Origin of the sequence: Thermocrispum agreste DSM 44070, from assembly GCF_000427905.1 — a bacterium.
Lineage (GTDB): Bacteria > Actinomycetota > Actinomycetes > Mycobacteriales > Pseudonocardiaceae > Thermocrispum > Thermocrispum agreste.
Genome location: NZ_ATYX01000005.1, coordinates 112,928 through 170,598, shown reverse-complemented (window position 1 = coordinate 170,598; position 57,671 = coordinate 112,928). Strand labels below are relative to the sequence as shown.

At 70.6% G+C, this 57,671-nt stretch carries 48 protein-coding genes (2 of these 48 running past the window's edge); 30 read left to right on the top strand and 18 right to left on the bottom strand.

Annotation, left to right across the window (positions count from 1 at the left end):
* The 4 genes in view from YWY_RS0100780 to YWY_RS0100765 are tightly spaced (at most 49 nt apart) and all read left to right on the top strand, a layout consistent with a single transcriptional unit that may run on beyond the window.
* Window positions 1-162, top strand: the 3' portion of a protein-coding gene (locus tag YWY_RS0100780; RefSeq protein ID WP_028846057.1) for a ubiquitin-like protein Pup. It extends 51 nt beyond the left edge of the window; 162 of the gene's 213 nt are visible here — the last part of the coding sequence; its start codon lies off the left edge, out of view; its stop codon occupies window positions 160-162.
* A 5-nt stretch (window positions 163-167) separates the two neighbouring features.
* Entirely contained in the window at window positions 168-1,010 is an 843-nt protein-coding gene (gene prcB / locus YWY_RS0100775; RefSeq protein WP_028846056.1) for a proteasome subunit beta, read from the top strand.
* A gap of 49 nt (window positions 1,011-1,059) precedes the next feature.
* On the top strand, window positions 1,060-1,884 hold the full coding sequence (gene prcA / locus YWY_RS19535) for a proteasome subunit alpha (RefSeq protein ID WP_051309441.1): 825 nt from the start codon (window positions 1,060-1,062) through the stop codon (window positions 1,882-1,884).
* Window positions 1,884-2,471, top strand: a complete 588-nt coding sequence (locus YWY_RS0100765) for a TIGR03086 family metal-binding protein (RefSeq protein ID WP_028846055.1) — start codon at window positions 1,884-1,886, stop codon at window positions 2,469-2,471. The genes prcA and YWY_RS0100765 overlap by 1 nt, the downstream gene beginning before the upstream one ends.
* Here YWY_RS0100765 and YWY_RS0100760 read toward each other — a convergent pair.
* Window positions 2,462-3,895 (bottom strand): bifunctional phosphatase PAP2/diacylglycerol kinase family protein, encoded by a 1,434-nt coding sequence (locus tag YWY_RS0100760; RefSeq protein ID WP_245566508.1) that lies wholly within the window; start codon window positions 3,893-3,895, stop codon window positions 2,462-2,464. The two genes, YWY_RS0100765 and YWY_RS0100760, sit on opposite strands and share 10 nt — an antisense overlap.
* Window positions 3,896-4,032: 137 nt before the next feature.
* On the opposite strand from YWY_RS0100760, the gene pafA reads away from it, so the two are divergent.
* On the top strand, window positions 4,033-5,391 hold the full coding sequence (gene pafA / locus YWY_RS0100755) for a Pup--protein ligase (protein WP_028846053.1): 1,359 nt from the start codon (window positions 4,033-4,035) through the stop codon (window positions 5,389-5,391).
* 18 nt (window positions 5,392-5,409) lie between these two features.
* On the opposite strand, the gene YWY_RS19530 is transcribed toward pafA, so the two are convergent.
* Entirely contained in the window at window positions 5,410-6,693 is a 1,284-nt protein-coding gene (locus YWY_RS19530; protein ID WP_051309439.1) for an LCP family protein, read from the bottom strand.
* 68 nt (window positions 6,694-6,761) lie between these two features.
* On the bottom strand, window positions 6,762-8,087 hold the full coding sequence (locus YWY_RS0100745) for a UDP-glucose dehydrogenase family protein (RefSeq protein WP_028846052.1): 1,326 nt from the start codon (window positions 8,085-8,087) through the stop codon (window positions 6,762-6,764).
* 116 nt (window positions 8,088-8,203) lie between these two features.
* On the opposite strand from YWY_RS0100745, the gene YWY_RS0100740 reads away from it, so the two are divergent.
* Window positions 8,204-9,217 carry a glycosyltransferase family 2 protein gene (locus tag YWY_RS0100740; protein WP_051309437.1) on the top strand — a complete coding sequence of 338 codons (1,014 nt, stop codon included), beginning with the start codon at window positions 8,204-8,206 and terminating at the stop codon, window positions 9,215-9,217.
* 112 nt (window positions 9,218-9,329) lie between these two features.
* On the opposite strand, the gene YWY_RS0100735 is transcribed toward YWY_RS0100740, so the two are convergent.
* The 5 genes from YWY_RS0100735 to YWY_RS19525 all read right to left on the bottom strand — a co-directional run bounded on the left by YWY_RS0100735 (window position 9,330) and on the right by YWY_RS19525 (window position 14,989).
* Window positions 9,330-10,421: a glycosyltransferase gene (locus YWY_RS0100735; protein ID WP_028846050.1), complete on the bottom strand. Its 1,092-nt coding sequence runs from the start codon at window positions 10,419-10,421 to the stop codon at window positions 9,330-9,332.
* A 27-nt stretch (window positions 10,422-10,448) separates the two neighbouring features.
* Window positions 10,449-11,249, bottom strand: a complete 801-nt coding sequence (locus YWY_RS0100730; protein WP_211227453.1) for an ABC transporter ATP-binding protein — start codon at window positions 11,247-11,249, stop codon at window positions 10,449-10,451.
* The gene (locus tag YWY_RS0100725; RefSeq protein ID WP_028846048.1) at window positions 11,242-12,174 is read right to left on the bottom strand and encodes an ABC transporter permease; all 933 of its coding nucleotides are present in this window, start codon (window positions 12,172-12,174) and stop codon (window positions 11,242-11,244) included. The genes YWY_RS0100730 and YWY_RS0100725 overlap by 8 nt, the downstream gene beginning before the upstream one ends.
* An 86-nt stretch (window positions 12,175-12,260) precedes the next feature.
* A complete protein-coding gene (locus tag YWY_RS0100720) occupies window positions 12,261-13,703 on the bottom strand; it encodes a glycosyltransferase (RefSeq protein ID WP_028846047.1) in 1,443 nt (480 codons plus the stop codon).
* A gap of 5 nt (window positions 13,704-13,708) precedes the next feature.
* Entirely contained in the window at window positions 13,709-14,989 is a 1,281-nt protein-coding gene (locus YWY_RS19525) for a nucleotide sugar dehydrogenase (RefSeq protein ID WP_051309435.1), read from the bottom strand.
* 111 nt (window positions 14,990-15,100) lie between these two features.
* Here YWY_RS19525 and YWY_RS19520 point away from each other — a divergent pair, with 111 nt between their 5' ends.
* The 7 genes from YWY_RS19520 to YWY_RS22975 all read left to right on the top strand — a co-directional run bounded on the left by YWY_RS19520 (window position 15,101) and on the right by YWY_RS22975 (window position 26,823).
* Complete coding sequence (locus tag YWY_RS19520) at window positions 15,101-16,465, top strand: glycosyltransferase family protein (RefSeq protein WP_051309434.1); 1,365 nt, start codon at window positions 15,101-15,103, stop codon at window positions 16,463-16,465.
* A 227-nt stretch (window positions 16,466-16,692) separates the two neighbouring features.
* Window positions 16,693-17,721, top strand: a complete 1,029-nt coding sequence (locus tag YWY_RS22985) for an O-methyltransferase (RefSeq protein WP_156899038.1) — start codon at window positions 16,693-16,695, stop codon at window positions 17,719-17,721.
* A 76-nt stretch (window positions 17,722-17,797) separates the two neighbouring features.
* The gene (gene wecB / locus YWY_RS0100700) at window positions 17,798-18,889 is read left to right on the top strand and encodes a non-hydrolyzing UDP-N-acetylglucosamine 2-epimerase (RefSeq protein WP_028846046.1); all 1,092 of its coding nucleotides are present in this window, start codon (window positions 17,798-17,800) and stop codon (window positions 18,887-18,889) included.
* Between the two features lie 72 nt (window positions 18,890-18,961).
* Entirely contained in the window at window positions 18,962-21,082 is a 2,121-nt protein-coding gene (locus YWY_RS0100695; protein WP_051309430.1) for an acyltransferase family protein, read from the top strand.
* A 33-nt stretch (window positions 21,083-21,115) separates the two neighbouring features.
* Window positions 21,116-22,930, top strand: a complete 1,815-nt coding sequence (locus YWY_RS22980) for a glycosyltransferase family A protein (RefSeq protein ID WP_028846044.1) — start codon at window positions 21,116-21,118, stop codon at window positions 22,928-22,930.
* A gap of 63 nt (window positions 22,931-22,993) precedes the next feature.
* Window positions 22,994-25,195, top strand: a complete 2,202-nt coding sequence (locus YWY_RS19505) for a glycosyltransferase family 4 protein (protein WP_169725198.1) — start codon at window positions 22,994-22,996, stop codon at window positions 25,193-25,195.
* Complete coding sequence (locus tag YWY_RS22975) at window positions 25,192-26,823, top strand: glycosyltransferase family A protein (RefSeq protein WP_156899036.1); 1,632 nt, start codon at window positions 25,192-25,194, stop codon at window positions 26,821-26,823. The genes YWY_RS19505 and YWY_RS22975 overlap by 4 nt, the downstream gene beginning before the upstream one ends.
* A gap of 21 nt (window positions 26,824-26,844) precedes the next feature.
* Here YWY_RS22975 and YWY_RS19495 read toward each other — a convergent pair whose 3' ends face one another.
* Entirely contained in the window at window positions 26,845-28,461 is a 1,617-nt protein-coding gene (locus tag YWY_RS19495) for a glycosyltransferase family 4 protein (protein ID WP_051309424.1), read from the bottom strand.
* A gap of 152 nt (window positions 28,462-28,613) precedes the next feature.
* Between YWY_RS19495 and YWY_RS0100670 the strand changes: the two genes are divergently transcribed.
* The 13 genes from YWY_RS0100670 to YWY_RS0100605 all read left to right on the top strand — a co-directional run bounded on the left by YWY_RS0100670 (window position 28,614) and on the right by YWY_RS0100605 (window position 41,978).
* Window positions 28,614-29,906, top strand: coding sequence for a class I SAM-dependent methyltransferase (locus YWY_RS0100670; RefSeq protein WP_028846043.1), 1,293 nt, complete (start codon window positions 28,614-28,616; stop codon window positions 29,904-29,906).
* Window positions 29,907-30,067: 161 nt separating this feature from the next.
* Window positions 30,068-31,054, top strand: a complete 987-nt coding sequence (locus YWY_RS0100660; protein ID WP_028846042.1) for a helix-turn-helix transcriptional regulator — start codon at window positions 30,068-30,070, stop codon at window positions 31,052-31,054.
* The gene (locus YWY_RS0100655; protein ID WP_028846041.1) at window positions 31,051-32,037 is read left to right on the top strand and encodes a helix-turn-helix transcriptional regulator; all 987 of its coding nucleotides are present in this window, start codon (window positions 31,051-31,053) and stop codon (window positions 32,035-32,037) included. Before YWY_RS0100660 ends, YWY_RS0100655 begins: the two co-directional genes overlap by 4 nt.
* A gap of 96 nt (window positions 32,038-32,133) precedes the next feature.
* On the top strand, window positions 32,134-32,559 hold the full coding sequence (locus tag YWY_RS0100650; RefSeq protein ID WP_028846040.1) for a pyridoxamine 5'-phosphate oxidase family protein: 426 nt from the start codon (window positions 32,134-32,136) through the stop codon (window positions 32,557-32,559).
* A 136-nt stretch (window positions 32,560-32,695) separates the two neighbouring features.
* Complete coding sequence (locus YWY_RS0100645) at window positions 32,696-33,664, top strand: daunorubicin resistance protein DrrA family ABC transporter ATP-binding protein (protein WP_028846039.1); 969 nt, start codon at window positions 32,696-32,698, stop codon at window positions 33,662-33,664.
* The gene (locus YWY_RS0100640; protein ID WP_084608748.1) at window positions 33,661-34,491 is read left to right on the top strand and encodes an ABC transporter permease; all 831 of its coding nucleotides are present in this window, start codon (window positions 33,661-33,663) and stop codon (window positions 34,489-34,491) included. The genes YWY_RS0100645 and YWY_RS0100640 overlap by 4 nt, the downstream gene beginning before the upstream one ends.
* Window positions 34,492-34,580: 89 nt before the next feature.
* A complete protein-coding gene (locus YWY_RS0100635; protein WP_028846037.1) occupies window positions 34,581-34,871 on the top strand; it encodes a hypothetical protein in 291 nt (96 codons plus the stop codon).
* A gap of 12 nt (window positions 34,872-34,883) precedes the next feature.
* Complete coding sequence (gene tatA / locus YWY_RS0100630) at window positions 34,884-35,183, top strand: Sec-independent protein translocase subunit TatA (protein ID WP_028846036.1); 300 nt, start codon at window positions 34,884-34,886, stop codon at window positions 35,181-35,183.
* 25 nt (window positions 35,184-35,208) lie between these two features.
* Entirely contained in the window at window positions 35,209-36,141 is a 933-nt protein-coding gene (tatC, locus tag YWY_RS19490) for a twin-arginine translocase subunit TatC (protein ID WP_038044210.1), read from the top strand.
* A 671-nt stretch (window positions 36,142-36,812) separates the two neighbouring features.
* On the top strand, window positions 36,813-39,554 hold the full coding sequence (locus YWY_RS0100620) for a DEAD/DEAH box helicase (protein WP_169725203.1): 2,742 nt from the start codon (window positions 36,813-36,815) through the stop codon (window positions 39,552-39,554).
* Between the two features lie 102 nt (window positions 39,555-39,656).
* Window positions 39,657-40,259 carry a DUF4333 domain-containing protein gene (locus YWY_RS0100615; protein ID WP_028846034.1) on the top strand — a complete coding sequence of 201 codons (603 nt, stop codon included), beginning with the start codon at window positions 39,657-39,659 and terminating at the stop codon, window positions 40,257-40,259.
* A gap of 54 nt (window positions 40,260-40,313) precedes the next feature.
* On the top strand, window positions 40,314-41,522 hold the full coding sequence (locus YWY_RS0100610) for a GNAT family N-acetyltransferase (RefSeq protein ID WP_028846033.1): 1,209 nt from the start codon (window positions 40,314-40,316) through the stop codon (window positions 41,520-41,522).
* Between the two features lie 51 nt (window positions 41,523-41,573).
* Window positions 41,574-41,978: a DUF4333 domain-containing protein gene (locus YWY_RS0100605; protein WP_051309422.1), complete on the top strand. Its 405-nt coding sequence runs from the start codon at window positions 41,574-41,576 to the stop codon at window positions 41,976-41,978.
* Between the two features lie 410 nt (window positions 41,979-42,388).
* Here YWY_RS0100605 and YWY_RS0100600 read toward each other — a convergent pair whose 3' ends face one another.
* Window positions 42,389-43,366, bottom strand: a complete 978-nt coding sequence (locus YWY_RS0100600) for a 5'-3' exonuclease (RefSeq protein ID WP_028846031.1) — start codon at window positions 43,364-43,366, stop codon at window positions 42,389-42,391.
* Between the two features lie 66 nt (window positions 43,367-43,432).
* Here YWY_RS0100600 and YWY_RS0100595 point away from each other — a divergent pair, with 66 nt between their 5' ends.
* Together YWY_RS0100595 and YWY_RS0100590 are read left to right on the top strand one after the other, a co-directional pair.
* On the top strand, window positions 43,433-44,584 hold the full coding sequence (locus YWY_RS0100595; protein ID WP_028846030.1) for a M24 family metallopeptidase: 1,152 nt from the start codon (window positions 43,433-43,435) through the stop codon (window positions 44,582-44,584).
* Window positions 44,581-45,036, top strand: a complete 456-nt coding sequence (locus tag YWY_RS0100590) for an Lrp/AsnC family transcriptional regulator (RefSeq protein WP_028846029.1) — start codon at window positions 44,581-44,583, stop codon at window positions 45,034-45,036. The genes YWY_RS0100595 and YWY_RS0100590 overlap by 4 nt, the downstream gene beginning before the upstream one ends.
* Window positions 45,037-45,093: 57 nt before the next feature.
* On the opposite strand, the gene YWY_RS19485 is transcribed toward YWY_RS0100590, so the two are convergent.
* The 4 genes from YWY_RS19485 to YWY_RS24840 all read right to left on the bottom strand — a co-directional run bounded on the left by YWY_RS19485 (window position 45,094) and on the right by YWY_RS24840 (window position 48,206).
* A complete protein-coding gene (locus YWY_RS19485) occupies window positions 45,094-45,474 on the bottom strand; it encodes a hypothetical protein (protein WP_051309420.1) in 381 nt (126 codons plus the stop codon).
* 105 nt (window positions 45,475-45,579) lie between these two features.
* On the bottom strand, window positions 45,580-46,662 hold the full coding sequence (locus tag YWY_RS0100580) for a GDSL-type esterase/lipase family protein (RefSeq protein ID WP_051309515.1): 1,083 nt from the start codon (window positions 46,660-46,662) through the stop codon (window positions 45,580-45,582).
* A 220-nt stretch (window positions 46,663-46,882) separates the two neighbouring features.
* Window positions 46,883-47,710: a DivIVA domain-containing protein gene (locus YWY_RS19480; protein WP_051309417.1), complete on the bottom strand. Its 828-nt coding sequence runs from the start codon at window positions 47,708-47,710 to the stop codon at window positions 46,883-46,885.
* A complete protein-coding gene (locus YWY_RS24840; RefSeq protein WP_084608747.1) occupies window positions 47,697-48,206 on the bottom strand; it encodes a MerR family transcriptional regulator in 510 nt (169 codons plus the stop codon). The genes YWY_RS19480 and YWY_RS24840 overlap by 14 nt, the downstream gene beginning before the upstream one ends.
* A gap of 528 nt (window positions 48,207-48,734) precedes the next feature.
* On the opposite strand from YWY_RS24840, the gene YWY_RS0100565 reads away from it, so the two are divergent.
* Window positions 48,735-49,208, top strand: coding sequence for a hypothetical protein (locus tag YWY_RS0100565; RefSeq protein ID WP_156899035.1), 474 nt, complete (start codon window positions 48,735-48,737; stop codon window positions 49,206-49,208).
* Between the two features lie 128 nt (window positions 49,209-49,336).
* Here YWY_RS0100565 and cydD read toward each other — a convergent pair whose 3' ends face one another.
* Genes cydD through YWY_RS0100550 form a run of 3 tightly spaced genes read right to left on the bottom strand, consistent with a single transcriptional unit; the run spans window position 49,337 to window position 55,167 of the window.
* Window positions 49,337-52,669 (bottom strand): thiol reductant ABC exporter subunit CydD, encoded by a 3,333-nt coding sequence (cydD, locus tag YWY_RS19470; RefSeq protein WP_051309513.1) that lies wholly within the window; start codon window positions 52,667-52,669, stop codon window positions 49,337-49,339.
* Entirely contained in the window at window positions 52,669-53,676 is a 1,008-nt protein-coding gene (cydB, locus tag YWY_RS0100555; RefSeq protein WP_028846026.1) for a cytochrome d ubiquinol oxidase subunit II, read from the bottom strand. The genes cydD and cydB overlap by 1 nt, the downstream gene beginning before the upstream one ends.
* Window positions 53,677-53,685: 9 nt before the next feature.
* Window positions 53,686-55,167 carry a cytochrome ubiquinol oxidase subunit I gene (locus tag YWY_RS0100550; RefSeq protein ID WP_028846025.1) on the bottom strand — a complete coding sequence of 494 codons (1,482 nt, stop codon included), beginning with the start codon at window positions 55,165-55,167 and terminating at the stop codon, window positions 53,686-53,688.
* Between the two features lie 333 nt (window positions 55,168-55,500).
* On the opposite strand from YWY_RS0100550, the gene YWY_RS0100545 reads away from it, so the two are divergent.
* Window positions 55,501-57,225, top strand: a complete 1,725-nt coding sequence (locus tag YWY_RS0100545; protein WP_028846024.1) for a sensor histidine kinase — start codon at window positions 55,501-55,503, stop codon at window positions 57,223-57,225.
* Between the two features lie 42 nt (window positions 57,226-57,267).
* Here the strand turns inward: YWY_RS0100545 and YWY_RS0100540 are convergent, their stop codons facing one another.
* Window positions 57,268-57,671: the 3' portion of a response regulator transcription factor gene (locus YWY_RS0100540; RefSeq protein ID WP_281168961.1), read on the bottom strand. It continues 262 nt past the right edge of the window; 404 of the gene's 666 nt are visible here — the last part of the coding sequence; its start codon lies off the right edge, out of view; the stop codon is at window positions 57,268-57,270.

Below are 57,671 nucleotides of genomic sequence, written 5' to 3'. Positions count from 1 at the left end.
GACCCGGGCGCCGATGCCGGTGGTGAGGGTGCCACCGCGACGCAGGAGCGACTGGAGAAGATTGGCGAGGACGTCGACACGATCCTGGACGAGATCGACGACGTCCTGGAGGAGAACGCCGAGGACTTCGTGCGAGCGTACGTGCAGAAGGGCGGACAATAGGACGCATGGAGCAGCCGCAAGCCGGGCCGTTGTCGCCGGCCTACCTGAGCATGTCCACGTCGTCGTTCACCGAGTTCCTTCGGGCGCAGTCACCGGATCTGCTGCCCGGGCGCAGGCAGCTGGGTGATGCGACCTCGTTACAGGCTCCCCACGGCACCACCATCGTTGCGTTGACGTTCTCCGGCGGGGTGGCCATAGCCGGGGACCGGCGAGCGACCGCAGGCAACACGATTGCGGCGCGCGACCTGGAGAAGGTCTACATCACGGACGCCTACTCCGCGGTGGGCATCGCGGGTACCGCGGGCATCGCGCTGGAGCTGGTCCGGCTGTACGCCGTCGAGCTGGCGCACTACGAGAAGATCGAGGGCGTGGCGTTGTCGCTGGACGGCAAGGCCAACAAGCTGGCCACCATGGTCCGCGCCAACCTGGACGTCGCCATGGCCGGGCTGGCCGCCGTGCCGATGTTCGTCGGCTACGACACCGACGCCGCGGACCCGGCCAGGGCCGGGCGCATCATCTCGTTCGACGTCACCGGCGGCCGCTACGAGGAGCGCGGCGGGTTCCACGCCATCGGATCCGGGTCGCCGTACGCCAAGTCCGCGCTGAAGAAGCTCTACGACCCGGACGCCGACGCCGACGCGGCGGTACGCACCGCGGTGGCCGCGCTGTACGACGCGGCCGACGACGACGCCGCCACGGGTGGCCCGGACACGGTGCGCAGAATCTACCCGCAGGTGGTCACCATCACCGCCGAAGAGGGCGCGGTGCACGTTCCCGAGGAACGGATCGAGGCGGCCACCGAGGCCGTGCTGGACGAGCGGCGGTCCGCCCGCGAGGCGCGTCGGTGAAGCACGGCAGGCGGATGCCGCACACCAGGGGAGAACGGAGTAAGACGCAGTGACGTTGCCGATTTACGCCTCGCCCGAGCAGTTGATGCGGGACCGCTCGGAGTACGCCCGCAAAGGCATCGCTCGCGGCCGCAGTGTGGTGGCGCTGAAGTATGCGGACGGCTTGCTGTTCGTCGCCGAGAACCCGTCCGCCACGCTGCACAAGATCTCGGAGATCTACGACCGGATCGGGTTCGCCGCGGCGGGCAGGTACAGCGAGTACGAGAGCCTGCGCCGGGCCGGTATCCGCCACGTCGACCTGCAGGGATACGCCTACGACCGGCGGGACGTCTCGGCGCGGCAGCTGGCGAACGTCTACGCGCAGACCCTCGGTGCGATCTTCACCGAACAGGTCAAGCCGTTCGAGGTCGAGCTCGCGGTGGCCGAAGTGGGTGCCCGGCCGGAGGAGGACCAGCTGTTCCGGCTGACCTACGACGGCTCGATCGTGGACGAGCCCCGGTTCCTGGTGATGGGCGGCCAGACCGATCCGGTGGTCAGCAAACTCAAGGAGGTCTACGTCGAGGGCTCCGCGCTGGCGGAGGCGTTCGCGCAGGCCGTGCAGGGACTGAAGGCGGGCCTGTCCAACGGTGCCGAGCTGGGCAAGCTCGAGGTGGCGATCCTCGACCGGCACCGTCCCGGCCGCGCCTTCCGCCGGATCACCGGCGCCGAGCTGGACGCGCTGATGCCCGCCAACGGGGACGGGGCCAAGGAGCAGGACAAGCAGGCGCAGGGCGAGGACAAGGGTGCCAAGCAGGCCACGGCGGACAAGAAGGAGCCCGGCAAGGCGGGCGAGGCGGACAAGGGCCGGCAGGCGGGCGACGGGCAGGGCGAGTAATGCTCGACTTGGCACCCGCGGCGCAGCGTCTGGCGGCGGTCGTCGGGCAGATCGGCGACGATCAGCTGGCGGCGCCGACCCCGTGCGAGAAGTACCAGGTCAGTGGACTGGTCGCGCATGTGCTCGGGCTGGCGGTGGCGTTCCGGCTGGCCGCGGTGAAGGACCCGGCTGCGTCGGCCGACCCGCCGTCGGAAGACCCGGATCCCACCGCTGTGCTGCCGGAGGGCTGGCGCGAAGAGCTCGCCCGCAGGCTCGACGCCCTGGTCGCCGCCTGGCGGGAGCCGGCCGCGTGGCACGGGCAGACCGAAGTCGGCGGGGTGAGCCTTCCCGCCGAGCAGGCCGGAGTCGTCGCGCTGCAGGAGTTGGTCGTGCACGGCTGGGATCTGGCCACCGCCACCGGTCAGCACTACGACCTGGACGAGAACACCCTCCGCAAAGTGTTCGTGGCGTTGGATGGTTCGGTCGACGAGAACGGCACGCCGGGGCTCTTCGCGCCACCGGTGCCGGTGCCGATGGACGCGCCGTTGCTGGATCGCACCATCGCCCTGACCGGCCGCGACCCGAAGTGGCGGCCGGCTCAACGGTAGACGGTCAGCGCGTCGGAGCGGGAGCGGAAGACGAACCGGTTGCCGAGCGGCCCGACCTCGCCGTCGGTGGCGACCCGCCGGTTGCCGTCCAGCAAGCGGACTTCCAGCTCGGGCAGGTCGTACTGCCGGTAGACGTGGCTGGTGGCCAGCGTGTTGGTGATGCTGGCCAGCACGAACCGGGCACGCGAGTAGGGCACGTCGGCGCGGAGGTAGCGGACGTCCAGCTTGCCGGAGTCCATGGCCGGGCGGCTGCTCGGCGCGAACCCCTTCGGGTGGTAGCTGCCGTTGCCGACGAAGATCATCCAGACCAGGTGTTCCTGACCGTTGAGCAGCACCCGGATCGGGCTGGCGTGGCGCAGCGTGCGGACCATCGCGATCACGCCCGCGATCCACTTCGGGTAGTGCTTCTCGAGCACTTCGCGCAGCCGCACCATCTCCGGGTAGCCACCGATGCCTGCGGTGTTGAGGAACCAGCGCCGGGAGGTGCCGTCGTCGCCGAACGTGGTGACTTCGCCCAGATCGACGCCGATCGCGGTGCCCGCCTCGGTCGCCTCGTCCGCGTCGCGCACCGACTGCACCCCCACGTCGCGGGCGAAGTGGTTCAGCGTGCCCGCGGGAATCAGCACCAGCGGGAGCTTGTTCTCGGCCGCGACCGACGCCACGGCGGCCACGGTGCCGTCACCTCCGGCGACGGCCAGGGCGCGTACCGGACGACCCTGTGCCGCGCGCTCGTCGATCAGCTGCTGGAGCTGTTCGACGATGTCGCGTCCTTGCTCGGGCTGCACGAATGTGGCCAGCGGCCACGCGACGCGAGTAAGTGCGGTGGGATCGTCGCCGTCGTCGCCGGACTTCGGGTTCACCAACGCCACCATGTCCACCCCGTCCGGCATGACCGGGGCGTCGGCGGGGTGCTCGGAACGCGCGGGCTCGGACGGGTGCAGCGGCCACCAGTGCCGTGTTGCAGCGGCGACCGCGCCGCCGATCAGCACACCGGCCGCCACGTCACTCGGCCAGTGCACGCCGGTGTGCACCCGGGAGTAGGCCACTGCTGCGGCCAGCGGAACGGCGACTGCGCCGGCAAGTGGTGACTCCATGGCGGCGGCCGTGACGAACGCGGCCGCGGAAGCGCTGTGCCCCGACGGGAACGACGACGAGGTTGGACGCCTGCGCAACCGCCGCCGGGCGGGGAGGAGGGCCGCGGCGGGCCGCCTGCGCGGGAACAGCGGTTTGGTGATCACATTGGCGAAGAAGCTGGCGCCCGCGACAGCGACGGCGCCGCGCAGCCCCGCCCGCCGTAGTTTGCCTTTGCGTAGAGCGAACGCGCCGGCCATGGCGAACCACAGCAGGCCGCGATCGGCGGCGCGGGACACGGCACGGAGCGCGTCGTCGGCCGGCCCCGCGGGAAGCCGGGCACTGCGTCGCATGAGGGCCGTGTCGGCCCTTCCGACGCGGGCGAGCCGCCGTCGCAGGTCGAGGTTCACGCTGTGCAACATAGCCCAGGAGCCGAGACTCCCCCCCAACAGCGCACCGAAAAGTCGGCAAGTGCGCCTAGCATGAAGAAATGCAGCGTCGGATCTTTGGCATCGAGACCGAGTTCGGGGTCACGTGCACGTTTCACGGTCAGCGGCGGCTGTCCCCGGACGAAGTTGCCCGGTATCTGTTCCGCCGGGTCGTCTCGTGGGGCCGGTCGTCCAACGTCTTCCTGTCCAACGGTTCCCGCCTGTACCTGGACGTGGGTTCGCATCCGGAGTACGCCACCGCCGAATGCGACGACCTGATCCAGCTGGTCACGCACGACAAGGCGGGCGAGCGGATCCTGGAGGATCTGCTGGTCGACGCCGAGCGCAGGCTCGCCGACGAGGGCATCGGCGGGGACATCTACCTGTTCAAGAACAACACCGATTCCGCGGGCAACTCCTACGGCTGCCACGAGAACTACCTGGTGGGCAGGTCGGGGGAGTTCTCCAGGATCGCCGACGTGTTGCTGCCCTTCTTGGTGTCCCGCCAGCTCATCTGCGGCGCAGGCAAGGTGCTGCAGACCCCGCGCGGCGCGGTGTTCTGCCTGTCGCAGCGGGCCGAGCACATTTGGGAAGGCGTGTCGAGCGCGACCACGCGCAGCCGCCCGATCATCAACACCCGCGACGAGCCGCACGCCGACGCTGAGCGTTACCGCAGGCTGCACGTGATCGTCGGGGACTCCAACATGGCGGAGCCGACCACGTTGCTCAAGGTCGGCACGGCCAACCTTGTGCTGCGGATGATCGAGGAAGGCGTGCAGTTCAAGGACTTCACGCTGGACAACCCGATCAGGGCGATCCGCGAGATCAGTCACGACCTGACCGGCCGCAGGCGGGTGCGGCTGGCGGGCGGCCGCGAGGCGTCGGCGCTGGAGATCCAGCGCGAGTACTACGAGCGGGCGGTGGCGCACATCGACTCGGCCGGTGCCGACCCGACCACCCATCAGGTCGTCGAGCTGTGGGGACGCACGCTGGACGCGGTCGAACAGCAGGACTTCGGCAAGATCGACACCGAGATCGACTGGGCGATCAAGTACCGGCTGGTGGAGCGGTACCGGAAGAAGTTCGACTTGGATCTGTCCAGCCCCCGCATCGCGCAGCTGGATCTGGCCTACCACGACATCCGGCGCGGCCGCGGAGTGTTCGACGTGCTGCAGAGCAAGGGCCTGGTCAAGCGGGTGACCGACGACGGGGAGATCGAGCTGGCCAAGGACACCCCGCCGCAGACCACCAGGGCGAAGCTCCGGGGCGACTTCATCGCGGCGGCGCAGGCGGCCCAGCGGGACTTCACCGTCGACTGGGTGCACTTGAAGCTGAACGATCAGGCCCAGCGCACCGTGCTGTGCAAGGACCCGTTCCGGCACGTCGACGAGCGGGTGGAGCGGCTGATCGCCAGCCTGTGACCGGCGGGCGCGGGCAGGCTAGTTGACGCACGGGATCTCGTCGGCCGTGATCGGGCGGTTGCCGCCTTCCGGCGTCTGCTCGCCGTCTTCCGGCGGCTGCGCGGTGCTCGGGGGAACCTCCGGCGGCGTGGCGGACTCTGCCCGCGGCGGGGGAGCGCTGGTGGTGGCCGACGGCGGAGCGGACGAGTTGCCCGGCGGCGGGGGAGCGGACGAAGACCGCTCACGGGCCGCAGCGGCTTCCTCGTCCTCCTCCTCGGACAGCGAAGCGATGAATTCCCGCACGCGCTGCGGATCGACCTCCACGGCCGCTCCGTCGGCAGGTGTCGGCAACGCCAGGCTGCCCACCGGGATGGTGCGGAACTCCACCCGGTCGGTCGTCAGCGAGCTCATCCGCTGGGCGAAAGCCATGATGTCCCAGCCCTTGCTGAGCACCACCGAGCGGGTGATCGCGTCCATCAGGTCGTTCAGCCGCTGCGGGTCGGTCAGCGTCCCGGTGGACAACACCTTGCGGGCCAGCCCGGTGAGGAACACCTGCTGCCGGACGATGCGGTCGAGATCGCCACGTGGCAGGCCGTGCCGTTGCCGGACGAACGCCAGCGCGTCGCCCTCGGAGATGACCTGCCGCCCGGCGGGGAAGTCCGCATGCGACTTGACGTCCTGCACCGGTGCCTTCAAGCAGACCTCGATCCCGCCGATGGCCTTGGTGATCTCGTAGAACCCGAGCAGGTTGACCGACGCGTAGTGATCGATGGTGCGGCCGGTCAGCTTCTCCACCGTCTTCAGCAGGACCCGGGCCCCCGCCTGGTGCGACCGCCGCTCCAGTTCCTCGCCGGGTGGCATCCCGGCGGCCAGCAGGCGTTCCCGCTCCACGTTCCGGCCGCGCGGATACGCGGAATTGATCTTGTGCATGCCGAACCCGGGGATGTCCACGTAGGAATCCCGGGGGATCGACACCGCCACCGCGCGGCTGGTGTCGCTCGGCACGTGCACCAGGATGATCGTGTCGGTGTTGACCTCGCCGTCACCGGCGTTGACCCGTAGCAGCTTGCGCTGCTCGGCGGACAGCGGTCGCCCGCGCGCGTCGGTCCTGCTGTCCATGCCGACCAGCAGGATGTCCACCGTGCCGTCCAGCGGCCGCTCGGCGTCGGCCTGCGGGCTCAGCACGTCGGCGACCACCACGCGCCTGTTGAAATCCCGCAGCAGGAACCAGCCGTAGCCGGTGACCCCGAGGACCGCCGCCGCAACGAGGGCAGCGGTCACCTTCCCCAGAACGCCCGCGAAGACCCCAGCGCCCCGACGCACCGGTGCTCCTTCCGCCTGCTTCGGCCCGGATTCGCTTCAGCGTCACCGCCGGCGCAGGACCGGACGGATCACCTGCCGAGACCGTGATACTTCCATCCTGCCGCGCGCCAGCGGTCGGCGTCGAGGACGTTCCTGCCGTCGAGGATGACCCGGTTGGCCACGACCTCGTTGAGCGCCTGCGGGTCCATCTCGCGGAACTCCGCCCACTCGGTCAGGTGCAGCACGATGTCGGCACCGCGGCAGGTCTCGATCACTGACGAGCCGTAGCCCAGGGTGGGGAAGGCCTTGCGGGCGTTGTCCATGGCCTTCGGGTCGTACACGGTGACGTGGCCACCCTGCAGCTGGATCTGGCCCGCGATGTTCAGCGCCGGCGAGTCGCGGATGTCGTCGGAGTTGGGCTTGAACGCCGCGCCGAGCACCGCCACCCGCTTGCCGATGAACGTGCCGCCGACCAGCTCGCGGGCCAGGTCGACGGTGCGCACCCGGCGGCGCATGTTGATGGCGTCCACCTCGCGCAGGAACATCAGCGCGTGATCGGCGCCCAGCTCGCCGGCGCGGGCCATGAAGGCCCGGATGTCCTTGGGCAGGCAGCCGCCGCCGAAGCCGACGCCGGCGTTGAGGAACTTGCGCCCGATCCGGTCGTCGTGGCCGAGCGCGTCGGCCAGGACGGTCACGTCGGCACCGGCCAGCTCGCAGACCTCGGCCATGGCGTTGATGAAGGAGATCTTGGTGGCCAGGAACGCGTTCGCGGCCACCTTCACCAGCTCGGCGGTGGCGAAGTCGGCCACGATGAACGGCGTGCCGTTGGCGATCGCGTCGGCGTAGACGGTGCGCAGCGTCTGTTCGGCCTCGGCCGACCGCACCCCGATGACCAGCCGGTCGGGCCGCAGCGTGTCGTTCACCGCGTAACCCTCCCGGAGGAATTCCGGGTTCCACGCCAGCTCCGCCTTGACGCCGGACGGGGCCAGCTCGGCCAGCTTGCGGGCCAGCCGGTCCGCGGTGCCCACCGGGACGGTGGACTTGCCGACCACCAGGCTGTCCTTGGCCAGGTGCGGGGCCAGCGACTCCAGCGCGGCGTCGATGTAGGTCAGGTCCGCGGCCAGCTCACCGTGCCGTTGCGGCGTGCCGACGCACAGGAAGTGCACGTCGCCGAACTTCCCCGCCTCCTCGTAGGAGGTGGTGAAGCGCAGCGTCTGCGACTCGATGTGCTTGCGCAGCAGCGGCTCCAGGTCGGGCTCGTAGAACGGCACCCGGCCTTCCTGCAACGCGGCGACCTTGGCCTCGTCGACGTCGACGCCGAGTACCTCGAACCCGAGCTCGGCCATGCACGCCGCGTGCGTCGCGCCGAGGTAGCCGGTCCCGATTACCGTGATCTTGAGCTTTCGCGGTGCCAATCCATCTCCCTAGGTCTGCTCGCGCGCGATAGTATCGCCGCCACGATTCGTCACCGTCCGCCCGGGGTGGGTCGTGCCGCGAATCCGCGCTACGGGCGAGTATCGTTCCAGTCACCATGAGCATCCAACCCGAGCAGCAGCCCGGCGCCGCTGGTCCGGACGCCGCCGAGTACCCCGGTGTGTCGGTCGTCATGACCGTGCTGAACGAGGAACGGCATCTGGCCTCCGCAGTGCGGGCGGTGCTGGACCAGGACTACCCCGGAGAGCTCGAGCTGGTCGTCGCGCTGGGGCCGTCCACGGACGCCACCGACGCCATCGCGGCGGAACTGGCCGCCCAGGACAGCCGCATGCGCACGGTGCCGAACCCGGAGGGCGCCACCCCGGTCGGGCTCAACCGCGCGATCAAGGACGCCAAGTACGACATCATCGTGCGGGTGGACGGGCATGCAGTGCTGCCGCGGGACTACGTGCGGACTGCGGTGGAGGTGCTGCAGGAGACGGGTGCGGACAACGTCGGCGGCATCATGCACGCCGAAGGCACCACGCCGTTCGAGAAGGCCGTGGCCTGCGCCACCAACAGCTGGCTGGGCGTGGGTGGCGCGCGGTTCCACGTCGGCGGCGAGGCAGGCCCGGCGGAGACGGTCTACCTGGGCTCGTTCCGCCGGTCGGCCCTGGAGCGGGTCGGCGGCTTCGACGAGGGCATGCGCCGCGCGCAGGACTGGGAGCTGAACTACCGGCTGCGCCGCTCGGGTGGCACGGTCTGGTTCACGCCGCGGATGCGGGTGTCGTACCGGCCGCGGTCGACCGTGAAGGCGCTGGCCAAGCAGTACTTCCGGACCGGGCAGTGGCGCCGGGAGGTGGTGCGGCGGCACAGCGAGACGGTGAGTGTCCGCTATCTGGCGCCGCCGCTGGCGCTGGTGGGCATGGTCGGCGGCACCATCGCGGGCGTGGCCGGGTTCTGGCCGGGGTTCGTCATTCCGGGCGGCTATCTGGTCGGCGTCCTGGTCGGGTCGGCGATCGTCGGGCGCAAGCTGCCGTGGAAGTCGAAGCTGATGCTGCCGATCGTGTGCGCGACCATGCACACGTCATGGGGCGCCGGCTTCATCTTCAGCCCGCGCAACCTGAAGTAGGCCGGGCAACTGGGAAGGAGCCATCGGCGGGCAGTCGCACGACGTGCGGGCTGCCGTCACGCTGCGACCAGTCGATGCGCCGGGGCAGCCACCGCCCCGGACGTCACGGACGTCAGCGTGCCCAGGCTTCCAGTTGCTCGACGAACGCCTTCTGATCGACCCGCCAGTTGTAGTCGGTCAGCGCGGCGTCGTGGCCGCGCCGGGCCATCGTCACCCGCAGCTCGGCGTCGTCGCGCAGCTTCAGGATCGCGTCGGCGGCAGCCTTCGGATCGTCGAACGGGGTCACGATGCCTGCCTCGAACTTCTCCGCCAGCTCGGGGGCGGGCGGGGTCGGCGTGCTCACCCACGGCACCCCGTGGGCCATGTACTCGATGACCTTGGTGGCCCACGAGTTGCGGTAGTTCGCCTCGTCGTGCCGCAGCGACAACCCGGCCAGCGACCCCTGCACCAGCTCGAGCGCCTGCTTGTTCGGCATGAACCCGTGCCAGACGACGGATCCTTCGTCGTGCGCCTGCTGGACCAGCGGCTTCATCTGGTCGTCCGCGTCGCCGATCAGTTCGACCCGGACCTTGCCCTTGAGCAGGCGGCCGACCTCGATCATCTCCTCCGTGCCGCGCGCCCTGGTCAGGTGGCCCACGTAGACCACCCGCTCGTCGCCCGGCTCGGGCACCTGCTCCGGCACGTAGGTCGTGTTGCGCACCACCGGGTGCTCGTGCTCGAACAGCTCGCGGTAGCCGTCGTCGGCCAGGATCAGGTGGTAGTGCTGCTCGGCGTAGCGTTCGATGAACTTCGCCAGCCGTACCCCGGCGGGCCGGGCAGGCTTGGGCAGCCACGGCTTCAAGGTCATGGTCGCCGCAGTGTCCTCGTGCACGTCCCACACCACGGGGGGCAGGTCCTTCAGCCGCGCCACCGCCAGCACCAGCTCGGGGTCGTGCATCAGCACGATGTCCTTGCCGGGGGCGTGCATGGCCACCGCCGCCCGGGCCTCACGCAGCGCGCCGAGCCGCTTGCGGCCCTCGGCGCGGGAAATGGAGAAGCCGGTCAGGTTCTCGATGCCCTCGTCCTGCGGCAGCGGCTGCCCGAAGCGCTCGAACGGCGCCAGGTAGGTGACCTGGTGGCCGGCCTCCAGCAGGGCGCGGATCTGGCGGTAGCGGATGCGTGCGTCCGACGGGTTGTGGACCACGGTCACGACCAGAACGTGCACGAGTGCTCCTGAATCGTCGCGGACAGGTCAGGATTCGGCGAGATAGGCCTTGACGACCTCCTTGGTCGGGCCGTCCATGCGCAGCTTGCCCTTGTCCACCCAGATGGTGCGATCACACGTGTCGGTGATGCTCTTCATGCTGTGGCTGACCAGGAACACCGTGCCTGCAGCGTCGCGCAGCTCCCTGATCCGCTGCTCGGACTTCTTGCGGAACTCCTTGTCACCGGTGGCCAGCGCTTCGTCGACCAGCAGCACGTCGTGCGTCTTGGCGGCCGCGATGGCGAATCGCAGGCGTGCCCCCATGCCGGAGGAGTAGGTGCGCATGGGCATGTCGATGAACTCGCCGAGCCCGGAGAACTCGATGATCTCGTCCCGCTTGGCCTTCATCTCCTCGCGGGACATGCCCATGGCCAGGCAGCCCAGCTCGATGTTGCGCAGCCCGCTCAGGCCGCTGATCAGCGCCGCGTTGACGCCGAGGAACGACGGCTGCCCCTGGGCGTAGACGGCGCCCTTGTGCGCGGGCAGCAGACCGGCGATGGCCCGCATCAGCGTGGACTTGCCCGACCCGTTGCGGCCGATGACCCCGATGGCCTCGCCCTCGTAGGCGACGAAGGAGATGCCCTTGAGCGCGTGCACTTCGCGCACGCCCGCGGGCTTGGCACCACGCAGCAGCCGGCCGAGCGCGCTCGCCGCGTTTCCGTTCTTCTTGCCCGCGCCGACCACCCGGTACACGACGTGAAGGTTGTCCACCACCACGGTGGGGCGCCGTTCGGAGGCTCCGGACGCCTGCTTGCCCGCCTGCGTCTTCTGCTTCTCCTGCTCAGCCACGACCATAACGCTCCTCACGCCGCCAGAAGAAGATGAAGCCGCCGATGAAGAACACCACCGCCCACGCGGTCGACACCTGCCACACGTTCAAGCCCCACGGTAGCTCCAGCGGCCGGTGGGAATCGATGAGCACGCCGCGGTACAAGTCGAGGAACACCGCGCCGGGGTTGAGCACCAGCACGGTCTGCAGCACGTCCGGCAGGTTCTTGATGTACCGGGTCATCTCGAAGAAGACCCCGGACAGATAGAACCACACCCGGGTGATGAACGGCAGCAGCTGGTTGATGTCCGACGAGGTGGCGCCGATGCGGGCCATCACCAGGCTCAGGCCCATGTTGAACAGCATCTGCAACAGCATTGCCGGCACGACCAGTAGCCACGTGACGCTGATCGGCACGCCGACGGCGAGGACGAACCCGAACAGCACCACCATCGACACGAGCAGCTGCTGGAACTCGACCAGCACGAACGACAGCGGCAGCACCGCACGCGGGAAGTGCAGCGCGCGGATCATCTGCAGGTTGCCACTGATCGACTTGGCGCCGTTGTTCATCGACCGCTGCATGAACGTGAACACGAACACGCCGGTCACCAGAAACGCCGGATAGTCCTCGATGCCCCGGCTCAACCGCAGCAGCAGGCCGAACACCGCGTAGTACACCGCCGCCTGCATCAGCGGGGTGAGCACCTGCCAAATCTGGCCGAGCCAGGTGGAGGAATAGGTCTGCGCCTTGCGTGCCGCGGAATACGCGAGGATGAACTGACGCCGCTGCCACAGCTGCTTGACGTAGCTGGTCAGGCTGGGACGAGCGGTGCTTTGCACCAGGCCATACCGTGCCGCGAGCGCGGCGGCGTCGACGGGCTTGTCGTCGGCATCGCCGGCCGAGTCCGCCGACTTCGGCGCGCTCTGCTCGGTGTCGGGCATCTCCTTCTCCTTGATACTGCAAGCACTTTACGGGGCGGCTGGCGCATTGCTGCGAAGGACCCGCTGGCGTGCCGGGGCACCACGCACTACGCCCCGACGGCCCGCACGTCGTAGTACTGACGGAGGATCGTTTCCCGCCGCTTCCGATAGTCGTCCGAGGCGCCGGTGATCAGGTGTTCCACCGGGTCGGCGCTGTGCTGCACCTGGCTGAAGTCCTCGGTCAGGTGCAACGGCCGGACGCCGTCCGGCAGTGCCTGCGGCGCCGCCGGTTCGCCGTCGGCGGCGTCCGGGACCACCGTGACGGCCAGCGGCGCCGTCGGCCCGGCAGCGGGCGGCTTGCGCAGCGCTTTCCTGGCCACGGCCATCCCCTTGGGACCGAGCACGCGCACCATCGCGGACTTGGCCCGCAGTCGGCGGTACGGCGCGGGGTCGAGCGGGCGCGGCGCATTCCGCAGCAGGCGCGCCACCTGCTCGGCGGCTTCCCGGGACCCGCCCGGTTTGGGCAGCTCCGCGCATGCCTTCCGGAGTCGTTCGCGCTCGTGCTCGTCGTGCAGCGCGCGCGCCTGCCGCCGGACGTCGTCCAGGTCGGAGGCGTCCGCGTGGCGCGCGAAACCTTGATCGGCCAGCCACCGGGTACGGGCGGGCTGATCGTCGGTACCCGACGTCGGGTTGGGCACGAACAACGTCGGGACGCCGGCGGTGAGCAGTTCGTGCACCGAGTTGTAGCCGCCGGCGGCGACCGCCGCGTCGAACGCGGCCAGATACCTGGCCAGCGGATACACCCCGGCCAGCTCGACGCACCGGGACTCGTCCGCCAGGGGGATCCGGCCCGCCGCGATGTGCGAGCGGACCACGGCCACCTGCCAGTCCGGGTCCTCCAGCAGTGCGGTCACCGCGGCCGCGCCCGGGGTGACCACGTCGTTGAGCACCCCGGAGGACAGGGTGACCAGCGCCGTCGGCCTGCCGGGGTCCAAGCCCAGCTCGGCGGCTGCCTCCTCCCGGGGCAGCAGATCGAGGTACTCCAGCTGGGTGATGGGGGACAGGCGCACGGCATCCGTCCGGTGCGCGGTCGCCCCGTTGTCGCCCGCCGCCGCGAAGTCGCCCGGCTCCAGCACCAGGTCGAACAACGGCGCGGCGGCCAGCGGCGCGGTGCGCGCGCCGGGCCGCCAGAACCCGCGGCGCATCCAGACGAACCGTACGCCGGGCAGCCGGGCGCGGGCCAGCAGCAGCCCCTCGTAGGGCACCACGCCGTCGAACACCACGGCTTCCGCCTTGGTCTCGGCGACGAACGCGGTCAGCCGGTCCCGCAGGTAGTGGTGCCACACGTGGGTGGGAATCCACCCGCGTTCCCGGCTCGGCACGTACTCGCCGCGCTGGCCCTGGTGGCGGATCACGCCCACGGCCCTGGACAGCGAGAAGTAGACCGGCTCGGCGTCGTCACGCAGCGCATGCCCGACCGCCAGCTGACGGCTCAGATGCCCCAGGCCGGTGCCGTTGCTGGTGGCCAGGACCACCACGGGCTTGGACATCGCGATCAGAGTCTGGTCACCGCGGCGTCCGGGTCGGTGACGTCGACCTTGCCGCGGGTGTCGAACAGCAGCCGGGCCCGCTTGGCGATCGCCGTCAGGTCGTAGCTCGAGTGCGGCTGGAGCAGGATCGTCACGTCGGCAGACTCGAGCGCGGCGTTCAGGTCGGGCACGCACGCCAGCTGGTCGCCGTTGACCGACCAGGTCGGCACGAACGGGTCGTGGTACCACACCGTCGCGCCGAAGTTGGCCAGCAGCTTGGCCAGCGGCTGGGCGGGCGACTCCCGCTGGTCGTGGATGTCCGGCTTGTAGGTGACGCCCAGCAGCAGCACGGTGGAACCGCGCAGCGCCTTGCCCTGGTCGTTGAGCAGGTCCTGGGTCCGCCGCACCACGTAGGCGGGCATGGACGCGTTGATCTCCTGCGCCAGCTCGACGAAGCGGAACGGGTAGCCCAGCGTCTTGACCTTGTACGACAGGTAGTTCGGGTCGATCGGGATGCAGTGCCCGCCGACGCCGGGCCCGGGGTAGAACGGCTGGAACCCGAACGGCTTGGTCGACGCGCACCGGATCGCGTCCCAGATGTCCACGTCCAGGTGCTGGCAGAACTTCGCCATCTCGTTGACCAGCGCGATGTTGATGTGCCGGTAGGTGTTCTCCAGCAGCTTGGCCATCTCGGCCTCGCGCACGCCGCGGGCCCGCACCACCGTGTCGACGATGCGGCCGTAGAACTGCGCCACCCGCTCGGTGCACGCCGGGGTGAGACCGCCGACCACCTTCGGGGTGTTCTTCAGGCCGAACGTCGGGTTGCCCGGGTCGATCCGCTCCGGGGAGAACGCCAGGTTGAAGTCCTTGCCCGCAACCAGGCCGCCCGCCTCCAGCAGCGGGCGCACCACCTCGTCGGTCGTGCCGGGGTAGGTGGTGGACTCCAGCACCACCAGCATGCCCGGGTGCAGGTGCTCGGCGATCGTCTTCGTGGCGCTCTTGACCGCGCTCAGGTCCGGGCCGCCGGAGTCGGACAGCGGCGTGGGCACGCAGATGACCACCGTGTCGGCGGTGGCCAGCACGGACGGGTCGGTGGTGGCACGAAAGCCCTTGTCGACCATGTCCGCGACGTCGGCGTCGGTGAGGTCGTCGATGTGCGACTTCTTGGCGTTCAGGCCGTCGACCGCCGTGGCGTCGACGTCCAGCCCGACCACCTTGAGCCCGGCCTGCACGGCGCCCTGCGCGAGCGGTAGCCCGACGTAGCCGAGGCCGATGATGACGAGATCTGTGGTGTTCTCGGTAGGCACGAGCGGATGCTACACCTGCGCCCGGAAGCTCCCGGCCGCCGTGGTGGGCCACGTCGACAGCGCCGGGGCCCGTGCGCAAGCCCACGCCGCCCGCCCCTACAGTGCACGGTCATGCCGACGGTCATCCTGGCCACCAGCAACGGCACCGGAATGGGACATCTGGCGCGCGCCGCGGCCACCGCGCTGGCCGCGGGCGAGATGTTCCGCCCGGTGCTGTTCTCCATGTCGCAGGCGTTGCCGCTGGTCCGGTCGTCGTTGGGGCTGACCGGGGAGTACTGCCCGAGCCCCCAGCGGCGGTTCATGACGTCGGTTGACTGGCACGAGTACCTGGCGCGGCGGATCGAAGCGGTGATCGCGGAAACCGGCGCACAGGTCTTCGCGTTCGACGGCGCCTTCCCCTATCACGGTGTTTCGCTCGCCCGCCGGAGGCTGCCCGACGTGGCCTTCGTGTGGGTGCGGCGTGGCATGTGGAAGCCCGGCGCGAACCTGCACGCGCTGCGTAAGCGGCGCATGTTCGACGCCGTCCTCGAACCGGGTGATCTTGCCGCGGAGGCCGACCGGGGCGCCACGGCCGCGGCGGCCGACGTCGTCCGCGTTCCGCCGGTCACCCTGCTGGAGTGTGTCGATCGCGTGCCGAAGGAGCAGGCAAGGGCGGAGCTGGGGCTGGATCAGGACCGGCCGGTGGCGCTGGTGACGTTGCGTACGCAAGGGTCCGACGCGGCAATGGCCGCGGTGCGCACGATCCTTGCCGACGACAGCTGGCTGGTCGCTCTGACCCGGTCACCGATCAGCGCCGGTGATCTCGGGCTCGAACCCCACCTGGCGCAGCGGGTGGTCCGGTTGCACGGGGTCTTCCCGCTGGCCCGCTATCTGTCCGCCTTCGACGCGGCAGTGACCGAGACCGGCTACAACTCGTTCCACGAAATGCTGTACGGCCGGATGCCGGTGGTGTTCGTCCCCACCGAGGCGGCGCTCACCGACGACCAGGCGGCCCGGGCGAGCTGGGCGGCAGGCAAGAAGCTGGCGCTGAGCGCCCCGGAGCGGGACCCGGACCGGGTGGCCGGCGTCGTCACCCGGCTGCTGGACCACGACGTCCGGGCGGAACTCGCCGGGCGGCTCGCCGAGCTCTCCGCGCCCGAGGGCGCCGCCGCCGCGGCCACGACGCTGGCCGACGTGGCGGCGGGTTTCACCGCGCATCGGTTCTCGGTACCGGAGCGGGCGGAAATGGTTCGCGCTGCGGTGCGTCCGGCAGTGGAAAAGGTGATCGGCCCGCGGGCGGTGGCGGGAATCCAGCGGCTGCTCGGCAGGCGAGAGGAGCGGGTTCCGCCCTTACCCGGTCCGGTGACTTTCACCGAGTCGGCTGGCACCGACGCCGTGTCCGGGACCAGCCCGGTGGAGGACCTGCTGCCCGGATCGTCCGCCGGCTATCGCAGGCGCCGGGAAGAAATTGCCCGTACGTTCTACCCGTCAGGGTGAATTTGTGATCGCCCGCTCGGTGTGACTGGAGTCACGTTCGCTGCGCGTACGGTTCGTCCGACGCGGGTACGTACCGGTCAGCGACCTGATCGGGGCCGGAGCGAAGCCGGACCGAAATCCCCGGATGTGGCACCGCGGTGTGGCAGCCGCGGTGGCGGCAGGGAGCAGCCTCGGCCAACCGGGTGGAGTGCCGGACCGGGGCGACGAGGCCGAGCGGGAGGAGCACAGTGCGGCGCGTTGGGTTCGTGGCGTTGGTGCTCGTCGCCGGTGTCGTCGGCGGGGTCGCCGGGTGGCGGGCCGCATGGCTGTCTTCGGCCATCGCCGCCGCGACGTTCGTGCTGCTCGCCGGGGGACTGTGGTGGGTGCGCAACCGGCTCAACGCGGTGCGCAAACACCAGAGGAGCACCTACCGGCTGATCGAGTCGCTGCTGCGGCAGCAGAAGTCGCTGCATCGGCACCAGAAAGCGGTGGCCGCGGCGGTCTCGGCCGCGGGCCGGGCCCAGCGGGCGGAGACCAGGCACGCCCACCGGTCGGTGGCCAAAGCGGTGGGAGGCCGCACCAACGCGCTGGCCAAGAAGATCGAGCACGCCGCGGAGCAGGAAGCCGACCGGTCCCGGCGGCAAGCCGACCGGATGTTCCGCCAGCTGGAGGCGCTGCAGAACCTCTACCAGCTGATCCGCGTCCGCCGTGCCATGCCGCCCAGCCGCGGTTGGGCGCTCTCGCCGGACGTCCTGCTCAGCTACGTCGAGGAGATCCTGCGCGGCGAGCCTCGGACGGTGCTGGAGTGCGGTAGCGGCGCGTCGACCGTATGGGCCGCCTACGCGGTGGAACTGCTCGGGTCCGGCCGTGTCGTCGCACTGGAGCACGACCAGGAGTTCGCCGAGCGGACCCGCACGACACTCGCCGGGCACGGGCTGGCCGACGTCGCCGACGTGCGGCTGGCGCCGATCGCCCCGATCGACGTGCCCGCCGGGACCTGGCAGTGGTACGACACCGCCGCCCTGCACGATCTGCACGACATCGACCTGGTGCTGATCGACGGGCCGCCCAAGCCCACCCATCGCCAAGCCCGCTACCCGGCGGTTCCGGTGCTGCGCGATCGGCTGGCGCCGGGGGCGGTGCTGTTGCTCGACGACGCCGACCGGCCAGACGAGCGGGCGATCCTGCACCGGTGGCGATCCGAGTGGCCGGAGCTAACCTGGAACAAACTGCCGCACGAGAAAGGCACTGCCCGCTTGGTCGTCCCGCGCGCCTGATCCGGAGTAACCGACACACCACCGAGAACCTGGGCCCGCACAGCGTCGAGTGAGCGACCAAGTACTCTTGCTGACCATGTCAACCGCCAACCCGCTCATTCTGCATGTCACCGGGGCGCGTCCGAACTTCCCCAAGGCCGCGCCGGTCATCAAGGCGCTCACCGGGCGGGGCGTGGTGCAGAAGCTGGTGCACACCGGCCAGCACTACGACAAGCACATGTCCGACGTGTTCTTCGCGCAGCTCGGGCTGCCCGAACCGGACATCAACCTGGGCGTCGGGTCGGGAACCCACGCCAAGCAGACCGCCGCGGTGATGACCGCGCTGGAGGACTTGATCGTCGCCGAGCAGCCGGCGCTGGTCGTGGTGTACGGCGACGTAAACTCGACCGTCGCCGCCGCGCTGGTGACAGCGAAGCTCGGCGTGCCGATCGCGCACGTCGAGGCGGGGTTGCGCAGCTTCGACATGACCATGCCGGAGGAGGTCAACCGGATCGTCACCGACCGGCTGGCCGACCTGCTGCTGTGCACCAGCCCGGACGCCATCGCACACCTGGGCAACGAGGGCATCGACCCCGGCAAGATCCACCTGGTCGGCAACCCGATGATCGACACGCTGCTGGCCAACATGGACCGGTTCGACACCGAGGCCGCTGCGGCTCAGGCGGGCGTGTCCGGCGACTACGCGGTGGCCACGCTGCACCGCCCGAGCAACGTCGACGACCCGGCGGACGCCGCCGAGCTGGTCAAGGCGATGCACGCGGTGGCCGACCAGATCACCGTGGTGCTCCCGCTGCACCCCCGTGGGCGGCAGCGCCTGCGTGACGCGGGCCTGTTCGACCACCCGCGCATGAAGATCGTCGATCCGCTGGGCTACGTGGAGTTCATGGGCCTGGTGCGCGGGTCGAACGTGGTCATCACCGACTCGGGTGGGGTGCAGGAGGAGACGACGATCCTGGGTGTGCCGTGCCTGACGCTGCGACCCAACACCGAACGCCCGATCACCATCACCCACGGCACGAACCAGCTGGTGACGCGTGACTCGCTGCCCGGCGTGGTGGCCGACGTGCTGGCGGCGGGCCGCGCCGAGACCTGGCCGGTGCCGCCGCTGTGGGACGGCAAGGCAGGCGAGCGGATCGCCGATGTCGTGGTGCGGTTCCTCGGTGTCTAGCCGGCAGCCGGGGCCGGGCGCGGCCGGGCGGCGCGCGGCACATGCCCCCGACGTAAGTGGAGGAACAACCCTGTGGTCACCGAGGTGAGGCTCGGCAAACGGAGCGGAACCCAGCAGCCGCCGGCGCCGGGTGAAGCCAAGGCGGCGTCGCCCATCTCCGGTTTCCGGCCCGACGTGGAAGGCCTACGCGCCATCGCCGTCGGCCTGGTGCTGCTGTACCACGCCGGGCTGCCGTCTCTGTCCGGCGGGTTCGTCGGCGTCGACGTCTTCTTCGTGATTTCCGGGTTCCTGATCACCGGGCTGCTGGTGAAGGAGGTCCAGCGCACCGGCACCATCTCGCTGGCGGGCTTCTACGCCCGCCGCGCCAAGCGGCTGCTGCCCGCCGCGGCCACGGTGCTGGCCACCACCGTGGCGCTGACCATGGTGTTCATCCCGCGCGTCTCCTGGGAGGAGATCGGCGGGGACATCGTCGCGTCGGCGCTGTACGTGGTGAACTGGCGGCTGGCCGACCGGTCGGTGGACTACCTGGCCGAGGACAGCGAGGCGTCCCCGGTCCAGCACTACTGGTCGCTGGCCGTGGAGGAGCAGTACTACCTGGTGTGGCCGCTGGTGCTCCTGGCCGTGGTGTTCCTGCTGCGCAAGCGCGGCAAGCAGCTCGGCAACCACTTGTGGATCGGGCTCGGCCTGATCGCCGTGCCCTCGTTCGCGTGGTCGGTGTACTACACCATGGCCGAGCCGCCGGTGGCGTTCTTCGTGACCACCACGCGCATGTGGGAGATGGCCATCGGCGGCGCGGTCGCGCTGGGTGCCGTCTGGTTCACCAAGCTGCCGCAGGCGGTGGCCGTCCTGCTGGGCTGGCTCGGCGTGGCGGCCATCGTGACCTCCGCGTTCGTCTACGACACCAGCGCGGAATGGCCGGGTTACGCCGCGGCGCTGCCCACCCTGGGCACCGCCGCGGTGATCGCGGCCGGGTTCGCCGCGGGGCGGCGCGGTCCGATCGCCGTGCTGGGCACCCGGCCGTTCACCTGGGTCGGCGGGCTGTCCTACTCGCTGTACCTGTGGCACTGGCCGATGATCGTGGCCGCGGCCTCCTACTGGGAGGGCCTGACGCCGGCCAAGGGCCTGGCGGTGGCGCTGTTCTCCTTCGTCCCCGCGTGGCTCACCCTGAAGTACATCGAGAACCCGATCAGGTTCTCCAGCACCACGTTCAAGGTGCCCAGGAACTCGCTCAAGCTCGGCGCCGTGCTGTCGGTGACCGGTGTCGCCCTCGGCTTCGGCCTGGTCGGGGTGACCGCGGCGGTGGCCGGTGGCGGGGTGGTCGACGCCAAGGGCGCGGCCGCCATCGAAGGTCCTCCGTCGGCGTTCAAGCCGCAGACCTCGGCGGAGGCGATGGTGCCCGACCCGCTCGAGGCGACCGACGACGTGCCGGAGGCCTACGACAAGGGTTGCCAGGTCGACGTGCTGTCGGCGGAGCCGGTGGCCTGTACCTACGGTGACCCGGACGGCGACACGACGGTGACCCTGGTGGGTGACTCGAAGGCGCTGCAGTGGATCTCCGCGCTGGACACCATCGGCAAGGAGCGCGGCTGGCGGGTGGTCACCTACACCAAGTCCGCGTGCACGTTCGCCGACGTCACCATCTCGCAGGACGGCAAGCCGTACGACTCGTGCACCAAGTGGAGCCTGGCGGTCACCAGCAAGCTGCTGCAGGACCAGCCGGACGTGGTGCTCACCTCGCAGGGCAGGCAGAAGGCGCTGAAGGACCCGGGGAACGCCCAAGGGGGCTCCAGCGCGGAGGCCATGGTCGAGGGCATGACCGCTCGCTGGAGCAGGCTGGCGAAGGCCGGGATCACCGTGGCCGTGCTGCGCGACAACCCGTACCCGCCCGACGAAGTCGGCCCGGTCTACAAGTGCGTCGACGCCAACCGGGAAGATCTGGCCAAGTGCACGTTCGACCGCTCGGACGGTGAGAAGCAGGGCGGCGGCCCGGTCCAGCTGGAAGCGGTCAAAGAGGCCCCCGGCGTGGAGCTGATCGACCTCAACGACTACATCTGCCCCGGTGAGGTGTGCCCGCCGGTGATCGGCGACGTGCTGATCTACCGCCAGGGGTCGCACCTGACCAAGACCTACGTCGACAGCCTGGCGCCGCGGCTGGAGCGGGCCCTGGTGCCGATCGTCGACAAGGCGAAGTAGAGCCCACCGGACGACACAGAACCTGGAGACGCCATGACCGGTCGGCCCACTTCCCGCGCGAAGCTGGGCAGTGCCTTACGTGTGCTGCGCAAGTGGTCCCGCCAGCAGGAGGCGGAGCCGTCGTCGCCGACGTCGGCGACGATGGTGACTTCGGCGGCCGAGGACACCCCGGCGGAGCAGCCGCGTGAACCGCGTCCCCGCAGGTCGGACGTCACCGCCGCGGTGGCGGCGGGGGAACGGCTGCGCGCCGGGCTGGCATGGGAGTGGCGGCAGCTGGACCTGACGCCGGACAGCTGGCGCCAGGTGCTCGAGGGCAAGCCCGACCTGGCTCTGATCGAGTTCACCCGCTCCGGCGTGCCCGGGTGGGAGCGATCCGCCGTCGACGAGTTCGTCCACGCGGCGGACGCCGCGGGCATCGACGTGGTCGTGTGGGTGACCGACGCGGTACCCCCGGCATCGGCGCGGCCGTTGGCCAACCTGGCCAAGCTGGTGTGCGTGCACGACAAGTCGGTGGTCGACGCTTGGCGGGCCGAGTTCCCCGAGGGGAAGGTGGAGGTGCTGCTCCCGGCCGCCCAGCCGTTCGTGCACAACCCGGTCACGGGTGGGCCGGGGGACCGGCGGCAGCCGCAGGGCGTGCTGATCGTCGGCGAGCACGGATTCGACGAGTCCGAGGCGAAGATGTTCGCCGACGTGGTGACGCCAGCCCTCAAACCGGTGAAGTCCGCCGATTTCGACGTGTGGACGACCGGTCGGCGTCCGGAGGAACTGGACGGCAACGGTGTCAAGGCGAAGGTGCGCGGCACCGCCGGCTATCGGCGCTCGGTGGAGCTGGCGAGCTCGTACCGGGTGCTGCTGGACGCGGGCCGCTCGCACCGGGCCGACGCGTGGCGGGCGCTGGAGGCAGGCGCCGCGCAGACCGCGGTGGTCACCCTGCCGGAGTTCCGGGATGCCCTGCCGCCGGAGGTCGCCGAGCACGTCGCCGCGCAGGGCACGGAGAAGGAGCTGCGCGGTGAGGTGGTCGCCCGCACCTGGCAGACCGAGTTGCGGGACCGTGAGGCGTTGCGGTTGCACCGGGCGATCATGACCGGGCACACCTACGACCACCGGGTGGACAGCATCCTGGCCGGCCTGGGCAGGACCGCCGGGAGGCCGGTGCGCAGCGTCTCCGCCGTGGCGCCGACCAACCGGGCGCACGAGATCGGCAACATCTTCGACAACATCGGCAGGCAGGCCTACCCCGAGCTCGAGCTGGTGCTGGTGTTGCACGGTCTCGATCTCGACGACGCCGAGCTGCGGGCCCAGGCGGCCGACAAGGGCGTGCAGAATCTGACCATCGTGCACGCCGACCGGTCGCTGACCCTGGGCATGTGCATGAACCGCGGCATCGAGGCCGCATCGGGGGCCTACATCGCCAAGATCGACGACGACAACTTCTACGGCAAGCACTACCTGACCGACCTGATGGCCGCGTTCGACTACACCGACGCGGGCGTGGTCGGCAAGTGGGGTCACTACGTCTGGCTGCGCTCCACCGACGCCGTCGTGCTGCGCTACCCAGACGCCGAGCACACCTACGAGCGCCGCATTCAGGGTGGCTCGATGCTCATCGAGGGCGACCTGGCGCGTAGCCTGAAGTTCAGTGACATTCCGCGCGCCGTCGACAGCGACTTCCTGGACCGCGCCATGGCCGACGGCGTGCGCATCTATTCCGGTGACCGGTTCAACTTCGTCAGCGTGCGCGGTTCGGATCGGACCTCGCACACTTGGCAGGTACCCGACGTCACCTTCATGACCAAGACCGGGCGGTTGGTCTTCTTCGGTGACCCACGCGTCCACGTCGAGGTCTGAGCACATGGACCGTCCGGCCGGTCGCACATGATCCGGCGACACCTAGGGGAGCTCCGAAACACGATGTCCTCACTCAAGCGCCGCATGAAGGAAACCGTGCTCAAGGCCGCCTACCCGGTGGCGGTGCGGATTCCGCCGACCGTCGGCCCGGCGAAAGTGCGCAAGCTCAACGCGCGCATGCGCGTCAGCAAGGCGTTGCGGCTCATCCGGCAGAAAGAGGATTTCGCCAAGGCCGAGGCGGTCGCGCAGCCGCTGTTCGGCACGCCGTCGGAAGCCGGGGCCTGGCACGTGCGTGCGGTGCTGAAGCAGAAACAGGCCGACCTGACCGGCGCACTGGAGGACATCCGCAAGGCGGGGGAGCTGGATCCGAAGGATCTGGACATCAAGCTGGTGCATCTGCAGCTGGCCGGCCAGACCCAGCGCACCGCCGAGCAGCGGGAGATCCTGGAACAGCTGGCGGCGCGCACGCCACGCCACGGTGGTGAGGTGCGCAAGACGCTCGACGCGCTGGCCGAAAGCGAGGACGCCGAGCTGGTCGCCCGCTACGACAAGGTGCTGCAGGCTTCCTCGGTGTCCTACGAGCCGGAGCGGGTGCGGGAGCTGGAGGAGCAGCTGCGGCTGATCCAGCTGTTCCGCACCGACCGGAAGGCCTACGACGAGCACGTGGCGCGGATCACCGCGGAGCGCGAGCGGCCGGTGCACATCGTCGCCAGGGCGTTGTTCACCCTGCAGCAGTGGCAGGAACTGGCCGCCTACCTGGAGGAGAACACCGCGGGCACGCCGAGCGAGGACGGCAGGCCGCTGACGCTGCGGCAGCTGCGCAAGGCGGCACGCAAGGCGCAGGGATCCGGGCACCTCGCCGCCGCGATGTCGCTGGCCAAGCGGGTGCTGATCGACGAGCCCGGCGACGAGAAGATGAACGAGATGGTGGCCAGCTGCAGCGACCAGCTGGCCATCGTGGCCAACGGCTGGCCGGAGCTGGCCCCGGCGCCGGAGAAGACCGATCACCAGCCGCGGAAGGGTGCGGTGCTGTCGGTGCTGGCGCAGTCGCTGCCGATGACGTCCGGCGGTTACGCCACGCGGTCGCACGGCATCCTGAGCAGCTTGCACCAGCGCGGGTGGGACGTCCGCGCGGTGACCCGGCTGGGCTTCCCGTTCGACTGGTGGCGCGGCATCGGCGAACGCACCGTCAACCGGGTGGACGTGGTCGACGAGATCGAATACCACCGGCTGTACGACGAAGGTGTCACGCACTACCCCAAGCATCCGCTGGAGAAGTTCACCGAACGCTTCACCCAGGGCCTGGTGTCGCTGGCGCGGGACCACGGCGCGTCCCTGATCCACGCGTCGAGCTTCTACTTCAACGGGCTGGCAGGCGCGCGGGCTGCCCGTCAGCTGGGGATCCCGTTCATCTACGAGATGCGCGGCCTGGAAGACCTGATGAAGGTCTCCCGCGACGAAGGATTCGCCGAAACCGAACGGTACAAGTTCCTCACGTCGATCGAGAACGCCGCGTGCCGGGACGCGGACGTGGTGTTCGTGATCACCGAGGCGCTGCGTCGCGAGATGATCGACCGGGGTGTCCCGGAGGAGCGCCTGCGGGTGCTGCCCAACGGCGTGCACGCGAGCCGATTCGCCCCGCGCGAGCGGGACACCGAGCTGGCCGCCCAGCTGGGCGTGACGGACAAGACCGTGATCGGCTACGCCGGCGGCCTGGTGGACTACGAGGGCCTGGACCTGCTGCTGCAGGCCACCGCGGCGCTGAAGCAGAAGCGGTCGGACTTCCACGTGGTGATCGTCGGTGACGGCCACCACGAGCACGTGCTCCGCGGCATGGCGGACGAACTGCGGCTGGGTGACGTGGTGACGTTCACTGGGCGGGTGCCGCACGCCGAGGTCGGCCGGTACATTTCGCTGTTCGACATCGCCCCGTTCCCGCGGTTGCCGCTGCCGGTGTGCGAGCTGATCTCGCCGATCAAGCCGTTCGAGTCGATGGCCATGGGCAAGGCGGTGGTGTCGTCCAGCGTCGCCGCGCTCACCGAGATCGTCGACGACGGCAAGACCGGCCTGGTGTTCGAGAAGGGGTCGGCGGAGGCGTTCGCCGCGGTGCTCGGCAAGCTGCTCGACTCGCCGGAATTGCGTGCCGAGCTGGGCAAGGCGGCCCGCGAGTGGGTGCTCGCCGAGCGTGACTGGGCGCAGATCACCACCATCGTCGACGAGACGTACCACGAGCTGCTGGATCGCAAGGCTGGGAAGGCGGAATGACCGCTGCGGCCGCTGCCTCGCGGGTGGGCTCCGCGGTGCGCGCCGTGCTGCGGCGCGTCCGGTCGGCGATCAGCGGCCCGGACGCGGTCCGGCGTGCCGACCTGCGGGCGGCGCAGCGGGCGTATCGGCCGCCCACCCCCGTTCCTGCCCGGCCCGACCTGCGCGCCGCGGTGGCCGCCGACAGCCGATTGCTCGCGCTGTTGGCGTGGGAGTGGTCCCAGCAGGAGCTGACCCGGCAGAACTGGTCGTCGGTGCTGACCGACGGCGCCGTCGACATCGTCGTGCTGGAAGCCCGGCACGGGCGGCTGGCGGGATGGGATGACGCGCTCGCTCGCTGCGCCGACATGGCGATTCCCGTCGCGGTGTGGGTGACCGGCACCGTGACGGACGCCGACACGTCCTGGGCGGAGAAGGTCGACCAGGTGTTCGTCGACGACGATCGCTCGCTTGCCGCGTTCCCCGGCGCCGAGGTGCTGCCTCCGGCCGTGCAGCCACGACTGCACAACCCGTCGGTGGGTCGTCCCCGGCAGCAGGCGGCCGCCGTGCTCGGACCTCCTGTGAGCGGTGTCGACACCGGCAAGCAGGATCTGTGGGATCCGGGCGCCTTGCCGGCTTCCGGGCCGGAGGTGTCCGGCTACCCAGTCGTCGTGCAGCGCCGTTCGCACGCGTGGCACGTGCTGGCCGCGCTTGCCGGTGGCAGCAGCTTGCTGACCTCGAGCACCGAGGGGCTCCCGGCAGATGTCGTCGGCAATGCCACCGTGGTCGAGGACGAGGAGACGTTGCGTGCGCAGCTGACGGCGCACCTGTACCAGGCCGAGCTGGCCGACCGTGAGGGGCACGTGCTGGGCCGCATCGTGCGCCGTCGGCACGCCGCCGCGCGCCGGGTGGAGCGGCTGGCCGAGCTGGCGGGCCGGCCGGGGCGTCCCGCCGAACGCACCGTGTCGGCGGTGGTGCCGACCAACCGCGCCCACGAGCTGGACAACGTGTTCGCCAACGTGGCCAGGCAAGCGCACCCCGCGGTTCAGCTCGTGCTGGTACTGCACGGGTTGCGCGCCGCCGAGCTGGATTTGCGGGCCCGTGCCAAGGCCGCGGGAGTGGAGCACATCACCGTGCTGGAAGCCGACCCCTCGCTGCCGCTGGGCGCCTGCATGAACATGGGCCTGGACGCCGCAGATGGCGAGTTCGTCGCGAAGATGGACGACGACAACTTCTACGGGACCCACTACCTGGACGACCTGCTGGACGCGTTCGACTACACCGACGCAGGCATCGTGGGCAAGTGGGCCCACTACGTGTGGCTACGGTCCAGCGGGGCCGTCGTGCTGCGCTGCCCGCGCTCCGAGCATCGTTACGAACGACTCGTGCAAGGCGGGTCGATGCTGCTCAAGGCCGATGTGGCCCGCGCGCTGCGGTTCGACGACTCGCTGCCGCGCGGCGTGGACACCGACATTCTGAACCGTGCGCAGCGGGAAGGCGTCGCGACCTACTCGGCCGACCGGTTCAACTACGTCAGCGTGCGGGGAGCCGATCGCACCGCACACACCTGGACGATCACCGACGCAGCGCTGATGAACCGGGCCGGTTGCCTGATCTTCTTCGGCGACCCCCGCGAACACGTCGACATCTGAGTGCTTGGGGCCACCAGGCGCTCAGGAGCGTCGCAGCGAGGCGTACAGCTCGGCATACCGTCGGCCGTTCGCCGACCACTGCCGTTCGGCGACCACCCAATCGCGGGCTCGCTGTGCCATCGCCGACCGCTCGGCCGGATCGGCGTGCAGGCCGGCAAGGACGTCGGCCAAACCGCCTGCGTCGCCCGCACGGAAGTAGCGGCCGCGACGTCCGTCACCGGTGATTTCCCGCAGCGCAGGCAGATCGGAGGTGACCAGCGGGATGCCCGCCGCCATCGCCTCGAAAGGCTTGAGCGGTGTGACCAGCCGGGCGGCCCGTTCGTCGACCCGGGGAATCACGAACACGTCGAGCAGCGCGTAGTAGTCGAGTACCCGATCGTGCGGGACACGGCCGGTGAAAATCACCGCGTCACCGGCCTGCCTGCGCTGGGCCAGCTGTTCCAGCTCACCGCGCCGTCGACCGTCGCCCACGATCAATGCGGTTGCCGGAACGCCGCGACGACGAAGCTCGACCGCGGCGTCGATCAGCAGCTCCTGCCCCTCGCGGTAGTGGTCGAGGTTGCTGACGTAGCCGAAGGTGAACTTGCCTTCCAGGCCGAGGTGCGCCACCAGTTCGGCGGAACGGTCGCGTGGCTGGAATGCGTCGACGTCGACGCCGTTGGGCACCACGTGCACGCTTTCCGCATCGATGCCGCGCTGCACGATCTCGTCGCGCATCGACTCGCTCAGCGTCACCACGGCGTCGGCCTCGGCCATGCACCGGTTCTCGGTGTCACGCCGGCGCCGGTAGATCTCCGAGGATTCGGCCCATCGGGTGTCGGAGGTCCACAGCGACTCGAAGAAGCCGCGCACCTCGTAGACCACCGGGATGCCGAAGTGCCTGCCGAGGGCCAGCCCCACCAGGGCGGCTTCGAACCCGCGGTGGCCGGAGTGGACGTGGATGACGGCGGGCGCTTCGGCCCTGACCACCTCCGCGGCCGCCTCGGTGTAGTCCTGCAGGTATTCGTCCGCCGGCTTGTCGAAGTCGTAGTCCGCCCCGGGGTCGAGCCGCAGGTACCGCACGCCGCCGATGGTCTCCTCGGCAGCCGCGTCGGTGACTCCGATCTGCCGTGGGAAGCCGAGCGCGGTGACCACGACCGGCTGCAACCCGGCGGCCAGCTGTCCCTCGACGGTGTATTTGGAGCGGACGCTGTACCCGCTCTGCCGGTAGGGCAGGGAAATCTTCAGCAGGTGCAGCACCTTGTTCTCGGCGGCGGGCCGCAGCGGCTCAGGGTCTCCCGGCACCGTCGGCCGCCACGACGGGGACGTCTCCCGGAGCCGGCCGTCCAGCTGCGCGGCCTTGGCCGCCATCGCCGGATCGATCGCCCCCAGCAGCCGGGCGGCGTCGCGCTGGCCGGTGAGGGCCCCCGCCTTGCCGAGCGTCGACACCGCCTGCCGCAGCCACGCCTCGTCGTGCGGGAAATCGGTCAGATGGCGCTGAGCGAACTCCGCCGCCTCGGCGTAGCGTCGTTGCATGGTCAGGCGTTTGAGCCGGGCGAGCTGACCGGTCGAGGCGCGCGGCCCCGGCCTGCGCGGGCTGCGGGCCCGATCCCGGACGGCGGCCAGCCGGGCGCGCAGGCCTGGCGGTAGCGGGCTCATCGGCGTGCTGTCCCCGGGTTGCGGTCGGTCACGGCGGTGGATCCTACGGCACCGCCGGCCGGCCGCCGCCGGGTCTCGACCGACCGGGTCGCGGCGGCCGCCGTGGGGGTCAGTAGGCTACCGGCAGCAGCGAGTGACAACAGGGAGTAATCATGGCCGAGGATGCGGCGGCGATGGAGAAGGCGCTGGTCAGGGCTGGTTGGGAGCTCGTCGACGTCCTCGGTGCCCTGGGTGCGGGCCAGTCGCAGCGGTTGTTCGAACGCCGATGGACTGCGGAGCGTGACCGGGCGGAGCGGGACCTGACCCCGCTGAAGACCGGCCCGTCGATCAGCGGGGCGACCGAGCGGCTGTACCGCAGCCCGGCGAACTGGACCCGGTTCCGGCGCACGATCGACTTCGTCCGGCCGGGGGAGCGGCTGTTCGAGATCGGCCTCGGGCGTGGCTACCTGGCCGGCATCTTCCTGCGGGACGGCCAGGTCGGCGCGTATCACGGCATCGACCTGGAGCCGGACAACGTGTCCGCCACCCGGGAAACGCTCGAGCTGAACGGGCTGGCCGACCGGGCAGAGGTGCGGCAAGGCGACCTGTACGACCTGACCCGCGACGAGGTCGCCGAGTTCGGTGCCGACCTGGTGGTCTGCTGCGAGGTCATCGAGCACGTCCCGGACCCGGAGGCGGCGGTGAAGACGCTGGCCGCCGCGCTGCCGGACGACGCGGACCTGCTCATCTCCGTGCCGCTGCTCGGCAGGCTGGAGAACGTCTGGGGGCACGTCGCGCTGTTCGACGCCCAGCGCATCCGGGCGATGGTCGAGGGTGCGGGCCTGACGACCCACCTGGTCGACGTCGTGGACAACACCTGGGCGTTCGTGCTGGCTTCGCATCGGCAGGGGCCGAACGCGCGCGCGGCGGCCGCTGCGGCCGCGTCGACCGATCCGTGGGCCGACGTTCCCGCCGACCCGGAGCTGCCGCGCGCGTTGCGCCGGGTGGACCTGGAACTGGCCGTGCCGAGCCGGTGGAACCGGCGGCTGGCGCACTCCGAGGTGCGGGTGCAGGACGGCGCGGTGCTGTGCTCGTTCACCGGGGAGGACCGCTCCGACGGGCCCGGCCAGTACGGCGGTGCGGCCATCCCGGTGGCCGATTCGCTGGGTATCCGGCTGGAGCTCGCGCTCGACGACATCGACGACGTCGAGGTGTTCTACGTCGACGCGTACGCCGAGTCGAAGCGGGTCGCGCGGTGGAAGTGGGAGCCCGGTGCGCGGCGTCCCCGGTCCAACCCGGCCACGTTCGTGTTGCGCAAGGGCCGCAAGGGGCTGAACTTCGTGCCGCTGCACGTGGACGACCTGTCCTCGGCCGACACCTACGAGGTGTTCGCCCGTATCAAGCCGGGCTCGTCGGTGCAGTTCCGGATCACCAGGGCCGCTGTGCTGACCAACGCGGTCCGGTGACCGGCACCGCGCCCGGCCGGGCACGCTTCGTGGCCGTGCTGATGCGGATGGTGCCCGGCGAGCGCGAACTGTGCCGCCGGTGGCGATCAGCGGCACGCTAGCGGCGGCGAACCTGGCGGGGCGGCGCAAAACAGCTGGCCAACCGCGTTACTCTCGGCAAGGTGTCCACCGCGCGTGCAGAACGACTGGTCAACCTCGTGCTCGCGCTGCTGTCGACGCGCCAGTACCTGACCGCGGAGCGCATCCGCGCCATCGTGCCTGGCTATGCCGACGCGCCGAGCGACGAGGCGTTCTTCCGCATGTTCGAGCGCGACAAGATGGAGCTGCGCGAGCTGGGCATCCCCATGGAGACCGGGCGCAACTCGCCGTTCGACACGGTCGACGGGTACCGCATCGCGCGGCGGGACTACGAGCTGGGCGAGATCGAGCTGGCGCCCGACGAGGCGGCCGCCGTCGGGCTGGCGGTGCGGCTGTGGGACTCGCCGGAGCTGACCGGGCAGGCCCAGGCCGCCTTGGTCAAGCTGCGCGCGGCGGGCGTCGAGGTGGATCAGCAGGTGCCCGCACCGGTGCAGCCGCGGGTGCGCGCCGACGCCGCGTTCGGCCCGATGCTCTCGGCGGTGCAACAGGGCCGCGCGGTGCGGTTCGAGTACCGGCGGTCGGGCTCGCCGGAGCGGATGACCCGGACGGTGGAGCCGTGGGGTGTGGTGTCGTGGCGCGGCCGCTGGTACCTCGTGGGCCACGACCGGGATCGTGACGCACCACGTTGCTTCCGGTTGTCCCGGGTGCAGGGGAAGGTCACGCCGTTCGGCCCGGCAGGCGCGGTCAAGCGGCCCGACGGGGTGAATTTGCTCGACTTCGTCGCGGCCAGCCACGAGCCGGAGTTCGACGCGCCGGCGTCGAAGGCGCGGCTGTGGGTGGCCGACGGCAAGGCCGCGGGCATTCGCCGCAGGGCGCGCGTGATCGGCAGGCGCACGGTCGCGGGCATCGAGGGCGACGAGATCGAGCGCAACGTCTACTACTTGGACGGCATGGCGAAGTGGATCGCCGGATACGGGCCCGACGTGCTGGTGCTGGAGCCGGACGTGCTGGCCAAGGCGGTGCACGAGCGGCTCAGCGCGCTCGCCCACCCAGGGGGTGATCGGCGATGACGTCGAGCGCACGCGGGGTCGGCGCACGCCTGCCGCGGCTTCTTGCGCTGGTGCCTTACCTGCTGGCCCGGCCGGGGATCCGGATCGAGGACGCGGCAGCCGACTTCGGGGTGAGCGCGAAGCAGCTGCGCAAGGATCTGGAACTGCTGTGGATGTGCGGGCTGCCCGGTTACGGCCCCGGCGACCTGATCGATCTGTCGTTCGAGGGCGACACGGTGACCGTGACCTACGACGCGGGCATGCGCAGGCCGTTGCGGCTCACCGGGGGAGAGGCGACCGCCTTGCTGGTGGCGTTGCGCGCCCTGGCCGAGACGCCGGGTGTGCTCGACGCCGACGCGGTGCGGCGGGCGATTGCCAAGATCGAGGCGGCCGCGGGTCAGGCGCAGCCCGCGGGTGTCGTGGTCGATGCCGGGTTGCGTGAGGCACGCCGCACGGCCGAGACGCGCCGCGTGGTGCAGGAGGCACTGAACGCGCAGCGAGCGGTGCGCATGCAGTACTACACGGCGTCGAAGGACAGGATGAGCGAGCGGGTGGTCGACCCGATGCGGCTGCTGGTCGTCGAGGGACGCAGCTACCTGGAGGCGTGGTGCAGGCGCGCCGAGGACGTGCGGTTGTTCCGGGTCGACCGGATCGACGAGATCGAGGTGCTGGCCGAACCGGCACGCCCGCCGGAGGATGCGCAGCCGCACGACGTGTCCGCCGGCTTGTTCGCGCCGAGCCCGGAGCAGCCCACCGCGACACTGGTGCTGGCGCCGGATGCCCGCTGGGTGGCGGAGTACTACTCGTGCGAGGAGCTCGAGGAGCTGGAGGGCGGGCGCCTGCGGGTGGCGATGCGCTACGGGGACGAGTCGTGGATGGTGCGTCTGGTGCTCGGCCTGGGTGGGGACGCGGTCGTCGAGGAGCCCGCCGAGCTGGCCGGCAAGGTTCGGGAACGTGCCGCCGCCGCGCTCGAGCTGGCCGCGGCCGCGCAGCTGGCGCAGTGACGCCACCACCGGAACGCCATTGATCTCGCGGCGAACGCGTACCGGCGTCGTGGTGAACGCGCTGGAAGTGTCGGTGCCCGGCCATAGGGTTGCGGCATGCCTCTGACACGGGAAGAACGCGAGGCGTTCCTGGCCGAGCCGCATGTCGCAGCATTGTCGGTGGACGCCGGGCCGGGCAGGGCGCCGCTGACCGTACCGATCTGGTACCAGTACCGGCCGGGGGAGAACCCGTGGATTCTCACTCCGGCCGAGTCGCGGAAGGCGAAGCTGATCACGGCGGCCGGGCGGTTCTCGCTGATGGTCGACACGGTGCATCCGCGGGTGCGCTACGTGTCGGTGGAGGGGCCGGCCGCCGCGGTGCAGGAGGCCGACGAAGCCGCGCACCGCGAACTGGCCACCCGTTACCTTCCCGCAGGCGCGGTCGAAGAGTACGTAGCGATGGCGCGTCGCGACTTCGGGCGGCAGCTGGTCATCCACCTCCGGCCACAGCGGTGGCTGTCGGCGGACCTGACCATGGCGTGAGACGCCGCCTTGACTTCGAGTCAACTCGAAGTTCTAGCGTGACGGGATGCCGGGCACGGAGAAAACCGGAGGCGGAGTGTCGGTGGTGTCCGGCATCCTGTTCGAGCACATCATCCGATTTGACTGGAGTACCGCAGTGGAGCACGCGATATGGGCCGAAGGCTTGGTCAAGCGTTTCGGCGAGACGACAGCGCTGAACGGGGTCGACCTCGCCGTGCGCACTGGATCGGTCTTCGGCCTGCTGGGGCCGAACGGTGCAGGCAAGACCACGGCGGTGCGCATCCTGGCCACGCTGCTGCGGATGGACGAGGGAAAGGCCACGGTCGGCGGGTACGACGTGGCCACGCAGGCGCACCAGGTGCGCCAGCTGATCGGCCTGACCGGGCAGTACGCCTCGGTGGACGAAACGCTCACCGGCATGGAGAACTTGCTGCTCATCGGCAGGCTGCTCGGCATGCCGAGGCGCGAGGCGAAGGCCAGGGCGAAGCAGCTGCTGGCCGATTTCAGGCTGAGCGAGGCGGCAGGCCGGGCGGCGAAGACGTACTCCGGCGGCATGCGGCGCAGGCTGGACCTGGCGGCCAGCCTGGTGGGGCGGCCGCGGATCCTCTACCTGGACGAGCCGACCACCGGCCTGGACCCCCGCGCCCGGCTGGAGTTGTGGGACCTGCTGCGTGAGCTGGTGGCCGGCGGGGTGACGATCCTGCTCACCACGCAGTACCTGGACGAGGCGGATGCGCTGGCCGACGAGATCGCGGTGATCGACCACGGCCGGGTGATCGCCAACGGCACCCCGGACGAGCTGAAGGCCAAGACCGGTGCACAGACCCTGGCGGTGCGGCCGGCGCTGGACAGCGACCTGCCGGTGGTGCAGCGGGTGGTCGCCGAGCTCACCGGTGCGCAGCCGGACGTGCAGGGATCGCTGGTCACCGCGCAGGTGACCGAGCCGTCCGTGCTGCCTGCCGCCGTCCGCCGGTTCGACGACGCCGGAGTGGTGCTGGCCGAGTTGCAACTGCGCAGTTCCAGCCTGGACGAGGTGTTCCTGGCGTTGACCGGGCGGCCCGCCGAGGAAGCGCAGGCCGCCGAGTCCGAGGAGGTGCCGGCATGACCGCGACGACGACGGAAGCGGCAGGCGCGCCGCAGCGGGAGCCGGAGCTGGCCGTCCGGGTCACTCCCGCGGAGGGTGTCCGGCAGTCGCTCACGCTGGCCTGGCGCAGCGTCGTGCAGGTCCGGCACAACCCGTGGGAGCTGGGCGACTTCAGTTTCCAGCCGATCATGTTCGTGCTGCTGTTCACGTTCATGTTCGGTGGCGCGATCATGGGCGACTGGCAGGCGTACCTGCAGTTCATGCTGCCCGGCATGTTGGTGATGAACATGCTGTTCGTGACCCTGTACGTGGGCCAGGGCCTGAACACCGACATCACCAAGGGCGTGTTCGACCGGCTGCAGTCGCTGCCGATCGCCCGGTGGGCGCCGCTGGCCGGCCGCATCCTGGCCGATCAGGTCAAGCAGGCGTGGTCGATCTTCCTGGTGCTGGTGATCGGGTTCGTGCTCGGCTTCAGCCTCACCGGCACCGTGGGCGGCCTGCTCGCCGCGATCGCCCTGCTGCTGGGGTTCGCCCTGTGCTTCTCCTGGGTGTCGGTGCTGGTCGGGATCGTCGCCAAGGACCCGGAGCGGGTGCAGATCTTCGGGTTCACCGCGATGTTCCCGTTGACCATGGTGAGCAACGTGTTCGTGCCGGCGGCGACGCTGCCCGGATGGCTGAAGGCATTCGTCGACATCAACCCGGTCAGCGTCATCTCCGACGCGGTGCGCGGCCTGATGCTCGGCGGCCCGGTCGCCGATCCGCTGATGTGGTCGATCGTCTGGGCGCTCGGCTTCCTGGTGGTGTTCGCGCCGCTGTCGGTGTGGGCGTTCAAGCGGCGGCTCGCCTAGGCAACGAGCAGCGGCAGATCCGGTAACGATTCGCCGGGCGGCGGCCGGGTGATCACCCGGTCGTTCCGCCGTGCCGCTACGGTAGCGGCGTGACGTACTACTGGGTCAGTGCCGGGCTCGTGGTCGCGGGTGTGGTGGTGCTCGTCCTGGTAGCGTTACGCCTCCGTCGTGCGCTGCGGCACTTCACGGCGCTGGGCAATGCCACCCGGGAGGTGCTGCGCAGCGAGCTCGGCATGCTGCGGGCCCGCCGGGCCGCCTTGGCGGTGGCCGCCAGGAGGCGAGTGGGCGCGCGGGCGGAGCACGCGGCGGACGACGCTGCTGCGGTTCGTGACACCACCGCCGCGGACCGTAGACTGGTTGCTGACAGGCATATGCCGTGAAGGGAGGCCCAGATGGGTTCGCTGTCGCCTTGGCACCTGCTCATCCTGGTGGCCGTGTTGGTGCTGCTGTTCGGTGCGAAGAAGCTGCCGGACGCGGCGCGTGCGGTTGGTCGTTCGCTGAAGATCCTCAAGGCGGAGACCAAGGACATGCGGGGCGAGGCCGACGACACCACTCCGGGTGAGCAGCCCGCGGCCAAGGCGCTCCCGTCGGCGCAGGCGCCGGCCGCCGGCGTGCAATCGACCGAGGAGAAGGTGGCCGAACTGCAGCGCCAGCTCGACGAGCTGAAGCAGCAGCAGAAGAACGCGGGCTGACGCCACGGGGAGAGAACGAGGCGTCGTGGCCGAGTCGACCAAGTCGCGCCGGGAACGCAGGCGGGAGCTGCGCAGGTTGCGCAGCCGCAAGCACAACCCGGACGGGACCATGACGTTGGTCCAGCACATCTACGAGTTCCGTCGGCGGTTGTCGTACGCGTTGCTGGCCATCGTGGCGGGCGGCATCCTCGGCTTCATCTGGTTCGAACAGCCGGTCGGGCCGATTCCGTCGCTGGGTGAGCTGATCCGCGGTCCGTACTGCGCGCTGCCGGATTCCATGCTGGCGGACTTCGCAGGCGACGGGGAATGCCGGCTGCTGCAAACCAAGCCGTTCGAAGTGTTCATGATCCGGCTCAAGGTCGGCATCGCGGCGGGCGCGGTCCTGCTGTCCCCGGTCTGGCTGTACCAGTTCTGGGCGTTCGTGGCGCCCGGGCTGTACGAGCGGGAGCGCAAGTACGGCAGGGCGTTCGTCAGCATCGCCACCGTGTTGTTCGTGATCGGCGCGGCGCTGGCCTACATCCTGGTGCCGGTCGCGTTGCGGATGCTGGTCGGCTTCGGCGGTGACAACTTCGCCACCGCGCTCACCGGTGACGACTACATCTCGTTCATCATCACCCTGCTGGTGATCTTCGGGGTGAGCTTCGAGATCCCGCTGCTGATCATCATGCTCAACCGCGCGGGTGTGCTCAGCTACGAGCAGCTCAGCCGGTGGCGGCGCGGCCTGATCATGGCGTTGTTCGTCTTCGCCGCGATCGTCACCCCGGCGGACCCGTTCTCCATGTTGGCGCTGGCGCTGGCGCTGACGTTGCTGTTCGAGGCGGCGATCCAGGTCGCCCGGCTGCACGACCGCAAGCGCGCCAAGAAGCGCAAGGAACTGGGCTGGGACGACGTGCCGGACGACGAAGCCGCCCCGTTCGAGTACACCCCCAGCGGGCCGCAGGGTGAGGACGTGACCTGACCCGGGCACAGGGTGAGAATGCGGCCCGACACGGCGCACAGGGCCATGACCTGACCCGGTAAGCAGGGTGAGGATGTGACCGGACCTGGCGCGGGGTGACGTGGCTCGACCCGCCTGCAGGGTCACGACCCGACTCGGCCGAGGGTCGTGACCTGGCTCGGCCGCTGGCGAGGGGCGTGACTGGTTGCAGGCCGAGGGGTGTGATCTGACCCGGTCGCCATGACTGCTTCTCGAGGTGCGGACCTTGCCGGGCCGGGCGGCGCGGTCGAGCGTTGTTCGCGGGGGAGACCTGGCCAACAGGCGCCGTCAGCCGGGTGCTGGGCGAACCGGCCCCAAGCGACCCGAGCGGCTCCGGACAGCCGCGCAGCGGTACTGAACAACGCGCCACGGTTCCTCGTCATGCGCGAACAGCTCCGCCCGCCCTCGTGTGCCCATCCGGTCACGTCCGGCCGGTCAGGAGCCGGCTCACGGTGTCGGAGCGCAGGATGCGCACGGCTCGGCCCACCAAGACTTCGCTGCGCGAAGGCAGCAGGCTGCGGCAGCACGGCGCGACACGCCTGCGACGACGCCGGTGACTGGGCTATGGCGCGTTCCAGGTGGCGGGTGTTCCTGCATGGCGCAAGCTGGTGTGAAACCCTGGCAGTGTGGCAGACAGCCCGATGACCCGGACGATGACACCGGCCGAGCGGTACCGCGCGGCGAAGGAACGGGCCCGCTACCCGCAGCTCACCGCTTTCGCCGCGGACATGGCGTTCGAGTTCGACGAGTTCCAGTTGCAGGGATGCCGCGCGCTGGAGGACGGTCACGGCGTGCTGGTCTGCGCCCCGACCGGCGCGGGCAAGACGGTGGTCGGCGAGTTCGCCGTGCACATGGCCATGGCCGAAGGGCGCAAGTGCTTCTACACCACGCCGATCAAGGCGCTGTCCAACCAGAAGTACACCGACCTGGTCAAGCGCTACGGGCCCGAGGCGGTGGGTCTGCTGACCGGCGACACGGCGATCAACGGCAACGCCCAGGTGGTCGTGATGACCACCGAGGTGCTGCGCAACATGCTCTACGCGGGCTCGTCCACGCTGCAGGACCTGGGCTACGTGGTACTGGACGAGATCCACTACCTGGCCGACCGGTTCCGCGGCGCGGTGTGGGAGGAGGTCATCCTGCACCTGCCCGAGCACGTGCGCATCGTCGGCCTGTCCGCCACGGTGAGCAACGCCGAGGAGTTCGGCGAATGGCTGGTCACCGTGCGCGGTGACACCACCGTGGTGGTCGACGAGAACCGGCCGGTCCCGCTGTGGCAGCACATGATGGTCGGTGGCAAGCTGTACGACCTGTTCGCCGACGACGGCCGCGGCGAACGGCCGCGGATCAACCCGTCCCTGCTGCGGCGCACCGACGAGGTCGGCAGGCAATACGCCGCCGGCCACTTCCGCGCACCGCGCGGACGCAAGCGGTCCTACCGCAGGCCGCCGCGCTTCCGGCCCCCGTCGCGGGTGGAGGTACTGGAGCGCTTGGATCGTGCCGGACTGCTGCCCGCGATCGTGTTCATCTTCTCCCGTGCCGGATGCGACGAGGCCGTCCAGCAGTGTGTGCGGGCCGGGGTGCGGCTCAACACCGACGACGAGCGGATGGAGGCCAGGCAGATCATCGACCGCCGCGCGGCCGATCTGCCCGAGTCCGACCTGCACGTGCTCGGTTTCTGGGAATGGCGCGAGGCCTTGGAGCGTGGCGTCGCCGCCCATCACGCCGGGCTGCTGCCCGCGTTCAAGGAAACCGTCGAGGACCTGTTCGTGCGGGGCTTGATCAAGGTGGTGTTCGCCACCGAGACCTTGGCGCTGGGTATCAACATGCCCGCCCGGACGGTCGTGCTCGAGCGCCTGGTGAAGTTCAACGGCGAGGCACACGTGGACCTGACCCCCGGCGAGTACACCCAGCTGACCGGGCGGGCAGGCCGCAGGGGCATCGACGTGGAGGGCCACGGCGTGGTGGTGTGGCAGCCCGGCCTGGACCCGAAGCAGGTCGCCGGCCTGGCTTCCACCCGCACCTACCCGCTGAAGTCGTCGTTCCGGCCCGGCTACAACATGGCCGTCAACCTGGTCGACCACCTGGGCGCCAAGCAGGCCCGCGAGCTGCTCGAGCAGTCGTTCGCCCAGTTCCAGGCCGATCGATCGGTGGTGGGGCTGGCCCGCACGATCGAACGCAACAACGAGGCCCTGCGCGGCTACGCCGAAGCGGCAGGGGACAAGGACGAATTCGAGCAGCTGGTCGGCTACGCCGAGCTGCGGCGGAAGATCTCCGCCAGGGAGAAGGAACTGGCCAGGCAGAACAGCGCGGCCCGCCGTCAGGACACCGTCGCGTCGCTCACCAAGCTCCGCAAGGGCGACGTGATCGCGGTGCCGACGGGCAGGCGGGCGGGGCTCGCGGTGGTGATCGACCCCGGCCTGGACCCGGTACGGGACCCCCGGCCACTGGTGGTGACCGAGGACCGGTGGGCGGGCACGCTGGCGGTGACGGACTTCGCCGGGCCGGTGGAACCACTCGGCAAGCTGCGGCTGCCCAAGCACGTCGCGGTGCGCTCGCCCAAGGTCCGCCGCGACATCGCCTCGGCACTGCGGGAAACCGGGATCACCCCGCCGGGTGGGCGGAAGCGACGGAAGGTCGACGTCAACTCGGATCCCGAGCTGGCCGGCCTGCGGCGGGCGCTGCGGGCGCACCCGGTGCACGGCCTGGCCGACCGGGAGCAACGGCTGCGCTGGGTGGAGCGCTACGAGCGGCTGGCCGCGGAGAACGAGAAGCTGCGGCAGCGGGTGGCGGCCACCACCCACTCGTTGGCCAGGGCGTTCGACCGGATCCGGCGCCTGCTGACCGAGCGCGGCTATCTGACCGACGAGGGCGAGCGGGTGACCGAGCACGGCAGGCGGTTGGCCCGCATCTACGGGGAATCCGACCTGCTGGTCGCCGAGTGCCTGCGGCACGGGGTGTGGGCGGATCTCGGCCCCCCGGAACTGGCGGCGGTGGCCTCGTCGGTGGTGTTCGAATCCCGCCGGGACAGCGCAGGCGAGCCGCGGATCCCGGCGGTGGTGGTGCCCGCGTGGCGGGAGACCGCCAGGGTGTGGACCGAACTGGTCGACGACGAACGGCGGCACAAGCTGGAGCGCACCCGCGAGCCGGATCCCGGGTTCGCCTGGCCGGTGTACCGGTGGGCGCGCGGCGAGAGCCTGGAAAGCGTGATGAGCGCCGCCGAGATCAACGGCCAGGAGCTGTCCGCGGGCGATTTCGTGCGCTGGTGCCGCCAGGTGATCGACCTGCTCGAGCAGCTGAGCGACGTGCTGGGCGGGGAGCACCCGGTAGGCAGGACGGCGGCGGAAGCCGCTCGGTCGCTGCGGCGGGGTGTGGTCGCGGCGGGAAGCGTGTAGCGGGAAAGATCACGGGTCCGACAAGGTGAACACCGCCGGTTCGTCGCTCGGAGAGGTCATGTGGTTTGATCCTGCGCAGAATGCGGTCCGACTGGAGGCACGATGAGCACGCCCTATGGAGGCAACGGCCCACAGCAGTGGGGTCAGCAGCCTGGGGGTCACCCGCAGGGTGGTCACCCCGGACAGCAGAGTGGCGGGTGGGGACAGCAGTACCCGCCGAGCGGCCCGCAACCGCAGCAGTACCCGCCGAGCGGGCCGCTGCCGCAGCAACAGCCGCCTGCTTACCAGCAGCAGCCGTACGAGCAGCAGTGGCAGCAGCCCGGGCAGGTCTACGGTGGCCAGTACCCCGGCGGCGGCTACCAGCAGCCCGAGGAGAAGAAGTCCAAGACCTGGCTGTGGGTGACGATCGCGGTCGTGGTGGTCGCGCTGGGCGCGGTGGGCGTCCTGGGATTCTGGATGCCGGGCTTCTTCGTCTCCAAGACCTTCGACTCGGCCGCGGTCGAGCAAGGCGTGGTGAAGATCCTGCGCGAGGAGTACAAGATCGAGAACGTGCAGAACGTGAACTGCCCGGGCGGGCAGAAGGTCGAGCAGGACCACTCGTTCACCTGCACGGCGACGGTCGACGGCCAGGAGAAGAAGATCCCGATCACGGTCACCGACGCCGACGCGGATCCCCCGGTGTACCGGGTGGACAGCCCGCAGTAGGCCCGGAGCGTAATTCGGTGGCTGCGGCGTCGGTCGTTCCGCAATCATGCGCTGGTGACCGACTACCAGATCAGGATTGCGCAGGAATCGGAACACCGCGCCGCCAACGCCATGTTCCGCGGCACCATGCACGAGCCGCCGATCGGCGACGATCGGTGGGAGCGGGTGTCGCGGGCGTACCAGCCGAACAGGCTGCTGGCGGCGTTCGAAGGTGACGACGTCATCGGCATCGCGCGGTCGGTCGATTCGGCCTTGGTGGTTCCCGGTGGGAAGCAGGTGCCGATCGCCGCGGTTGCCGCGGTGGGCGTGCGCGCGGACCGGACACGCCGCGGCATCGCCACCGAGCTGATCCGCCGTCAGCTGGCCGAGGCGGGCGAACGCGGAATGACGATGGCCGCGCTGCACGCCAGCGAGGCGGTCATCTACGGTCGCCACGGGTACGGTGTGGCCACTCAGGAGCGCACCGTGATCCTGGATCGCAAACGGGCCAAGGTGCGCAATCGGGTCACCGACGGCCGGGTCGACCTGTACGACCTGGCCGACGCCGTGACGATCCTGCCGGAGGTCTACGCCCGGTTCGAAGGGTCCCGCGTCGGCATGATCACCCGCCCGTCGTACCTGTGGGCGATCTGGGAAGAAGTACTGAACGAGCAGCCGCAGCAGGTGGCGCGCGTGGCCGTGTACCGCGGCCTGGACGGCGTGGAAGGCTTCGCCGCCTACCGCGTCAACAACCCGTGGCCGGAGGACGGCGATGCGGTGCTGCACCTGCTGGACATGGTGACCGGGTCGGACGAGGCCTACCGGGCGCTGTGGCAGTTCCTGATCGGCGTGGACTTGGTGGACAAGATCAAGGCGTGGGCGCGTCCGCTGGACGAGCCGATCGAACCGATGCTGGTGGACTCCCGGGCGTGCACCACCCAGCACATCGGTGACGAGGTGTGGCTGCGGCTGATCGACGTGGAGTCCGCCCTCCGGGCACGTGCTTACCAGCCGGGCACCGGCGTGGTGATCGAGGTCGTCGACACCGTGCTGCCGCAGAACAGCGGCCGGTACGCGGTGTCCGCCGACGGTGTCGAGCGCACCGATGCGCCTGCCGGCCTGACAATGGACGCCGAGGTGCTGGCGATGCTGTACCTGGGAGCCTGGCGGGCTTCCGCCCTGGCGCGGGCCGGGCGGATCAGCGTCGCCGATCCTGCGGCGCTGGCGGCTGCGGACGCGGTGTTCGCCGCCGAGCAGGTCCCGTGGTGCGGAACGTTCTTCTGAGTACTCCTTTTGCAGTAGTCTGCCCACGCGCAGACCACGGAAGGAGCGCTGGTGAAGATCGGGGTCACGTGCGGTGCTGGACTGGCTGTGCTGGTCGCCGCCACGCTCGCGGCGGGATGTGAGCAGCGGCAGGATCCGGGGTCGCATCCGGATCCTGCCCCGCAGCCGAGTGCGAGCCCGCCCAGCACGTCGAATCCGGAACCGCCGGCGCCGGTCACGTCCTACGAGCCCGCCCCGCGCGAGTTCGACCACGCGGCGATGCAGGACGCGGTGCACCAGATCCTGACCGAGTACCACCAGATCGACGATCTCGGCACGGTGATCTGCCCGCCGGGGAAGCCGGTGGAGGTGGGCCTGAAGTTCCACTGCACGGCGACGATCGCGGGGGAGAAGAAGCAGGTGCCGATCACGGTGACCAGCGACGAGGGTGACTATCGGGTCGGCGCTCCGCAGTGACGCCGTGCGCGAGCGACGCTGACGGGGAGCTCGGCGGCGAAGGACCAGCCTCCGCATCCGCGGTCGGACACCGTGGATCGAGCTTGTGGTGTTCGGGACGACGGGCAATCCGGCGCGTAGCGGGCGGCGGGGCCGAGACGCGGAGGCGGGCTGGTGACGCGCGCCTCGAGGTTTTCGGGCCCGAGGTCGGCTTCGGCACGCGGTGACAAGCGCCTCGAGTTCGGTGCGGACCAGGATGCGCCTCGAGTCCGGTGCCGGGCGGGCTTCGGTGCGGATCGGGACGTGCCTCGACGTGCCGATGGGGATCCCGGCCTCGGCGCGTGGACCGGCGGCGAACCCGCTACCCGGGGCGACGGGCGGGGTGACGATTGGTCGGCGGACCTGTCACGGCCGGCACGCCGCCGGCCCGGTCACGTGCCGGCGGCGTGCTTCTCGAGTGCCGCCAGCAGCCGGGAGGTCGACTGGCCAAGGTTCCACTTCTCCGACAGCTCGGCGATGCGGTCCGGGTCGGCCGGGGCGGAAGGCACGGCGTCCGGTCCCGACGTCTCCACCGGGGCGTCGGTGACCACCCGTACCACCTTCGGTACGGCCGCCAGATAGTCCGCCGCCGCGACGATGCTGGTCTTGGCTCGTTTCGGTACCGCCGGGTCGTCGTCGTGCGCGGCGCGTACCAGGGCGTCCAGCGAGCCGAACTGGGTGATCAGCTTGGCTGCGGTCTTCTCGCCGATACCGGCGACGCCGGGCAGGCCGTCGGAGGGGTCGCCGCGCAGCATGGCCATCTCCGCGTAGCCGTCCCCGGCACGGTCGGCGGGCAGGCCGTAGCGTTCGGCGATCTCGGCCGGGCCGAGGACTTCCGCTTTCGCCCACCCTTTGCCCACGTAGATCACCCGCGCCGGGGTGGGTTCGTCGCGGACGAGCTGGAACAGGTCCCGGTCCCCGGTGACGACCTCCACCGGGTCGGCCGTCTCCCGCGCCGTCAGCGTGCCGATCACGTCGTCCGCTTCGAACCCGTCCGCTTCCGCCACGCACAGGCCGAACGCGTGCATCAGGTCGATGATGATCGGGATCTGCGGGCTGAGCGTGTCCGGCACTTCCTCGGTGGCCTGCCCCAGCCCGGCCGCCAGCAGCACCGGGTCCGGCTGCTCGGCCACCCGGTGCGCCTTGTAGCTGGGCAGCAGGTCGACCCGGAACTGCGGACGCCAGTCCGCGTCCAGGCACGCCACCAGGCGGGACGGCCGTCGGTCGGTGACGATGCGGGCGACGGTGTCCAGGAAGCCGCGTACCGCGTTGACGGGCGTGCCGTCCGGTGCCCGCAGGGACTCGGGCAGTGCGTAGAAGGCCCGGAAGTACAAGCCTGCCGCGTCCAGCAGGGCGATCGGAGCGCTCATGGTGCGAGCCTGCCACACCATCGGTGCACTCGGCCGGGGGTGTGCTCGCGAAGTACGCTTCAAAGCATGTCGAGGCGCTCACTCCACACTCCGGCTCCTGCCCCGGCGACGCTGCGCGCCCGCCTGGACAAGGCGCGGGTGGCCGCGGCGGACGCGGGCACCGACGCTTTGCTGGTCTCGCCGGGATCGGACTTGAAGTACCTGCTCGGCCAGGCGGGTGGCTCGTTCGAGCGGCTGACCACCCTGGTGGTGCCCGCGGGCGACGCCCCGGCGGCGCTGGTGCTGCCCAAGCTGGAGGCCCCCGGCTACCACGACGTGCCGTTGGACGAGCTGGGTGTCGAGCTGGTGACGTGGGTGGACGGGGAAGACCCGTACCACGTCGTCGCACGGCTGGTGGAACGTGGTGGCAAGCCCGGCCGGGTCGCGGTGAGCGACGCGATGATCGCGCTGCACGTGCTGGGGCTGCGCAGCCGTGTCCCCGCCGACCAGGTGCTGGCCGGGCCGATCCTGCGTCAGCTGCGGATGCGCAAGGACGCCGAGGAGATCGCCGCGCTGCGTGCGGCCGGGGAGGCGATCGACCGCGTGCACGCCCAGGTGCCCGAGTTGCTGCGGGCCGGGCGGACCGAGGCCGAGGTGGGCAAGGACATCGAGCAGCTCATCGTCGCGGAAGGGCACCTGGCCGCGGATTTCGTCATCGTCGGGTCCGGCCCGAACGGGGCGAGCCCGCACCACGACGTCTCGTCCCGTGTCCTGCAGGAAGGCGATGTCGTCGTGGTCGACATCGGCGGCCCGCTGCCGAACGGATACAACTCCGACAGCACCCGCACCTACAGCCTCGGTGAACCCGCCGAGCCCGACGTGCGTGAGACGTATGCGGTGTTGCAGGCGGCGCAGGAAGCCGCGGTGGCGGCCGTGCGGCCAGGGGTGACGGCGGCGCAGGTCGACGCGGCGGCCAGGCGGCCGATCACCGAGGCCGGGTTCGGGGATCAGTTCATCCACCGCACCGGGCACGGAATCGGACTGGACGTGCACGAGGAGCCCTACATTCAAAGTGACAACGATCTCGAGCTCGAACCGGGCATGGCGTTCAGCGTGGAACCGGGCATCTACCACAGTGGCCGGTGGGGCGCCCGGATCGAGGACATTGTGGTGGTGACCGAGGACGGGGTGGAACCGCTCAACCGCCGTCCGCACGACCTGCTGGTGGTCGAGCCGTGACCGCATCGCCGCTGGAACCCATCGACCGGGCCATCGTCCGGGAACTCAACGCCAACGGACGGTGCAGCTTCACCGATCTCGCCGAGCGGGTCGGGCTGTCGGTGTCCGCGGTGCACCAGCGGGTGCGCAGGCTGGAGCAGCGCGGGGTGATCACCGGCTACACCGCGCGGGTGGACGGCGAGCAGGTGGGCCTGCCGCTGACCGCGTTGATCTCCCTGACCCCGAACGACCCTGCGGCACCGGACGACTACCCGCAGCGCCTGGAGCACATCAGGGAGATCGAGGCCTGCTACTCGGTGGCCGGCGACGAGTCCTACGTGTTGCTGGTCCGGGTCGCATCGCCTGCAGGCCTGGAGGACCTGCTGCGGCGGATCCGGGAGGCGGCCAAGGTGTCGACGCGCACCACGGTGGTGCTGTCCACGCCGTTCGAAGGACGCCCGGTCGCCATCTAGCGCGCCCTACCGCCCGGTCGCAATCGAGCGCGGTACGGCCCGGTCGCAATCAGCGCGCTACCGCCCGGCGTCGTCGCCGCCCGGGCCCAGCACCGGCCGCCACCGCTTGGTGGGCTCGTCGACGGCCGACCGCCGCCGCGGATTGCCGGTTTGCAGCAGGATGCTCAGCCGGTGGAACGCGGCGAGGAACGCGCTGCGTGCCTCGTTGTGCTCGGCCGCCTTGGCGTGCGCCAGCCCGGCGCGCACCGACTGCAGCGCCATCGGCTCGGCGGCGGCCAGCAACGCTTCCACACCCGCCACCGTGTCGGCGAGCTGGCCGAGCAGCACGTCGATGTCCGGGTGGTGCTCGACGACGGTCAGTACCGGAACCAGCAGCCGAAGCTGGTGGTGCAGCCGGGACAGGTCGTCGATCGGGCCTGGGCGGCGGGTGATGTCCATGGCGGGCTCCGGGCTCTCGGCGGCTGCGGCTGGCACAGGGACGGACCACCGCGTGGTTCGTGACGTGCCCTGGAGCCGGCTTTGCCTTTCGCGGGGGAGCCTAGCTCACTCGGTCGGCGCGGCGTGCAGGTCGCCGTCGTCGCCCGGCAGGCAGGCCGCGCGCGGTTCCGGCATGGCCAGGAACTCGCTCACGCAGCGGCCGATCTGCCGGTGACCTTCCTTGTTGGCGTGGAAGGACTCCTGGGCGGCGTGGCTGGCGCGCACTTCGTCCCGCAGGTCGTCCCAGCGCACGGTGAGCCGGGTGAACCATTCGCTGGACGGGTCGTCGCCACCGGTGCAGGCTTCGTGTCCCTCGCCGGCCCTGGACAGGTCGAGAAACCGGGCCCCCGCCTCGTCGGCGGCGCGCCGCATGCCTTCGCTCAGCTCCCTGACGCCGGTCGAACGAATCCACTCCAGATCGCTCTTGCGGAACGGGCATCCGTTCAACGAGCGCAACGATTCGGGAATGTCCGGGCTGACCGGGGAGGCATACGACAGCAGCACCAGCTGGTAGTCGCCGCGGCGGTAGCCCGCGTCGGCCAGTGCGGTGCGGATGTCCTGCAGTGCCCGGACCACTTTGGGCACCATGCGCTCGATGATCTGCGGCCAGTCGCGCCGCATGGCCTCCGTGCACGGCGTGGGGCCCCAGTACGCCTTGGCGCAGTCGGTCAGTCGTGCGGAGAACCGAGGGTCGTCGTTGGCACCCACCGCCACGACGACCGCGGTCACCCGGTGCGTCTTGGCGATCCGGCGAAGCTGGGCGGCCTGGGACCCTTCGGTGTACCGGCGTGCCGTGCCGAGGCGGACCAGTTCGGTGGTGGCTCCCGAACAGGCCAGGTTGATCTTGCGGCGGACGCCGGGAAGGTCGACGTGGTGGATGACCGCATCGGGGGAGCGGTGGCACCAGTTGCCGCCCCGGCCGTCGGTCTCCGGGGTGTAGGTGCCGGTGCCTTCACCGGACAGCGTGCTGTCACCGATGCTGACGACGGTCAGCGGTCCGGTCCCCGGCGGGCCCTGGCGCTTGCGCTGAGCGGGTTCCTCGCCAGGCAGGAAGGCGATCGCGGCCAGCACACCGGCGAGGACGCCGAGGGCTGCGGCGACGTGCCACCAGCGAACGCGGCGACGACGGGGCGCGAGCGTTGCGGGCATTGCCGAAATCCTACGCGGATGCACTCGCCGGCGATCCGTCGGCGTGGGACCGGCCGCCACCGGGCCGACGGCACGGCCGGTTCCGCGAACGGTGACCACGAACAGCGACGCAGGGCGGCCGGTCACCGGAGGAATCGTTGCGGCGAGGACGTCACGGCGGAGGACGGAACTGGACGCATCCCGATGGGCGGCCACACGGCGGAATGGCCGCCGACGTCGGTCAGGCGGCTGCGACGCTCTCTTCCACCGTGCCTTCCTCACGCATGGTCGGAACGTGCACGTCGGCCGCGTCGACGTCGCGGATCTCGACCTCGTCCTGCTGTGGTCGCAGCATCGTGTCGGCCTGGTCGAGCAGACGCATCGTCTCGCCCAGCATCGAGCTGATCTGCGCCCGGTGCCGCTCCAGCTCGGCGACCCGGCGCTCGGCCTCGGCCACCATGCGACGGCTCTGCTCGGTCGCCTCCTGCACCAGGCGCTCGGCTTCCGCCTTCGCGGCCGCCTTCTCCTCGGCGATCTGGCGCACGGCTTCGCTGCGCCGCTTGTTCAGCGCGATGCGGAAGTCCTCGTCCATCTGCCTGCGCAGCTCGGCCGCCTGCTCGTCGAGCTCCCGGCGCCGCTGTTCGGCTTCGGTGACCAGCTCGTGGGCCCGCTTGCGGGCGCGTTGCATCAGCTCCTCGGCCGACCGTGCGGTGTCCCAGCCCTGCTGCGCCGCCGCCTGGGCGCGTTCGGTGATCTCCTTGGCCTCCTCCTGGGCCAGTTCCACCATGCGGCGCATGCGCTCGGTGAGCGCGTCGGGGGAGATCGGCTCGCGCGCGATCCGGTCGACCTTCTCCTGCAGCGCGCGGATCTCCGACTGGGCCTCGGTCAGCCGGTCCGCCAGTGAGTCCGCCTTGGCCAGCGCGGCGTCCCGGTCCATGGTGAGCATGCGCAGCTCCTGCTCCACCGCCGCCACGTAATGCTGCACCTGCTCGCGGTCGTAACCACGCCACACCACGTCGAAGTCCGTCTTCAACGGCACAACCTCGGTGTTCGCCTCAGGCGTCGTCACTGCCGTCATCCTCCTTGTTCGCGTCGTCGGGCCCGTGCTGGGATGCGTGGTCACCGGCGGCAGCCTCGCCGCGTGCGTGCTCGCCGGGAGTCTTCGTCTGCTCGGCTTGCTCGGCCTGGGTGGTCTGCTCGGCCGGCGCGCCGGTGGCGTCGGCGAGCTGGGCGCGCAGCTGGGCGATCTCCTCTTCCGCGGCGCGCAGGCGCTCCTGGGTCTGCTTCAGGTCCGCGCGCGCCGCCGCCAGCTCGTTCTCCAGGTCCAGGATGTGCGACGCGGCGGACAGGGTGTGCCCGTTGTCCAGCTGCTCGCGTAGCCGGGAGACCAGCTCCAGCTGACGGCGCGAGTAGCGCCGGTGGCCGCCGGGTGACCGGTGCGGGGAGACCACGTCGGCGGTGTCCAAGCTGCGCAGGAAGGCCTGCTGCACGCTCAGCAGTTCGGCGGCCTGACCGATCGTGAAGGCCGGATAGTCCGGATCGTCGAGCTTGTTGAGCTCAGACACCCTGCGTCCCTTCCGTGCGAACCTACGGCTCCGCGCTGCAGCCAATTGTCGCTCATCCTTGACATATTTCTATAGTATCGACTGTAGAAATCTGTCAGTCATCGGGCCACTCTCCTTGTGGCCGCCGGCGGTGGGATCGATGGGCGATGGGATGACGGAGCCGCCGAAGCGCGCCGGAAGTGTCTGCTTTGCCGTGTTCTCCCGTGCTTGCGCGCCCCGGAGCGCGCCAAATCGTGGTGGCGCACTCCACAAGACTTACAGCGTCGGGAACAAAAAAGCTTGAGTCGATGTTGAATGGTTGAGCAGCCGTGCCCTGCGGCTGCCTCACGGAGAAGCAAGGAGGATCGCCGATGGTGATGCGGACGGATCCACGCGGTGGATTCACGCAGCAGGGCGTCGGCAGCGTCCGGCCTACCGTGATGCCCGACGATCCTGATCGTGGTGACGCCCCAGCCGGAGAGCGCGGGACCGGCGCCGGTGCACCAGCGCGACGCCGGTGTCAGGGCGGGGTCTGGGGGAGTTGACGACGTGAGCACCGTTGCGTCACCGACATCGGAGATTTCTGGCGACGTCATGCATCACGTGCACCGCGCGATCGGACGCGCGACGAAGGAGCTGACCCACACCACCGACATCGACCGCCTCCACGCCATCGCCGAAGGCGTTCAGCAGATCGCCACCGCCCTGACCGGACTGATCGACGTGCTGGCCGAGCGGTCTCCGGCCGCGGTGACCAGGGCCGGGCACCCCGACGTGGGCGAAGAGCTGGTGCGCGATCTGCGGGCGGCACGGGGGTGCCTGACCACGGCGGGCTTGCTGCTGGCCCCGGCGGTCAGCGACCTGCGCGAGATCGCGGAGGGCAAGGCGCCCGCCAAGGACACCAAGCGCCGCCGCTTGTACGACGACGTGACGACGCCGGAGCCCACAGCGGCGACCGTCATCGACGGCAAGACGGTGCCACGTGAGATCACCGCCGCGCCGGAGGCGGCGAACGCCTCGTGACCGGGCGGGATCGCCGCCCCACGGCGTGACGCGCACCCCGGGCACGGGGCGGGCCGTCGCAGTTGCGCTCGCCGGCCAGGTGCCCGGCGGGCGAGGCCGAGGTGAGCCCGGTGGGTGTCTCGTGGCGATCAGGCGGTCGCCGGTTCGGATCGCCTCGCCACGGGGCTCGCAGCGGGCCCGACGCGGCCGTCGCGCACCTCCAGCACCACGTCCGCGTGCGCGGCTTCCTCGGGCCGATGGGTCACGTGGACGACCGTGTGGCCGGCCAGCAGCGTGCGCAGGTTGTCGAACAGGGCAGTCGCCGTCGGCCGGTCGAGGTGGGCGGTGGGCTCGTCCAGGAGCACCACCCGTGGCCCGCCGGGGCGGAGCGCGGCGAGCAGAGCACGAGCGATCGCCAGCCGCCGGGCCTGGCCGCCGGACAATCCTGCGCCCGCGCTGCCCAGGACGAGATCCAGCCGGTCGGCGAGCTCGGGCAGCCGGGCGGTGCGCAGCGCGGACACGAGCTGGTCCTCGTCCGCGGCGGGGTCGCCCAGGCGCAGGTTCTCCGCGACCGATGCCGAGATCAGCTGCGGATCCTGCGGTGCCAACGCCACCGATCCGGGCAGCGCCGCCGTGCCGCCCTCGCCCGGCAGCAGCCCGGCGAGCGCGGCGAGCAACGTGGACTTGCCCGCACCCGACGGACCGACGATCGCCACGTGCGTCCCCGGCTCGATGCGCAGCCGGACGTCACGCAGGGCGGGCTCGGCCGCACCCGGCCACCGGAGAGTCACCGACCGCAGTTCGATGGTGCCGTCGTCGGTGCGGCGCACCGCGGAGCTGCCGGGCGGCTGCTCGTCGAACAGCTCCGCCAGCCGCCGGCGAGCGCTGTCGAGCACCGGGGCGTGCACGGCAACCGGGGGCAGGAGGGCCAACGCTTCGGCCAACGTCAACGGCACGAGCGCGATCGGCACCGCGAGCAGCGGGTCGAGCTGCCCGGCGGCCACCGCGTCCGCCGCGAGCCAGGTGGCCCACACCGACGCCAAGCCGCTCGCCGCGGTGATCACGGCGGAGGCCAGCCCGTCGGCGAGTGCGGCACGGCGAGCCAGCCGGGTCAGCCGGTGGTCGGCAGCGGTGAGCGCGGCTTGGTGCCTGCGCAGGCGGCCGAACGCCATCAGCTCGGCGGCACCTTCGAGCAGGGCGAGCACGCGCCGATGCACGTCGCGCTGGGTGTCCGACTGCAGCATCGTCGCCCGGCGATCGGCATACCACTGGGCGAGCACGGCCAGCACGGCACCCGCGGTGGCGAGCACAGCCAGCACCGCGCCGGCCTCGGGCAGCATGAACGCTTCGACGACGACGGCCGTCGCGATCACCGTGGCCACCACGGCAGGCGGCGTGACGACCCGGGGGAGCAGGTCACGGACGTGATCGACGTCGTCGACAACGGCACCCTCACCCGAGCCAGCCGACCGTAGCTGCGCCGCGCGCGCCGGGCCGATGCGCACCAGGGCGGCCCAGAGGCGCTGCCGCAGCCGGTTGGCGACCTGGAACGCGGCATCGTGCACGGCGAGACGTTCGACGTAGCGCAGCGCGGCCCTGGCCAGCCCGAAGGTGCGCACCCCGACGATGGCCACGGTCAACGTGAGGATCGGTGGCTGCTGCGCGGCCTTGGCGATGAGCCAAGCGGACACCGCGGTCAATGCGATCGCCGACAGCAGCGCCAGCGCGCCGAACATCGTCCCGGTCAGCAGTTTGCGATGCAGGATGTCCCGCCACGGCAGCAGCCGGCCGGAGTGCGGTGCAGCGTCTTCCAGCTCGTCACGGCGGCCCGGCACGGTCGTCCGGGCAGGCGCCCGCGAGTCGTCCCTGGCCGCCTCGTGCGCCGCGATCAGCACGGTCGCGCCGTCCTCGGCGGCGGCGCGAATCCGAGCCATCACCCGCGCGGCGTTCGCCTCGTCGAGATGAGCGGTCGGCTCGTCGAGCAGCAACACCCGCGCGCCGCAGCGCACCCGGAGCAGGGCGCGGGCGACAGCCACGCGTTGCCGCTGCCCGAGCGACAGGGTGCCCGGGTCGCGATCCAGCAGATCGAGGCATCCGAGCGCGGTGGCCATGTGCTCGACGTCGTCCGCCGACGGCTGCCGATCGAGGTCTTCGGCCGCGGTAGCCAGCTCGGCCCGCACGGTCTCCTCGGTGAACACCGGGAACTGCGGCACCCAGGCCACCATGCGCCGCCAGTGCGCGGGATCCAGCTCGCGCAGTGGACGTCCGTCGACGGTCACCGAGCCGGCCGAAGGCGGGACGAACCCCAGCAGCACCGCGAACGTGGTGGACTTCCCGCCGCCACTCGGCTCGGTCAGCCAGGTGATCTGCCCGGGCAAAGCGAGAAACGAGGCACCGTCGGGGCGGAATCCGCCGCGACGGCGGACGCGCAGACCGCGGACCTCGATCACCGCGCCAGGGTCCGCCACCGGGGTGTGCGCACGACGGCCGGCCATGGCCGGTTGCTGGGCGAGCACGTCGACGACCCGGCGCACGGCTTCGGTCCCGTCCGCGCTGGCGTGGAACGCCGCCCCCACGGCGCGCAACGGCTGATAGCACTCCGGCGCGACGATGAGCACGGCCAGCCCCACGGCCAGGTCCATGCTGCCGCCGACCAGGCGGACGCCGATGGTGACCGCGATCAATGCCACCGACAGCATGGCGGCCAGCTCCAGCACGAACGACGAGGAGAATGCCAGCCGGAGCGTGGTCATGCTGGCGCGGCGGTGCCGCTCGCCGAGCCTGCCGACCGCCGTCCGCTGCGCGCCGGCCTGACCGAACGCGGTCAGCACCGGCAAGGCGCGGATCAGCTCCCGCAACTGGCCGGACTGCCGCTCGGTGGCGTCCATCGACGCCTTGGTGCGGTCGGCGGTGTGCATGCCGACCAGCGCCCCGAACAGCGGCAGCAGGGGGACGGTCAGTATCAGGATGACCGCCGACGGCCAGTCGGCCAGCAGCACCGCACCGCCGACGACGACCGGGACGACGGCGGCGGTGACCAGCGCAGGCAGGTACTCGGTGAAGTACTTGTCCAGCGCGTCGAGCCCGCGTGCGGCGACGACGGCCAGTTGCCCGGTGCCACGCCCGGCGATCCACTCCGGGCCGAGTTCGACCGCGCGCCGCACGACGGCCTCGCGCAGCTGCTGTTTGGTGCCCGCGGCCGCGCGCGCGGCCACCGTCCGGTGTGCCCATGCGACCACGGCCCGGCCTGCGGTGACCCCGATCAGCAGCCACCACTGGCGGGCGGCCACCGCCTCGCCCTGCACGATCTTCGCCAGGACGTCGGCGAGCAGAAAGCCCTGTGCGACCAGCAGGCAGGCGGAGATCAGCGCAAGCGCGGCCAGGACGGCCAGCGCGCGGCGGGCCGTCCTGGACAACGCGGGCAACGGGCCGAGCGGGCCGCGGCCGGGCCGCGCTCGCGAGGCGGTTGCACGCTGCAGCATCACGGCACCTTCACCGGGGGCATGTGGTGCACGGCGATGCGCTGCCGGAACACCCAGTAGGTCCAGCCCTGGTAGATCAGCACCGCCGGGGTGCCGAAAAGCGCCACCCAGCTCATCACTTCCAGCGTGTACGGGCTGCTTGCCGCATCAGCGATGGTCAGCGAGAACGCCGGGTCCACGGTGGAGGGCACCACGTAGGGGTGCAGTGCGGCGAACAACGTCATCACGGTGCCGACCACGGCCAGGCCGAGCAGCGCGAACGCCTGGCCTTCCTGCCATGCGGCCAGCCGCAGCCACGCGATCACCGCGGCGGCCAGCACGATCGCCACCGCGATCCACCCGAACGTGGTGTTCTCCCGCAGGCCGACCAGCACCAGCAGCGCCACCAGCGGCACCACGGCGATCGGTCCGGCCCGCAAGGCCAGCCGCCGGGCCCGTGCGCGGATGTCGCCCTCGGTCTTCAGCGCGATGAACACCGCGCCGTGCACCAGCGCGTAGCCGGCCACCGCGAGCCCGCCGAGCACCGAGTACCAGTCGAGCATCGCCAGCGGGCCGCCGACCCGGTTGCCCGCCTCGTCGATCGGCAACCCGAACACGTTGGTCACCAGCACCGCGCCGACCCCGATCGTGGCGACCCAGGAGCAGACGACGAGGATCCAGTCCCACACGTTGCGCCACCGGTCCGAGTCGACCTTGCCGCGGTACTCGAACATCACGCCGCGGCCGATGAGCGCCAGCAGGAAGATCAGCAGCGGCACGTAGGCGGTGGAGAACAGCGACGCGTACCAGCCGGGGAAGGCGGCGAACGTGGCGCCGCCCGCGACCAGCAGCCACACCTCGTTGCCGTCCCACACCGGGCCGATGGTGTTGATCAGCACCCGCCGTTCCGGCTCGGTGCGGCCGAGCACCCGCAGCAGCATGCCGACGCCGAAGTCGAAGCCCTCGAGAAACAGGTAGCCGAGCCACAGCACGGCGATGATGACGAACCACAAGGTGGCCAGGTCCATGGCAGCCTCCTAGTAGGCGAACGACAGGACGTTGTCGTCGTCGGCTTGGTCTGCTCTGCGCGGTGGCATGGCGCCTTCCACGCCGCCGCGGACGTACTTGCGCAGCAGGTAGATCTCCACCACCGCCAGCACCCCGTACACCGCGGTCAGCGTGATCAGCGACGCCCACACCTCGCCTGCGCTGAGCCGGGAGACAGCTTGCGCGGTGAACATCCACATCCCGTCGATGCCGACCGGGTTGGGCACGACCACGAACGGCTGGCGGCCCATCTCGGTGAAGATCCAGCCGAAGCTGTTGGCCGCGAACGGCAGCGCGATGCTCCACAGCGCCGCCCGGACGAGCCAGCGCGACCGCGGCAGCCGCCCGCCCCTGGTCAGCCACAGGGCGAGCAACCCCACCCCGGCTGAGATCGCGCCCAGCCCGATCATCAGCCGGAAGCTCCAGTAGGTGACCGGCAGGTTCGGCACGTAGTCGATGGGCTTTCCGGCCAGCTCACCGAGCGCCGGGTCGTCCGGGTAGTACTCGCCGTAGCGCTCCTGGTATTCCGCGACCAGGTCGTTGACGCCCTTGACCTCGCTGGTCAGGTCGCCGTTGGCCAGGAACGACAGCAGCGCGGGCACGGTCAGGCTCTTCACCTGCGTGCAGTCCTGCCCGGTCAGCTCACCGACCGCGAACACCGAGAACCCGGCGGGCTCCTCGGTGGCGCACAGCGCTTCCGCGGCGGCCATCTTCATCGGCTGCTGTTCGAACATCAGCTTGGCCTGCGCGTCGCCGCTGACCAGCAGCGCCACGAACGAGACGGCTCCCACCCACGCACCGAGCTTGAGCGAGGCCCGCCACACCGGCCGGTGCTCGTCGTCGGTGTCGCGCCGCCGCCACAGCCACCACACCGCGATGCCGACCAGGAACGCGCCGGCGACGGCGAACGCCCCGGCGATGGTGTGCGGGAAGGCCGCCAGCACGGTCGGGTTGGTCAGCACGTCCCCGATCGAGGTCATCTGCGGCTTGCCGTCGACGAAGCGCACGCCGACCGGATGCTGCATCCACGAGTTGGCGGCCAGGATGAAGTACGCCGACACCATCGTGGCCAGCGAGAAGGCCCATGCGCACGCCAGGTGCACCCGCTTCGACAGCCGGTCCCAGCCGAAGATCCACAGGCCGAGGAAGGTCGACTCGACGAAGAAGGCCAGCAAGCCCTCCATCGCCAGCGGGGCGCCGAACACGTCCCCGACGAAGCGGGAGTACTCGTTCCAGTTCATGCCGAACTGGAACTCCTGGACGATGCCCGTCACCACGCCCATGGCGAAGTTGATCAGGAGCAGCTTGCCCCAGAACTTCGTCATCCTCAGGTACTTGTCGTCGCCGGTGCGCACCCATGCGGTCTGCATGCCCGCGACGAGCAGCGACAGGCCGATCGTCAGCGGCACCATCAAGAAGTGGTAGACCGTGGTGATGCCGAACTGCCACCGCGCGAGATTGAGTACGTCCACTCCAGTCCCTCCAGGTGTCCGTCCCGCGCGGCCGGGCGGGCAGCCGGGTCCCCGGCTGCCCGGCGACCACGCGCGGGAAGGGTGAACGCAACCGCCGCGTCGGATCGGTCGGCGGGCGGCACGCTCGTGGTGGTCACATCGCGAACGTAGGTGCGCGGTGATCGACTTCGGCAGGTCCACAAGTCACCGCGCGGTAGGGACACCTGGCCGGGAATCCGCGCCGGAGCAGCGGAAACGTTGCTTCCGTCACGCTCGGGCGACTCCGCCGTTGCTGGCCGCGGCCCGGGGTGCCACCCTTGGGATGCGGGGTCGTGCGAGTGAAGGCGGGGCGCGATGAACGAGGACGTTCAACCGGACGTATCGCCTTCGGGCAGTGTCGTGCCGAAGGAGCTCCGGCTGGACGAGCTCATGCGCGAGGTCGCCGACCGGCTGCACGAGATCATGCACACCCGCGACGCGCTGAAGTCGCTGCTCGACGCGGTCGTGGCGATCGGCACCGGGCTGGACCTGGACGCGACGCTGCAGCGTATCGTGCGCGTCGCCACCGAGCTGGTGGATGCCCGCTACGGCGCGCTCGGCGTGCTCAACCCGGACGGCAACGGCCTGTCGGAGTTCGTCTTCGAGGGCATCACCCAGCAGGAGCGGGAACAGCTGGGCAACCCGCCGGAGGGCCACGGCCTGGTGGGGCTGCTGATCAAGGACCCCAAGCCGATGCGGCTGAAGGACCTGACCAAGCATCCCGCTTCGGTCGGCTTCCCGCCCGGGCATCCGCCGATGTACAGCTTCCTCGGGGTGCCGATCCGGGTCCGTGACGAGGTCTTCGGCAACCTCTATCTGACCGAGAAGCGCGGCGGGTCGGAGTTCACCGACGACGACGAGGCGATCATCCAAGCGCTGGCGTCCGCCGCGGGCGTGGCGATCGAGAACGCCCGGCTGTTCGCGCAGGCGCGGGACCAGGCGCGCTGGCTCAGCGCCAGTGCACGGGTGAACGCTCAGCTGCTCGGCGGGGCGTCGGAGAACGAGTCGCTGACCTCGATCTGCCGCCTGGTGCTGGATTTGGCCTCGGCATGCTGCGTGGCGGTCCTGCTCGAGGACCCGGCGGACGTCGACTCGCTGGTGGTCCGTGCCGCGGCGGGACAGGACGCCGAGGGCATCGAGGGCACCATGCTGCCGAAGAAGACCCCGGTGGTGGCCGAGGTGCTGGCCAGCGGGGCGCCGCAGCTGACCGACGAGCTGGGCAAGTACCTGCCGGACGACCTGGCGCTGCCCGCCGGCCTGGCCGGGCCCGCGGCGGTGGTGGCGATCCACAACACCGCGCAGGCGAACGGGGTGCTGCTGGCGGGCAGGCAGAAGGGTGCGGAGACGTTCAGCCGCGACCAGGTGCAGGTGCTCGCCTCGTTCGCCGACCAGGCGTCGGTGGCCATGGAGCTGGCCGACAAGCAGCGGCAGCAGCGGATGCTCGACGTGCTGGCCGACCGTGACCGCATCGCCGCCGACCTGCACGACCACGTGATCCAGCGGCTGTACGCGGGCGGGATGCGGCTGCAGAGCATCCTGCCGCGGATCACCGACCCGGTGGCGCAGAGCAGGGCAGAGGCGTTGGTCGCCGAGCTCGACGAGACCATCAACGAGATCCGTACCGCCATCTTCGACCTGCACACCTCCGGTGATCAGCGTCGCCCCGGGCTGCGCCGCCGGGTGCTCGACGTGGTCACCGAGACCACCGGCGACACCGAGCTGAGCCCGTCGGTGCGCATTCACGGTGCGATCGAGACGGTGGTGCCGAAGGAGGTCGGCGAGCACGCCCTGGCGGTGCTGCGCGAAGCGCTGTCCAACGTCGTCCGGCACGCGAACGCGTCGGTCGTGTCGGTGACCGTGTCGGCCGACGATGCGCTGCTGGTGGAAGTGGTCGACGACGGTGACGGGATGGCCGAGGTGCCGCACCACCGCGGGCTGGCCAACATGCAGCGGCGTGCCGCGCACTGCGGTGGCTCGCTGCAGATCACCAGCGAACCGGGCGCGGGCACGACCGTGTCCTGGCGCGTCCCGCTCCGGTGATCGGCGCGCCAGCGGCGCCCGGTGTGGCGGTGAGCCGAGTGGTCAGGTTCCCGGTTCGCGCCGTGGCGTGTCGAGCTCGGCGGCCATCGCGGCGAGCTGCGCGCGGCGCTGCAGGTCGAGCTTGCGCAAGATCTGCGACACGTAGTTCTTGACCGTCTTGTCCGACAGGAACATGCGCTGGCCGATCTGCTTGTTGGTCAGACCTTGGCTGATCAGATCGAACACCTCGCGCTCCTTGGCGGACAACTCGGCGAGCGGGTCGATCCGCCGGGAACGCATGCGCGCGCGCAGCGCGTCGACGTCACGCGGCTGGAGCAAGGACTTGCCTTCGCCGACCGCCCGCACCGATCCGATCAGGTCGACCCCGAGCACCTGCTTGAGCACGAAGCCGCTGGCTCCGGCCATGACCGCGTCGAGCAACGCGTCGTCGTCGGTGTAGGAGGTCA

What these genes read in the sequence shown, in the direction of transcription:
- YWY_RS0100640 (WP_084608748.1), top strand. Translation starts at nt 33,661, where the DNA reads ATGACCGCGACGACGACGGAAGCGGCAGGCGCGCCGCAGCGGGAGCCG.
- YWY_RS0100765 (WP_028846055.1), top strand. Translation starts at nt 1,884, where the DNA reads ATGCTCGACTTGGCACCCGCGGCGCAGCGTCTGGCGGCGGTCGTCGGG.
- YWY_RS0100720 (WP_028846047.1), bottom strand. Translation starts at nt 13,703, where the DNA reads ATGTCCAAGCCCGTGGTGGTCCTGGCCACCAGCAACGGCACCGGCCTG.
- YWY_RS0100655 (WP_028846041.1), top strand. Translation starts at nt 31,051, where the DNA reads ATGACGTCGAGCGCACGCGGGGTCGGCGCACGCCTGCCGCGGCTTCTT.
- pafA (WP_028846053.1), top strand. Translation starts at nt 4,033, where the DNA reads ATGCAGCGTCGGATCTTTGGCATCGAGACCGAGTTCGGGGTCACGTGC.
- YWY_RS0100725 (WP_028846048.1), bottom strand. Translation starts at nt 12,174, where the DNA reads ATGCCCGACACCGAGCAGAGCGCGCCGAAGTCGGCGGACTCGGCCGGC.
- YWY_RS19520 (WP_051309434.1), top strand. Translation starts at nt 15,101, where the DNA reads ATGCCGACGGTCATCCTGGCCACCAGCAACGGCACCGGAATGGGACAT.
- YWY_RS0100615 (WP_028846034.1), top strand. Translation starts at nt 39,657, where the DNA reads ATGAGCACGCCCTATGGAGGCAACGGCCCACAGCAGTGGGGTCAGCAG.
- YWY_RS0100650 (WP_028846040.1), top strand. Translation starts at nt 32,134, where the DNA reads ATGCCTCTGACACGGGAAGAACGCGAGGCGTTCCTGGCCGAGCCGCAT.
- YWY_RS0100620 (WP_169725203.1), top strand. Translation starts at nt 36,813, where the DNA reads ATGACACCGGCCGAGCGGTACCGCGCGGCGAAGGAACGGGCCCGCTAC.
- YWY_RS0100600 (WP_028846031.1), bottom strand. Translation starts at nt 43,366, where the DNA reads ATGAGCGCTCCGATCGCCCTGCTGGACGCGGCAGGCTTGTACTTCCGG.
- cydD (WP_051309513.1), bottom strand. Translation starts at nt 52,669, where the DNA reads ATGCTGCAGCGTGCAACCGCCTCGCGAGCGCGGCCCGGCCGCGGCCCG.
- YWY_RS0100760 (WP_245566508.1), bottom strand. Translation starts at nt 3,895, where the DNA reads ATGCGACGCAGTGCCCGGCTTCCCGCGGGGCCGGCCGACGACGCGCTC.
- YWY_RS0100545 (WP_028846024.1), top strand. Translation starts at nt 55,501, where the DNA reads ATGAACGAGGACGTTCAACCGGACGTATCGCCTTCGGGCAGTGTCGTG.
- YWY_RS19505 (WP_169725198.1), top strand. Translation starts at nt 22,994, where the DNA reads ATGTCCTCACTCAAGCGCCGCATGAAGGAAACCGTGCTCAAGGCCGCC.
- tatA (WP_028846036.1), top strand. Translation starts at nt 34,884, where the DNA reads ATGGGTTCGCTGTCGCCTTGGCACCTGCTCATCCTGGTGGCCGTGTTG.
- YWY_RS22975 (WP_156899036.1), top strand. Translation starts at nt 25,192, where the DNA reads ATGACCGCTGCGGCCGCTGCCTCGCGGGTGGGCTCCGCGGTGCGCGCC.
- YWY_RS22980 (WP_028846044.1), top strand. Translation starts at nt 21,116, where the DNA reads ATGACCGGTCGGCCCACTTCCCGCGCGAAGCTGGGCAGTGCCTTACGT.
- wecB (WP_028846046.1), top strand. Translation starts at nt 17,798, where the DNA reads ATGTCAACCGCCAACCCGCTCATTCTGCATGTCACCGGGGCGCGTCCG.
- YWY_RS0100740 (WP_051309437.1), top strand. Translation starts at nt 8,204, where the DNA reads ATGAGCATCCAACCCGAGCAGCAGCCCGGCGCCGCTGGTCCGGACGCC.
- YWY_RS0100580 (WP_051309515.1), bottom strand. Translation starts at nt 46,662, where the DNA reads ATGCCCGCAACGCTCGCGCCCCGTCGTCGCCGCGTTCGCTGGTGGCAC.
- YWY_RS0100670 (WP_028846043.1), top strand. Translation starts at nt 28,614, where the DNA reads ATGGCCGAGGATGCGGCGGCGATGGAGAAGGCGCTGGTCAGGGCTGGT.
- prcB (WP_028846056.1), top strand. Translation starts at nt 168, where the DNA reads ATGGAGCAGCCGCAAGCCGGGCCGTTGTCGCCGGCCTACCTGAGCATG.
- YWY_RS0100595 (WP_028846030.1), top strand. Translation starts at nt 43,433, where the DNA reads ATGTCGAGGCGCTCACTCCACACTCCGGCTCCTGCCCCGGCGACGCTG.
- YWY_RS19485 (WP_051309420.1), bottom strand. Translation starts at nt 45,474, where the DNA reads ATGGACATCACCCGCCGCCCAGGCCCGATCGACGACCTGTCCCGGCTG.
- cydB (WP_028846026.1), bottom strand. Translation starts at nt 53,676, where the DNA reads ATGGACCTGGCCACCTTGTGGTTCGTCATCATCGCCGTGCTGTGGCTC.
- YWY_RS19495 (WP_051309424.1), bottom strand. Translation starts at nt 28,461, where the DNA reads ATGAGCCCGCTACCGCCAGGCCTGCGCGCCCGGCTGGCCGCCGTCCGG.